At 64.5% G+C, this 55,747-nt stretch carries 52 protein-coding genes and 1 other RNA gene (1 of these 53 running past the window's edge); 25 read left to right on the top strand and 28 right to left on the bottom strand.

Annotated elements, in window-relative coordinates:
• Positions 1-225: 225 nt before the first annotated feature.
• The 3 genes from truA to Q0J57_RS03120 all read right to left on the bottom strand — a co-directional run bounded on the left by truA (position 226) and on the right by Q0J57_RS03120 (position 3,568).
• Entirely contained in the window at positions 226-1,071 is an 846-nt protein-coding gene (gene truA, locus Q0J57_RS03130) for a tRNA pseudouridine(38-40) synthase TruA (protein WP_297217016.1), read from the bottom strand.
• Between the two features lie 102 nt (positions 1,072-1,173).
• The gene (thiD, locus tag Q0J57_RS03125; protein ID WP_297217013.1) at positions 1,174-1,974 is read right to left on the bottom strand and encodes a bifunctional hydroxymethylpyrimidine kinase/phosphomethylpyrimidine kinase; all 801 of its coding nucleotides are present in this window, start codon (positions 1,972-1,974) and stop codon (positions 1,174-1,176) included.
• Between the two features lie 151 nt (positions 1,975-2,125).
• Positions 2,126-3,568 carry a carbon starvation CstA family protein gene (locus Q0J57_RS03120; protein WP_297217011.1) on the bottom strand — a complete coding sequence of 481 codons (1,443 nt, stop codon included), beginning with the start codon at positions 3,566-3,568 and terminating at the stop codon, positions 2,126-2,128.
• Positions 3,569-3,875: 307 nt separating this feature from the next.
• Here Q0J57_RS03120 and Q0J57_RS03115 point away from each other — a divergent pair, with 307 nt between their 5' ends.
• Both Q0J57_RS03115 and Q0J57_RS03110 read left to right on the top strand, forming a co-directional pair.
• On the top strand, positions 3,876-5,324 hold the full coding sequence (locus Q0J57_RS03115) for a hypothetical protein (RefSeq protein WP_297217009.1): 1,449 nt from the start codon (positions 3,876-3,878) through the stop codon (positions 5,322-5,324).
• A 10-nt stretch (positions 5,325-5,334) separates the two neighbouring features.
• On the top strand, positions 5,335-5,979 hold the full coding sequence (locus Q0J57_RS03110; RefSeq protein ID WP_297217008.1) for a hypothetical protein: 645 nt from the start codon (positions 5,335-5,337) through the stop codon (positions 5,977-5,979).
• A 69-nt stretch (positions 5,980-6,048) separates the two neighbouring features.
• Here Q0J57_RS03110 and Q0J57_RS03105 read toward each other — a convergent pair whose 3' ends face one another.
• Positions 6,049-7,314, bottom strand: coding sequence for an MFS transporter (locus Q0J57_RS03105; protein ID WP_297217006.1), 1,266 nt, complete (start codon positions 7,312-7,314; stop codon positions 6,049-6,051).
• Between the two features lie 212 nt (positions 7,315-7,526).
• Between Q0J57_RS03105 and Q0J57_RS03100 the strand changes: the two genes are divergently transcribed.
• The 6 genes from Q0J57_RS03100 to ffs all read left to right on the top strand — a co-directional run bounded on the left by Q0J57_RS03100 (position 7,527) and on the right by ffs (position 13,139).
• On the top strand, positions 7,527-8,030 hold the full coding sequence (locus Q0J57_RS03100) for a YchJ family metal-binding protein (RefSeq protein ID WP_297217003.1): 504 nt from the start codon (positions 7,527-7,529) through the stop codon (positions 8,028-8,030).
• A gap of 116 nt (positions 8,031-8,146) precedes the next feature.
• A complete protein-coding gene (locus Q0J57_RS03095; protein WP_297217002.1) occupies positions 8,147-8,428 on the top strand; it encodes a hypothetical protein in 282 nt (93 codons plus the stop codon).
• A gap of 70 nt (positions 8,429-8,498) precedes the next feature.
• Positions 8,499-9,863, top strand: coding sequence for a glucose-6-phosphate isomerase (locus Q0J57_RS03090; protein WP_297217000.1), 1,365 nt, complete (start codon positions 8,499-8,501; stop codon positions 9,861-9,863).
• Between the two features lie 40 nt (positions 9,864-9,903).
• A complete protein-coding gene (locus Q0J57_RS03085; RefSeq protein WP_297216998.1) occupies positions 9,904-11,442 on the top strand; it encodes an ATP-binding protein in 1,539 nt (512 codons plus the stop codon).
• Entirely contained in the window at positions 11,435-12,814 is a 1,380-nt protein-coding gene (locus tag Q0J57_RS03080) for a sigma-54 dependent transcriptional regulator (protein ID WP_297216996.1), read from the top strand. Before Q0J57_RS03085 ends, Q0J57_RS03080 begins: the two co-directional genes overlap by 8 nt.
• Positions 12,815-13,051: 237 nt before the next feature.
• Positions 13,052-13,139, top strand: an RNA gene (gene ffs / locus Q0J57_RS03075) — signal recognition particle sRNA small type.
• Between the two features lie 599 nt (positions 13,140-13,738).
• On the opposite strand, the gene Q0J57_RS03070 is transcribed toward ffs, so the two are convergent.
• The 8 genes from Q0J57_RS03070 to Q0J57_RS03035 all read right to left on the bottom strand — a co-directional run bounded on the left by Q0J57_RS03070 (position 13,739) and on the right by Q0J57_RS03035 (position 20,716).
• Positions 13,739-14,533: an amidohydrolase family protein gene (locus Q0J57_RS03070; protein WP_297216994.1), complete on the bottom strand. Its 795-nt coding sequence runs from the start codon at positions 14,531-14,533 to the stop codon at positions 13,739-13,741.
• A gap of 41 nt (positions 14,534-14,574) precedes the next feature.
• On the bottom strand, positions 14,575-15,546 hold the full coding sequence (locus Q0J57_RS03065; RefSeq protein ID WP_297216992.1) for a D-2-hydroxyacid dehydrogenase: 972 nt from the start codon (positions 15,544-15,546) through the stop codon (positions 14,575-14,577).
• Between the two features lie 130 nt (positions 15,547-15,676).
• Positions 15,677-16,144: a peptidoglycan-associated lipoprotein Pal gene (gene pal, locus Q0J57_RS03060; protein ID WP_297216990.1), complete on the bottom strand. Its 468-nt coding sequence runs from the start codon at positions 16,142-16,144 to the stop codon at positions 15,677-15,679.
• 204 nt (positions 16,145-16,348) lie between these two features.
• Complete coding sequence (locus tag Q0J57_RS03055) at positions 16,349-17,656, bottom strand: translocation protein TolB (RefSeq protein WP_297216988.1); 1,308 nt, start codon at positions 17,654-17,656, stop codon at positions 16,349-16,351.
• Between the two features lie 23 nt (positions 17,657-17,679).
• Positions 17,680-18,528: a TonB family protein gene (locus Q0J57_RS03050; protein ID WP_297216986.1), complete on the bottom strand. Its 849-nt coding sequence runs from the start codon at positions 18,526-18,528 to the stop codon at positions 17,680-17,682.
• A 39-nt stretch (positions 18,529-18,567) separates the two neighbouring features.
• On the bottom strand, positions 18,568-19,575 hold the full coding sequence (tolA, locus tag Q0J57_RS03045; RefSeq protein WP_297216983.1) for a cell envelope integrity protein TolA: 1,008 nt from the start codon (positions 19,573-19,575) through the stop codon (positions 18,568-18,570).
• A 6-nt stretch (positions 19,576-19,581) separates the two neighbouring features.
• Positions 19,582-20,019: an ExbD/TolR family protein gene (locus Q0J57_RS03040; RefSeq protein WP_297216981.1), complete on the bottom strand. Its 438-nt coding sequence runs from the start codon at positions 20,017-20,019 to the stop codon at positions 19,582-19,584.
• Between the two features lies 1 nt (position 20,020).
• Positions 20,021-20,716: a MotA/TolQ/ExbB proton channel family protein gene (locus tag Q0J57_RS03035; RefSeq protein WP_297216979.1), complete on the bottom strand. Its 696-nt coding sequence runs from the start codon at positions 20,714-20,716 to the stop codon at positions 20,021-20,023.
• Positions 20,717-21,248: 532 nt separating this feature from the next.
• Here Q0J57_RS03035 and Q0J57_RS03030 point away from each other — a divergent pair.
• From Q0J57_RS03030 to Q0J57_RS02990, 9 genes are all read left to right on the top strand, one after another.
• The gene (locus Q0J57_RS03030) at positions 21,249-22,532 is read left to right on the top strand and encodes a TolC family protein (protein ID WP_297216977.1); all 1,284 of its coding nucleotides are present in this window, start codon (positions 21,249-21,251) and stop codon (positions 22,530-22,532) included.
• Between the two features lie 9 nt (positions 22,533-22,541).
• Positions 22,542-24,206 (top strand): ribonuclease J, encoded by a 1,665-nt coding sequence (locus Q0J57_RS03025; protein WP_297216975.1) that lies wholly within the window; start codon positions 22,542-22,544, stop codon positions 24,204-24,206.
• A 175-nt stretch (positions 24,207-24,381) separates the two neighbouring features.
• Positions 24,382-25,542, top strand: a complete 1,161-nt coding sequence (hflK, locus tag Q0J57_RS03020; protein WP_297216973.1) for an FtsH protease activity modulator HflK — start codon at positions 24,382-24,384, stop codon at positions 25,540-25,542.
• Entirely contained in the window at positions 25,542-26,390 is an 849-nt protein-coding gene (locus Q0J57_RS03015; protein WP_297216971.1) for a protease modulator HflC, read from the top strand. Before hflK ends, Q0J57_RS03015 begins: the two co-directional genes overlap by 1 nt.
• 27 nt (positions 26,391-26,417) lie before the next feature.
• Positions 26,418-27,107, top strand: coding sequence for a helix-turn-helix domain-containing protein (locus Q0J57_RS03010; RefSeq protein WP_297216969.1), 690 nt, complete (start codon positions 26,418-26,420; stop codon positions 27,105-27,107).
• A complete protein-coding gene (locus tag Q0J57_RS03005; protein ID WP_297216967.1) occupies positions 27,107-28,237 on the top strand; it encodes a lytic murein transglycosylase in 1,131 nt (376 codons plus the stop codon). The genes Q0J57_RS03010 and Q0J57_RS03005 overlap by 1 nt, the downstream gene beginning before the upstream one ends.
• A 286-nt stretch (positions 28,238-28,523) precedes the next feature.
• A complete protein-coding gene (locus Q0J57_RS03000; RefSeq protein WP_297216965.1) occupies positions 28,524-29,048 on the top strand; it encodes an HDIG domain-containing metalloprotein in 525 nt (174 codons plus the stop codon).
• Positions 29,005-29,916, top strand: coding sequence for a D-alanine--D-alanine ligase (locus Q0J57_RS02995; RefSeq protein ID WP_297216962.1), 912 nt, complete (start codon positions 29,005-29,007; stop codon positions 29,914-29,916). Before Q0J57_RS03000 ends, Q0J57_RS02995 begins: the two co-directional genes overlap by 44 nt.
• A 67-nt stretch (positions 29,917-29,983) precedes the next feature.
• Positions 29,984-30,877 carry a DMT family transporter gene (locus tag Q0J57_RS02990; protein WP_297216960.1) on the top strand — a complete coding sequence of 298 codons (894 nt, stop codon included), beginning with the start codon at positions 29,984-29,986 and terminating at the stop codon, positions 30,875-30,877.
• Positions 30,878-31,087: 210 nt separating this feature from the next.
• On the opposite strand, the gene Q0J57_RS02985 is transcribed toward Q0J57_RS02990, so the two are convergent.
• From Q0J57_RS02985 to rfbF, 3 genes are all read right to left on the bottom strand, one after another.
• Positions 31,088-31,648, bottom strand: a complete 561-nt coding sequence (locus tag Q0J57_RS02985; protein ID WP_297216958.1) for a dTDP-4-dehydrorhamnose 3,5-epimerase family protein — start codon at positions 31,646-31,648, stop codon at positions 31,088-31,090.
• Positions 31,649-31,658: 10 nt separating this feature from the next.
• On the bottom strand, positions 31,659-32,774 hold the full coding sequence (gene rfbG / locus Q0J57_RS02980; protein ID WP_297216957.1) for a CDP-glucose 4,6-dehydratase: 1,116 nt from the start codon (positions 32,772-32,774) through the stop codon (positions 31,659-31,661).
• 87 nt (positions 32,775-32,861) lie between these two features.
• The gene (gene rfbF / locus Q0J57_RS02975) at positions 32,862-33,626 is read right to left on the bottom strand and encodes a glucose-1-phosphate cytidylyltransferase (protein WP_297216955.1); all 765 of its coding nucleotides are present in this window, start codon (positions 33,624-33,626) and stop codon (positions 32,862-32,864) included.
• Positions 33,627-33,799: 173 nt separating this feature from the next.
• On the opposite strand from rfbF, the gene Q0J57_RS02970 reads away from it, so the two are divergent.
• On the top strand, positions 33,800-34,444 hold the full coding sequence (locus Q0J57_RS02970; protein ID WP_297216953.1) for a hypothetical protein: 645 nt from the start codon (positions 33,800-33,802) through the stop codon (positions 34,442-34,444).
• Between the two features lie 62 nt (positions 34,445-34,506).
• On the top strand, positions 34,507-35,031 hold the full coding sequence (locus Q0J57_RS02965; protein WP_297216950.1) for a YbaK/EbsC family protein: 525 nt from the start codon (positions 34,507-34,509) through the stop codon (positions 35,029-35,031).
• A gap of 547 nt (positions 35,032-35,578) precedes the next feature.
• Here Q0J57_RS02965 and hflX read toward each other — a convergent pair.
• Positions 35,579-37,153 (bottom strand): GTPase HflX, encoded by a 1,575-nt coding sequence (gene hflX, locus Q0J57_RS02960; RefSeq protein WP_297216948.1) that lies wholly within the window; start codon positions 37,151-37,153, stop codon positions 35,579-35,581.
• Between the two features lie 122 nt (positions 37,154-37,275).
• Positions 37,276-37,872, bottom strand: a complete 597-nt coding sequence (locus Q0J57_RS02955) for an IMP cyclohydrolase (protein WP_297216946.1) — start codon at positions 37,870-37,872, stop codon at positions 37,276-37,278.
• A 140-nt stretch (positions 37,873-38,012) separates the two neighbouring features.
• Here Q0J57_RS02955 and Q0J57_RS02950 point away from each other — a divergent pair, with 140 nt between their 5' ends.
• Positions 38,013-38,819, top strand: a complete 807-nt coding sequence (locus tag Q0J57_RS02950; RefSeq protein ID WP_297216944.1) for an exodeoxyribonuclease III — start codon at positions 38,013-38,015, stop codon at positions 38,817-38,819.
• A gap of 114 nt (positions 38,820-38,933) precedes the next feature.
• Here the strand turns inward: Q0J57_RS02950 and Q0J57_RS02945 are convergent, their stop codons facing one another.
• The 5 genes from Q0J57_RS02945 to Q0J57_RS02925 all read right to left on the bottom strand — a co-directional run bounded on the left by Q0J57_RS02945 (position 38,934) and on the right by Q0J57_RS02925 (position 42,638).
• Entirely contained in the window at positions 38,934-39,560 is a 627-nt protein-coding gene (locus Q0J57_RS02945) for a tetratricopeptide repeat protein (protein ID WP_297216941.1), read from the bottom strand.
• Positions 39,557-39,958, bottom strand: a complete 402-nt coding sequence (locus tag Q0J57_RS02940) for a hypothetical protein (protein WP_297216939.1) — start codon at positions 39,956-39,958, stop codon at positions 39,557-39,559. Before Q0J57_RS02940 ends, Q0J57_RS02945 begins: the two co-directional genes overlap by 4 nt.
• A 2-nt stretch (positions 39,959-39,960) precedes the next feature.
• Positions 39,961-40,629 carry a YkgJ family cysteine cluster protein gene (locus tag Q0J57_RS02935; RefSeq protein ID WP_297216937.1) on the bottom strand — a complete coding sequence of 223 codons (669 nt, stop codon included), beginning with the start codon at positions 40,627-40,629 and terminating at the stop codon, positions 39,961-39,963.
• A gap of 86 nt (positions 40,630-40,715) precedes the next feature.
• Complete coding sequence (locus tag Q0J57_RS02930) at positions 40,716-40,904, bottom strand: ferredoxin (RefSeq protein ID WP_297216936.1); 189 nt, start codon at positions 40,902-40,904, stop codon at positions 40,716-40,718.
• A 372-nt stretch (positions 40,905-41,276) separates the two neighbouring features.
• Positions 41,277-42,638 carry a trypsin-like peptidase domain-containing protein gene (locus tag Q0J57_RS02925; protein WP_297216934.1) on the bottom strand — a complete coding sequence of 454 codons (1,362 nt, stop codon included), beginning with the start codon at positions 42,636-42,638 and terminating at the stop codon, positions 41,277-41,279.
• Between the two features lie 130 nt (positions 42,639-42,768).
• Between Q0J57_RS02925 and cobT the strand changes: the two genes are divergently transcribed.
• The 3 genes from cobT (at position 42,769) to Q0J57_RS02910 (ending at position 45,386) form a co-directional block, all read left to right on the top strand.
• Positions 42,769-43,872 (top strand): nicotinate-nucleotide--dimethylbenzimidazole phosphoribosyltransferase, encoded by a 1,104-nt coding sequence (gene cobT, locus Q0J57_RS02920; protein WP_297217424.1) that lies wholly within the window; start codon positions 42,769-42,771, stop codon positions 43,870-43,872.
• A complete protein-coding gene (locus tag Q0J57_RS02915; RefSeq protein ID WP_297216932.1) occupies positions 43,869-44,822 on the top strand; it encodes an oligopeptide/dipeptide ABC transporter ATP-binding protein in 954 nt (317 codons plus the stop codon). Before cobT ends, Q0J57_RS02915 begins: the two co-directional genes overlap by 4 nt.
• A 249-nt stretch (positions 44,823-45,071) precedes the next feature.
• Positions 45,072-45,386 carry a hypothetical protein gene (locus Q0J57_RS02910; RefSeq protein WP_297216930.1) on the top strand — a complete coding sequence of 105 codons (315 nt, stop codon included), beginning with the start codon at positions 45,072-45,074 and terminating at the stop codon, positions 45,384-45,386.
• A gap of 245 nt (positions 45,387-45,631) precedes the next feature.
• On the opposite strand, the gene speA is transcribed toward Q0J57_RS02910, so the two are convergent.
• Entirely contained in the window at positions 45,632-47,548 is a 1,917-nt protein-coding gene (gene speA, locus Q0J57_RS02905) for a biosynthetic arginine decarboxylase (protein WP_297216928.1), read from the bottom strand.
• Between the two features lie 191 nt (positions 47,549-47,739).
• Here speA and Q0J57_RS02900 point away from each other — a divergent pair, with 191 nt between their 5' ends.
• Positions 47,740-48,825, top strand: coding sequence for an efflux RND transporter periplasmic adaptor subunit (locus tag Q0J57_RS02900; protein WP_297216926.1), 1,086 nt, complete (start codon positions 47,740-47,742; stop codon positions 48,823-48,825).
• A gap of 63 nt (positions 48,826-48,888) precedes the next feature.
• On the opposite strand, the gene rodA is transcribed toward Q0J57_RS02900, so the two are convergent.
• The 5 genes from rodA to Q0J57_RS02875 form a co-directional block, all read right to left on the bottom strand.
• Positions 48,889-49,995: a rod shape-determining protein RodA gene (gene rodA / locus Q0J57_RS02895; protein ID WP_297216924.1), complete on the bottom strand. Its 1,107-nt coding sequence runs from the start codon at positions 49,993-49,995 to the stop codon at positions 48,889-48,891.
• 107 nt (positions 49,996-50,102) lie between these two features.
• The gene (mrdA, locus tag Q0J57_RS02890; RefSeq protein ID WP_297217422.1) at positions 50,103-52,142 is read right to left on the bottom strand and encodes a penicillin-binding protein 2; all 2,040 of its coding nucleotides are present in this window, start codon (positions 52,140-52,142) and stop codon (positions 50,103-50,105) included.
• Between the two features lie 100 nt (positions 52,143-52,242).
• Positions 52,243-52,713, bottom strand: a complete 471-nt coding sequence (locus Q0J57_RS02885) for a hypothetical protein (RefSeq protein ID WP_297216922.1) — start codon at positions 52,711-52,713, stop codon at positions 52,243-52,245.
• A complete protein-coding gene (gene mreC / locus Q0J57_RS02880; protein ID WP_297216920.1) occupies positions 52,710-53,606 on the bottom strand; it encodes a rod shape-determining protein MreC in 897 nt (298 codons plus the stop codon). Before mreC ends, Q0J57_RS02885 begins: the two co-directional genes overlap by 4 nt.
• A gap of 162 nt (positions 53,607-53,768) precedes the next feature.
• The gene (locus tag Q0J57_RS02875; protein WP_297216918.1) at positions 53,769-54,809 is read right to left on the bottom strand and encodes a rod shape-determining protein; all 1,041 of its coding nucleotides are present in this window, start codon (positions 54,807-54,809) and stop codon (positions 53,769-53,771) included.
• Between the two features lie 351 nt (positions 54,810-55,160).
• Between Q0J57_RS02875 and Q0J57_RS02870 the strand changes: the two genes are divergently transcribed.
• On the top strand, positions 55,161-55,747 hold the 5' portion of the coding sequence (locus Q0J57_RS02870; protein WP_297216916.1) for a TIGR01212 family radical SAM protein. Its footprint extends 352 nt past the window's final position; 587 of the gene's 939 nt are visible here — the first part of the coding sequence; its start codon is at positions 55,161-55,163; the stop codon falls past the right edge of the window.

Below are 55,747 nucleotides of genomic sequence, written 5' to 3'. Positions count from 1 at the left end.
TGCTCCCCGCGGGCAAACCACATTCCATCTGCATACGCGTCTGATGCGGGAACTGACCACCCCGTCTGTCGCCGTGCCGGCAACAGGAGCCGCGCTCAGCACGCACAACCGGGCACCGGGCGTTCCCTGGTGGCGTGGCTGGCAGAGCTGTCGTGCAGCAGAAAGTCGGAGCGGCACAGCATGCCGTCACGCGGGGGGCCAGATGGGCGCTGTGGGCGCCGTGCTTCAGACGGATGGGGGGGACGGAACTGCGCCATGGTCGCCAGACCACAGGGCGTCCAGCTCTGGAATGCGCCCGGGCGCGTAGACCACGCGGGTCAGGGCCAGCCCCTGCGGCGGCGCCGTGGGCGTGGGCAGGGCGCGACGGTCCCGGGCCGCCAGCAGCGCCGGTACCCGGGAGCTGTCCAGACGGCCGCGTCCGCAGGCCGCCAGCAGGCCGGCCACGTTGCGGACCATCTGTTTGAGAAAGCCGGTGGCCGTGATGCGCAGGCGCAGGGCCGGCACATGCGGCGGGTACAGGGGCACGGCCGGCAGCGGTTCCAGGCTGGCGTGCAGCACCCGGCGCACCGTGTCCCGGACCGGCGTGCCCGTATTCTGGAAGCTGGCGAAGTCATGCTGCCCCGTGAGCTGCACCAGCGCCTCGCGCATGGGGCCGGGGTCCAGCGGACCGCATGCCCACACAAAGGGGGCCAGACGGGGCGGCACAAAGGCCGGTTCCCGCCAGAAGTCGTAACAGTAGGTCTTGTGCAGGGCATCCACGCGGGCATGAAAGTCCGTCGGGGCGGGAACCGCCAGCAGCACGCGAATATCCGGCGGCAGCAGGCTGTTCAGGGCATGGCGCCAGGGCAGACCGGCGCGCCTGTCGGGTACGTCCGCATGGGCTACCTGCCCGTGGGCATGCACGCCGGCATCGGTGCGCCCCGAACCAAAGACCCGTATGCTTCCGGCGCAAAGGCGGGAGAGCGCCTGCTCCACCCTGCCTTGAATGGTGGGCGGGGGCGAGGGGCTTTCCTGGATTTGCCAGCCGCTGTAGCGGCTGCCGTCATAGGCCAGAAGCAGGCAGAGACGCATGGGAACTCCTTCCGCCGGACAGACGCGGACCGCTGTGCCGGAGGCTCGTTGCGAAGGACGCGCCGTGGCGGGAAGTGAACCCTCCCGCCCGTCAGCGCTGTATCAGGCAAAGAAGCGCGCGGCGTGATTGACCGGACCGCAGCCCTTGCCGGGGGCATAGCTTTTGCGCAGGGCCAGATTGAGGAATTCCTGGGCCTGCGTCACGGCCACCGACAGGGGCAGGCCCTTGCCCAGACCGGTGGCAATGGCGGCCGACAGCGAGCAGCCGGTACCGTGGTTGTTGGTGGTTTCCACCTTGGGCTGCGGCAGGGTCCTGGGGGCTTCGCCCCTGATGAGCAGGCAGTCCGTCACCACCACCGAGCTGTCCATGTGGCCGCCCTTGACCAGAACGGCCCTGGCGCCCATTTTGATGAGCTTTTCCGCCGCGGTGAAGGCATCGTCGGCATTGTTGATGGGCATGCCGGCCAGCATTTCCGCTTCGGGGCGATTGGGCGTGAGCAGGGTACAGAGGGGAATCATGTCTTCCTTGAGCGCTTCCACGGCATCCTGGCGGAGCAGGGCGCTGCCGCTCTGGCTCACGGATACCGGGTCCACCACCAGCGGAAAGGCCGTCTGGCGCAGCACGTCTGCCAGGGCGCGGATGATGCCCGTGGAAAAGAGCATGCCGGTCTTGGCGGCAGCCACACGAAAGCCTTCCAGCACGGTGCGCAGTTGCAGCGCTACGAATTCCGGCTCAGGAGCATGAATGCCGCGCACGCCCAGACCGTTCTGCGCCGTCAGGGCCGTAATGACGCTCATGCCGTAGCCGCCAAGGGCCATGATGGTCTTGAGGTCGGCCTGAATGCCGGCGCCTCCGCCGGAATCGGAACCGGCAATGGTGAGAATGTTGGGGGGGGTGAGCATGGCTGGCCTCCTGGGTTCCGCGGGGTTGGGCGCTGCGCCGGCAGAGGCGGGCGCGAAACGCCATAAAAAAGGGGCAGGGAAAGCATACCCTGCCCCTGTGTCTCCTGCAACGGGGGGCCGGTACCCCGGCCTCCCCGTCAGGATGCGACGACTACACGGTATCGATATCAGGTGCCCCTTCAATGGGCTTGCGGGCCAGCACCAGGAAGGCAACCAGCGCCACCACGGCCGACGCGATGCCCACGGCATCGGCATAGGCGATGGGCATGCCCAGACCCATGTTGGGTTCATAGCAGATGTAGGACATGCAGACCGAGGTCATGAAGGTGGCCGGCACGGTGCATACCCAGTGCAGGCGATGCTTGCGGTACAGGTAGGCAGCGGCAGCCCACAGCATGATGGCGGCCAGGGCCTGGTTGGCAAAGCCGAAGTACCGCCAGATGATGTTGAAGTCCACATTGGCCAGAATGACGCCGATCACAAAGATGGGTACGGCAATGGCCAGACGGGCCGGAATGGAGCGCTGGGAGATGTTGAACACTTCGGCAATGGTCAGACGCGCCGCGCGGAAGGCCGTGTCGCCGGAGGTCACCGGCAGGGCCACCACGCCCAGAATGGCCAGCACGCCGCCAAAGGAACCCATGAGCGCCAGGGAGGTTTCCGTCACCACGTTGCCGGGGCCGCCGGCGCTGATGGCCGCATTGAGGGCATCGGGGCTGGTGTAGAACGTCATGCCCACCGTGGCCCAGACCAGGCCGATGAGACCTTCGGCCACCATGCCGCCGTAGAAGACGGCGCGCCCCTGCTTTTCATTGCCCAGACAGCGGGCCATGAGCGGCGACTGCGTGGCATGGAAGCCGGACAGGGCGCCGCAGGCAATGGTGATGAAGACCAGCGGATAGACGGGCAGCTGCTGGGGATGGGTGTTTTCCCACTTCAGCCAGTTGTAGAAGCCGTTGTCGGCCACGAACATGCCCACGGTCATGCCCACGGCCATGATGATGAGCACGGCCCCGAACACGGGGTAGAAGCGGCCGATGATCTTGTCAATGGGCAGAATGGTGGCCAGGAAGTAGTAGGCAAAGATGACCGCGATCCAGAAGGTGATGTTCAGGGATTCGGGGGTCAGCTTGGCCAGCAGGCCGGCGGGAGCCGCCACAAAGACCACGCCCACCAGAAGCAGCAGCACCACGGCAAAGACGCGCATGACCTGTTTGGCCGCGTTGCCGAGGTTGTAGCCCACAATGGTGGGCACATTGGCGCCGTTGTAGCGCACGGACAGCATGCCCGAAAAATAGTCATGCACGGCACCCGCAAAGATGGTGCCGATGACAATCCAGAGCAGGGCGGAAGGCCCGTAGAGCGCGCCCAGAATGGGGCCGAAAACCGGACCGACGCCTGCGATGTTAAGCAGCTGGATGAGCCACACCTTCCACATGGGCATTTCCACGTAGTCCACACCGTCGGCCATGGTTTTGGCCGGGGTGGGCCGGCTGGCGTCGGCACCGAAAATCTTGGTGATGATGGTGCCGTAGACATAGTAGCCTACAAGGAGCGCCACTACCGCAAGCAAGAAATAGACGGAATTGGGCATGGAACCCTCCCTCAGAAACAGAATTTGCCGCGTACGTGGCGGCATTTCAGGCGGAGCTTGCCGTAGCATGCCACGTATTTTGCGTCAAGGGGCGCGTCCCATGGCTTTCCTTGACCCGCAGCTGGTTTCTCTATTTATAGTAATCATAATTATTACATGTCAATGGGCCGTTTTTGGAATGATTTCCCCTTGTGGGAATTGTTTCTCCTGGCATGGCAGGGGAAAGGCTCTTCACAACCTGCAGGCAGCGATGCTATGAAATGGGGTCCCTGCCACCCATCCCCGCCACCATTTCGAGGGGGTCTGCATGAAATCTCCTTCCAATAATATGTCCCAGCTGCCCGAACCGCGCGTTGCCCGCGGAGGTCTGCTGCCGGGAATTCTGGCCATACTGGCCCTGTGCGCTGTGGGCAGCGCCGCCTACTGGCTTTCGCTTGATGACGGGCAGCGCGCCGGCATGCGCCAGCGTCTGGTCACCCTGCTTGATGACATGACCGCGGGAACTCCCCTGGCCGGTATCAGCGAACTGCTGGATGCCGAGCCTCCCGTGCCGCCGTCGGTCACCAGCCCGCCCACGGCGCCGGGAACTCTGTCGGGGCGCAGCGTGCAGGGCAGCGTGGGGGCGCCGGTGGATACCTCCATGCTGCCCGGGGGCGCCGCGCAGACCGTGGATACCGCGGCAGCACCGGCCCAGGATGTGGCGCCCAGGGTGGTGGAAGACAGCCGCGTTCGCCTTTCCTTTGTGGATGATCTGGCGGCCTATCTGGTGGGCAGGTATCAGCCCGGCGCGCGCGGGGGAAGCCTGGCCCTGAGTCCGCAGGCCCTGAACCAGCGCTACGGCGCCAGGCTCATCGGCCTGGACGGCGGCGCCCAGGGCGGGCGTACCGGCGTTCTGGACTACGTATTTCATCCCGCCATGATCCGGGGCCTGTATCAGCTCTATGTGGAGCGTTTTCTCCTGGCCGTGAGCGAGGAGGCAGAGCGCCCGCACAACGGGCGAACCCTGTCGCCGGCGCAGGTGCGGCAGCTCTATTCGTCGCTGGCGGGATACGTGGTGACGCTGGCCGGTGCCCTGGATGCCGTACAGGGCATGCCGGAGCTGCGGCAGCGCCTGGACGCCCTGGATGATCTGGCCAGGCAGACCGTGGATGCCAGCGCCCAGGTCAGTACCGCCGTCTTTGATCTGGATACCCTGCGGGAACAGAAGGCCGGTGCTGCGGAGCTGGCCACGGCGCAGCTGCGGGTGGACAGCCTGAGCGCCCAGTACCGTGGCCTTGTGGCCCGGCAGACGGCCGCCCGCGCCGCCCTGGTCTCGGATATCCGCCGGCGTGGCGTGCAGGGCATGGACGAGGAAACGGTTCTCTACCTTGCCCGCTGGATCGACAGGCGTCTGCGTCATGATGCCGATGCCGGTCGTGCCGTGCAGACTGCCGTGGGCGTATTGCGTGATCTGGGCAGCCGCTTTGCCCGCGGGGCTTCCGGAGGCACGCTGGTGCCTCCCCGGCCGCAACAGCCATCCCCGCCGGCCACCGGCGCAGCGCAGCCGTCGTCCCCGCTGCCGCCCGCTGCGGCGCAGCCTGCTCCCGCCCCCGCCGTGCCGCAGCTGCCGGCAGAAGCGACCGGCCCCGCGCCTGCTGCGGTGCCTCCGGTTTCCGCTGTTCCTGCTGTTCCTGCGGCGCCGCCGGCGCCCAGAATTCCGGAGGCCGCACCGGCCGCCCCCGCTGCCCCTGTGCCCGTGCCGCCCATGGCGCGCTAGGAGGGAGTGCATGCGCACGCTGCGTTTTCTGCTGGTAGCCGTTATGTGCCTTTGGGCGGGTTTTCCCGGCATCGCCCGTGCCGCCACCAGCCCGCAGGGCTGTCTGGCCGCGGTGTCCGCCGCCGTGGAAGCGCACGATGCCGATGCCTTTGCGCAACAGGTGGATATGGACGGCATCCTTGCGGTGGTGGTGAACCGCCTGCTGGAAGAAGCCGCCAAGCCGGAAAATGCCGCCTCGCTGCCGCCGGTGCTGTCGCTCATGCTGTCCGGAGCGGCCCTGTCAGGAGATGGCGGCGCCAGCGTGCGCGCCCTGCTGTGCAGCGAGGCGCGGGCCTTTGTGCGCAACGGCATTGCCTCCGGCGCCTTTGCCGGACATGCCCCGGCCGGGGACCTGCGGCAGGAGGGCCTTGTGGCGCCGCTGTTCCGGGATGCCTCACAGGGACGCAAGCAGATTCATGCCGTGGGGCAGGCCCGCCGGGTGGAGGGGGGCTGGCTCATGCCCTTTCGGGTATATGACCATGGCAATGGCAACGATTATGCGGTGCTTGGGCGCTTCAGCGAGGCACAGGGGGCGGTACGTCTTACCGGCATAGAAAATCTTGCGGAACTCTTTGCCCGCATTCGGGAAGAGGCCGCCCATCTGGAAGCAAACTAGTTTTCCGGCCATGAAACAAAGCGGGACGTCTGCGCAGGCAGGCGTCCCGCTTGTGGTGTCTCACGGGGGTCAGCGCTTCCAGCGGGGCTGGCAGGGGCACTTGTCCCTGTGTTCCCACCAGGCCAGGCGCAGGCGGTCCAGCACCATGCTGGTCCCGCAGATAAAGACCATGATGGCCGCTGTGGTGAAGACGCCGCGATAGCCCCAGCCGGCATTGACCACGGCGCCGCCCAGCAGGGGGCCGATCATGCTGCTGGCATCAAAGGTCAGCATCATGACATTGGAGTTGATGGGGCGCGTTTCCGGCGTGGAGCGGTCATAGACCGTGGCGGCCAGCAGGGGATAGAGCAGGCCCAGGCCGATGCCGTAGAAGAAGGCGCAGGGGATGAAGAGAAACGTGGGCGCCCAGGCCATGCCCAGCACGCAGCAGGCCAGCGTCAGCGCGCAGAGGGGTACTACGCGGTAGCGGGGCAGCGTATCCAGCAGGTGCCCGCCGAAAAAGCGGATGAGAATCATGGTAATGGTATAGGTCAGAAAGAACCATTCCGGCCGGGCGCCCGTTTCCGTTCCCAGGCCCTTGACGAAGAAGATGGCCAGGGAAACCATGATGCTGAAGGTCAGACAGCCCAGATAGATGAAGGCCAGTCCGGAGTGGCTGGCCGCGTGGATGAGCCGGCGCGGCGAAAGCTGGCTGTTGCCGGCACCCATGGCCTCGGCATCGCGCAGCTTGGGTGCCAGGGGCAGCAGCATGCACAGGGCCGGAATGCCCAGAATGGCCGTCAGAGCAAAAAGGTGGCTTTCTCCTCCCACAAGGGGCAGCAGGCGTTCCCCGGCTGCCGGAATGATGGAATAGGGCAGCAGGGTGGTAAGGGAAAAGATGGCAAAGCCGCGTGCGCTCTGCCCCTTGGGAATACAGCTGACCATGACGGCCACCACGCAGCAGGAATAGATTGCCAGGGAAATGCCCTGCACAATGCGCAGCAGCCAGACCACGCCCACCACATGGTCGGCGGGCACCAGCGGATAGGCCAGCATGATGCAGCTGGAGAGCACGATGGTGCACAGCATGGGCGGGAGCTTGTTTCGCTTGAGAAAGACAATGCTGGCCACAGGGCGGAACAGCAGGACCATGGCGCCCATGCTGGAAAGCAGGATGCCGCGCCAGTTGGGGCTTACGGCAAGGCCCTCAAGCCATTGTTCAAAGCAGTAGAAGACGGCCAGATAGCTGTTGCAGCACATGGCCATGCAGAAAAGAAGGATGAAGTCGCGGGTAAAGAGCTTCTGCTGTGGGGCATCATCTGCCGCGGGAGAGGATTTTTGTGTGAAGATGGACATACGCAATGCTCGCTGTTGCCATGTCGGGAAGGGGGCTCCACCCCGGGCGGGGGCGAAGCCTTCCGCTTCCTAGCACTGCCCCGGGCGAAGGTAAAGGGCCGTGCCCCGGCCTCGGGCAGGGGGCACGGGCCGCGCGCTTGCGGCACAGACGGTCATGGGCTAGGATAAGGAATTGCGATCAAAGCGCATTCACTTCAGCAAACGAGTTAGCCATGTCTCAGATGTGTCCCTGCGGCAGCGGCCGCGAACTGGCCCAGTGTTGCGGTCCTTATCTTGATGGTACGGCGCAGGCCGACAGCCCCGAGGCGCTGGTGCGTTCCCGGTATACGGCCTATGTCCTGCGCCGCTTTGACTATCTGGTGGAAACCACCCATCCCGATCATCGGGAAGACATTTCCGTGCAGGAAATGGAAGAGCAGACCCGCAATGTGCACTGGCTGCGGCTGGACATGGGACCGTGCGAGGAAAATGTGGAAGATTCCCACGGCCGGCGCATGGATGCCGCCGAGTTCTATGCCTACTATACGCTGGACGGCACCACGCGGCAGATCGGCGAACGCAGCTATTTTTCCCGCAAGGACGGGCGCCTGTACTATGTGGATGGCGAAACGCGCCGCGGCAGGGCCTACCGGCGCAGCGAACCCAAGGTGGGGCGCAATGATCCCTGCCCCTGCGGCAGCGGCAAGAAATACAAGAAATGCTGCGGGGCGGCCTGATCCTGCGGGAAAAGGCGGCATGATCACAGCGTCGGGAGGGGAAAATGGCGGCAAGCGGCCCCTTGACGGGCATCCGGCGGTTCTGCCTCGAGTGCCAGGGGGATTCCCCCAAGGCTGTGCGGGAATGTCCCGACAGGCAGTGCCCGCTCTGGGCGTGGCGCATGGCCGCGGCCCGGCCGGGCAGGCAGCCGGCATGCAGCGGGCCGGATGCGCCCCGCCGCGCGCTGCGCGATGTGCGGCGGCAGTGCATGACCTGCGCCGGAGGGCGGGCGGAAGTGCGCCAGTGTGCGGCGCGTGAGGCCTGTGCCCTGTGGCGCTGGCGCTTTGGCGTGCGTCCGCAGACCTATCGCCGTGTGCGGCAGCGCTTTTTTGCCCCCCGCATGCTCAGGCTTTTCTGATGATGGCCCCGGTCAGGGGCGTTTTGTCTGGACCTGCCGGTCCGGCGGGTCATGAGGGGAGGACGTTTTCATGCTCCATGAACTCCACTGGTCACATGCCGTTGCCGGCCGCCTGACGGCGGCACAGCTGGACGGGGCTGCCGCACAGGCTGCCCGGATGGCCGCGCGTCTGCGCACGGAGAGCGCGGCGGGGCTGCTGCCTTTTCTGACACAGCCCTACCGCCGGCGTCTTGAGGAGGAAATGCCGCCCCTGCTGCCGTCCCTGCGCCGGCGCAAGCATATGCTGCTGCTGGGTATCGGCGGTTCCGCACTGGGGGCGCGCGCCCTGCAGCGGGCCTTTGCCCCTGCCCAGGACGAGCCGGAACACCATGGCCCCTGTCTCTGGATTGCCGACAATGTGTGCCCGGCCACCTTCGGGCGCTGGCTGTCGCGCCTGTCGCCGTCCGAGACCTCAGTGGTCTGTGTCAGCAAATCGGGGGGCACCATCGAAACCGTGTCCCAGTATCTGCTGGCGCGGGACTGGCTCCGGGCGGCCCTGGGCGATGCCTGGCGGGAACATGTGGTGCTGGTGACGGACAGGCAGAGCGGTTTCCTGCGAGAAGAGGCCGGGCAGTTTGCCCTGCCGTCTCTGGAGGTGCCGGACCATCTCGGAGGACGCTATTCCGTTCTTTCCGCCGTGGGTCTGCTGCCGGCCGCCTTCCTGGGGCTGGACTGGCAGGGCCTGCTGGATGGCGCTGCCGGGGTGGCCGCGCCGCTGTTGCAGGCCGCCGCGGACAGTACGGGTGCGGCCCTTGCCGCCCACCCGGCCTTTGCCCTGGCCGGCTGGGCGCATGCCCTGGAGCAGGCGGGTTATGATCAGCTCATCTTTTTCTGCTATATGCCCCAGTGGGCAACCTTCGGCCCCTGGTTTGCCCAGCTGTGGGCCGAAAGCCTGGGCAAGGACGGTACGGGAACGCAGCCGCTGCCGGCCACGGGGGTGACGGATCAGCACTCCATCAATCAGATGTTTCTGGACGGGCCGCGCAACAAGGCCTGCCTTTTTGTGAGCGGCCCCGAAACGCCAGAGGACGCGCCCGGCCTGCGCTTCGGTCAGGACCTGCCGGAACGCTGGGCCTGGCTGCGCGGACGGCCTTTCGGCTGCCTGCTGGATGCCGAGGCGCTGGGAACACGCATGGCCCTCTGTGCCAGCGGCGTGCCCCTGCTGCACCTGAAGCTGAACGAACAGACCTGCCATGCCGCCGGCGCCATGATGATGCTGCTGGAGGCGGCCACGCTGTTCACGGGCTGGCTCAACGGCATCAATCCGCTGGACCAGCCGGCGGTGGAACTGGGCAAGCGCCTGGCCAATGCCCGCCTGGGCGCGCCTGGTCTGGATGAGGCCCGGCAGGCGCTGCAACGCTTCACCATGCAGGACGATGCGGTGCAGACCTTCTGATCCGCACAGGGCAGAAGGGTCCGGACCGGAAGGGGGACCAATGTCGGGAACATGGAAATGGCTGCACAGACCTGCCGCCGAAACATCCGCCAGAGCCGAGGGCGATCTGCCCCTCAGCTATGCACGTACCCTGTCGTGGCTTTCGCTGGTGGTCATTCTGGCGACCAGCCTGGCCCTGTCCTTCTTCATTTCCAATTCCGCGCGGCAGACCCTGCTGACCAAGCAGGAAAACTTTGCCCGCCTGCTGGCGGATAACCTCAATCACCAGATATTCCGCCGCTTTGCCCTGCCTACCCTGCTGGCCCACGGGCGCATTGCCCTGCGGCAGTCGGCGCAGCATGAGCACCTCAAGGAGGTGGTGGATTCCGTCATCCACGGTCTGCCCGTGGAGCGCCTGCGCATTTATGACTTCTCGCGCCTGGTGGCCTTTTCCACCAATCCGGAAGACCTTGGCCGCACCGGGCTGGCCCCTGACGGCCTGGAAGAGGTGCTGCGTGGCGGGCCGCCCCAGGTGGAAATCCTGAGCACCATTCCCGAATGGCAGGCGCCGTTCAATATTCCGCTCAAGCGCGGCACCTTTGTGCTGCGCCTGCTCTGTCCGCTGCGCGGCGAGTCCCTGGAACCCGGCGGCGGCGAGGCCCCTGTCATGGGCGCTCTGGAGCTGACCCAGGACATCACGGGCGACTACGAGCAGGTGCTGGCCTTCCAGGGGATCATCGTGGTCATGTGTCTGCTTTCCTCGGTGATTCTCTTTGCGCTGCTGCTCCTGCTCATCCACCGGGCCGAACGTGTGCTGGCCGAGCGCATGGCCCGGAACCGGCAGCTGGAAAACGAGCTGCACAGTAATGAAAAGCTCATCAGCATGGGGCGGGTCATTGCCAGCATTGCCCATGAAATCCGGAATCCCCTGGGCATCATCCGTTCCAGTGCCCAGCTGCTTCAACGCCGCACGGACAAGGCCGATGCCGGCACGCGGCGCATCCTGGATGCCATTTATGACGAGTCCCTGCGTCTGTCCCAGACGGTCAATGACTTTCTGGATTATGCCCGGCCGCGGCAGCCGCGCCAGGACCTGGTGGACATCAATCTGGTTCTGGATCAGGCGCTGGCCTTTCTGGAAGGCGAGTGGAAGCGCTGCGGCGTGGGGCTGGAGCGGCAGACGCCGGACAACCTCATGGTGCTGGGCGACAAGGACCTGCTCTACCGGGCATTCTACAATATCCTGACCAACGGCCAGCAGGCCATGGAAGGGCCGGGCATCATGTATGTGACGGCCCGGCGGGAAGAGGACCGCATCATCCTCCTGTTCCGGGACAGCGGGCCGGGCATAGACGAGGACCTGCTGCCCAACCTGCTGGAACCCTTCTTTACCACCAAGGACGGCGGCACGGGGCTTGGTCTGCCCATTGTGCAGTCCATTATCGTCAGCCACGGCGGCCAGCTTTCCCTGCGCAATGCCGAGGAGGGCGGCGCCGAGGTGCGTGTGGAGCTGCCCGCAGCTCCCCTGCCCGAGCAGAAGGACGAAACGCCTGCCGCTGCCCATGAGGCCCCTGACCAGGCCGGGAGCACACATGAGTGAAAAAGCCCATATCCTGCTGATTGATGACGAAAAGAACTATCTGCTGGTTCTGCAAACCCTGCTGGAAGACGAGGGCTATACGGTTACGGCCATCAGCGATCCCGAAACGGCGCTGGCCTTTCTGGAAGAAAGCGAAGTGGACGTGGTGGTGACGGACATGAAGATGCCGCGCATCACGGGGCGTGATGTGCTGCAACACGTCAAGAAAAGCTGGCCGTATATTCCCGTGCTCATCATGACGGCCTTTGGCTCCATTGAAAGTGCAGTGGAAGTCATGAAGTATGGCGCTTTTGACTACATCACCAAGCCCTTTTCCAATGACGAGCTGCTGCTGTCCATTCACAATGCCACGGAGCTGGCCCGTGCCCACCGCCAGTACCGCCTGTTGCAGGAAGCCATGGAAGACCGCTACAGCGTGCACAAGATCGTGGGCCGCAGCCGGGCCATACGCAATGTGCTGGCCATGGTGGACCGGGCCGCGCCCAGCCGTTCCACGGTGCTCATCACCGGGGAGTCAGGCACGGGCAAGGAGCTGGTGGCCCGCGCCATTCACTATTCCAGTCCGCGCAAGGACAAACCCTTTGTTTCCGTCAACTGCATGGCCCTCAATCCCGGCGTGCTGGAAAGCGAGCTTTTCGGGCACGAAAAGGGGTCCTTCACCGGTGCCGTGGCCATGCGGCGGGGCCGTTTTGAACAGGCCGACGGCGGCACCCTCTTTCTGGATGAAGTGGGCGAGCTGACTCCCGAATTGCAGGTCAAGCTGCTGCGTGTTCTGCAGGAGCGCCGTTTTGAGCGCGTGGGCGGCAGCGAGGAAGTGGAGGTGGACATCCGCGTGGTGGCAGCCACCAACAAGGACCTCATGCACATGGTGGAGGCCGGCACCTTCCGCGATGACCTCTACTACCGTCTCAATGTGGTGCAGATTGCCTTGCCGGCCCTGCGGGAGCGGCGTGAGGATATCCCCCTGCTGGTGGCGCATTTCGTGGAAAAGGTGGCTGCGGAAAACAATATGCCTGCCAAGACCTTCAGCACCGAGGCGCTGAATTATCTCACGGGCTACGAATGGCCCGGCAATATCCGTCAGCTGGAAAACGTGGTGGAAAGCTGCACCGTGCTGGTGCCCGGTTCGGTCATTGACGTGGACAATCTGCCGGCGGAAATTCGCGACGAGGATGCCCAGTTCAAGAGCGCCGTGGACCTGCTGCCCGTGCAGCTGGACCTTGCCGATACCCTGGAAAAGATCGAGGCCGCCCTCATCCGGCGCGCTCTGGTGCGGGCGGACCTGGTGCAGGTCAAGGCGGCCGAGCTGCTGGGCATTTCCAAGAGCCTGCTGCAATACAAGCTCAAGAAATACGGCATCACCGGGCATTAGTTTTATTCAAAACAGTTTTTTTAAAAATAATTTCGCTGAGAATTATTGCCGCGCGCAGCTGCCACATCCGCACCGTGCAGAGCCTTGCGACCCCTGATGCCGTCTGGAGCTGCCGAGGCGTGCGCTGCCGCAGCATGCCCGGCCGTAGTATGCTGTGCCGGACACTGCCCGGTCTGGCTGCGGCGGGCTATGGGGGGCATAATCTTGACGCAACACCGTTTTCCCGCTAAGGTTACAAAAGGTCGGGCGGCGGCCGCACTGCCAACCCCGTCAGGTCCGAAAGGAAGCAGCGGTAACAGCTGTTGCCGGGTGTCCGACCCCTGAAAGCCGTGAACTACGTTCACGGCTTTTTGTATGTATGCCAGAAAGGTCCCCTCCTGAGCCGTGGGGCGGTGTGCCGGCAGGGGAGACGGCAGGATGCGCAGAGAGACAGCGGGCACGCGCCGCCGTGCCGCGAGGAGTGAGTGCATGTTGCCTGTGGTGCCGGCATGACGGGAGCGCAGGAGCAGGACGCGCGGCAAGCTGCGGCGCAGGTCGGGGCATAGCGTGGACGGCACAGCACGCCTGGCTCGTGCTGCGGTGGTCCCTTTACCGGGGGACACGCGGCCTTGCGGCGGCCAGACGGCACAGCAGGCGCAGGTGCTGCCGTCGCCGGCAACGGGGCCAGGCCATGTGCGTCGTACAGAAGGCCGGCGCAGCCGTTGTGCCCTCTCTCTTGCGCACAGGACAGCAAAACTGCCATCCGCGACACTGAGCCGTGCGCCGGGCCAGACACCGGGCCGGACCGGAAAGAATATCGGGCAGGGAGCAGGGCAGACATCGGGCGCAGCACTATGGCCAGGCCGCACGGCTCCGCTTGCCCCACAACGGGGGCGGCGTCCTGCGGGAAAACGGCAGCGGTGGCGCAGGCGGGAGGGGCTGCGCCTAGAGCAGGCCGGGCAGGTGACTGGCGTTGGTCAGGATGCGTTCCAGAGCAGCATCCGAAAGACGGCCCACACGTTGCAGGCGCTGCCGTTCTTCCAGGGGATCATAGAGGGGCCAGTCCGAGCCAAAGAGATAGCGCTCCGGCGGATGGGCCTGCAAGAGACGGTGCAGCAGGGCCGGCGTCACAAAGGGGGAGCTGCTGGACGTATCAAACCAGACATTGTCCATGCCGCCCAGGGCATCGATGGCCATGTCCCACATGAGGTAGCCCCCGAAGTGCGCGGCGATGAGCGTCAGCCCCGGAAAGGTGCGGGCAATATGGGCCAGCTTGTAGGGACAGGAGGGCGCCTGCTGGGCGGGCAGGGCGCTGCCGATGTGAATTTCAAAGATGAATCGGCCCTGGGCTGCCTCAAAAATGGGCAGCAGACGGGGGTCATCCAGGCGGAAGCCCTGAAAATCGGGGTGCAGCTTGATGCCGCGCAGTCCGGAGGCTTCCATGGAGTCCAGCTCTTCTTCCCAGCGGGTATAGGCCGGGTGCAGCGTGCCGAAGGCAATGATTTCAGGGTGTAGGCGTTGCAGATCACGGGCGTAGTTATTGGCCGGAATGACCTGAGCCGGCGTGGTGGCGGCGCAGAGCACCACGCAGCGGTCTATGCCGGCGGCCTTTTCGCATTGCAGCAGATGCGCGACCGTCCCGTCACCTTCGCAGTGCAGGTCATAGGCTTCATTGAGATGCTGCACGGCCTTGGCGGCAATCTTGGGATGGAAGGCGTGAGTATGAATATCAATGCGCATGACAGACATCATGGCGGAACGCCGCCGCGTCCCGCAGGGGATTATTGGCCGAGGGGGGCGTTGACCACGTTGACCGGCGTGCCGTTTTGCCAGCGCCGGATATTTTCGGCCGTAAGGTTGATGATGTTCTGGCGCGCGCGCACGGTGGCCCAGGCCATGTGCGGCGTAAGCAGGGTATTGGGCGTGTGAAACAGCGGATTGTCCGCCGCCGGCGGTTCGCTGACCATCACGTCGGCCCCGTAGCCGCCCAGCTGCCCGGAATGCAGAGCTTCGGCCACATCTGCCTCATTGACCAGCGGGCCGCGGGCCGTATTGAGCAGAATGGCGCCCCGCTTCATCTTGGCCAGACGCTTCCGGTTGATGAGTTCGCGGGTTTCCGGCGTGAGCGGACAGTGCAGGGAGATGACCTCGCAGCGGGTCAGCACCTGATCCAGCGTGGCAAAGGCAAAGGGGGCATAGGTGGGCGGATGCTTGGGCGTGCGGCAGCTGGCCAGCACATTCATGCCAAAGGCATTGGCCAGCTCGCCCACGCGGCGGCCGATATTGCCAAAGCCCACAAGGCCCAGCGTCTGCCCCTCAAGGCAGACGGGGGTGTGCAGCCAGTAGCACCATTCGCCGCGGGCGGTCCACTGGCCGCTGCGGATACTGTCGGTATGGGCGCTGGTACGGCGGCAGAGTTCCAGCAGCAGCGCAAACACATGCTGCGCCACATCATTGACGCCGTAAGCCACCACATTGCAGACCGGAATGCCTCGTTCGGCAAAGGCATCAATGTCCACCACGTCATAGCCGGTGGCCAGTACGCCCACCATGCGCACCCGGGGCAGGTCTGCCAGCAGGGGACGGCGCAGGGGTACCTTGTTGGTGAGGATGATGTCGGCCTCGGCGGCGCGGCCCGCCACCTGTTCCGGACTGCTGTTGTCATAGACCTTGAGGTTGCCCAGGGTCTCCACCGGTCCCCAGTCCACATCGCCGGGATTGAGCAGCTTGCCATCCAGTACCACAATATTCATGGCGGCCTCCTCGTGTGCTGCCAAGTGTAGCCTTGTCGCCCCGCTGCTGGCAAGGCGGAAAATATTCCCGGGCCGGAAAACAGAAAGGGCCGCCCTTGCGGACGGCCCTGAGAGCATACAAGCTCAGAGACTAGTGAGCGACCACGGTGAAGTCGTCACGACGGTTCTGGGCCCACACGGCTTCGCCGGTGCCCTGAACGGCCGGGTTTTCCTTACCGTAGCTGATCATTTCCAGCTGAGAGGGGCTGACGCCGAGCATCACGAGATATTCGTAAGCGGCGCGGGCGCGGCGTTCGCCGAGGGCCAGGTTGTATTCCTGGGTGCCGCGTTCGTCGCAGTTGCCTTCGATGCGCACGCGCACGGAGGGATACTGCTTCATGAGGTCAGCCTTGGTCTTCAGCATGTCTTTGTATTCGGGCTTGATGTCGAACTTGTCGAACGCAAAGAGCACGCGACCGTCGGTGATCTGCTGGATGGCAGCACGCATTTCGGGGCTCATGTCGTCGGTGGCGACGGCTTCGTCAGAGGTCTTCTTGGCGCAACCGAAACCGGCGGCCAGGGCCATAACCAGGGCAAGGATAAGAGCGTAACGTTTCATTGTTTGTCCTCCTGAACAGCTCTAACCAAAGGTACCTTTTCCTTTCTGATCCACACGGAATCACCTTGATCCCGTAAGCGAGATGGTATCTTCGAAGTTATTTTTGTCAAGATGTGCAGTGGCGCTATCGTCTGTTTTGGTAAAAATTTTTTGCCCGGCAGAGAGGGCGTCTCTGCCGGGCGGAAGTCAGGCGCTCAATGCTGTCTAGCGCGGCATGCCCCAGCGGGGGAAGTAGGCGGCACCGCCGCCTGTGGGCACCTTCTTGGCGTCCCCGCCATGGCGCGTGGTCAGATAGATGCCGCGCTGGCCGCCACGGCTGGAACTGAAGGCAATGAAGTAGCTGTCGGCGCAGAAGGAGGGCTGCTCGTCGCTGCCGGGGCCGAAGGTCACCTGGCGTTCCAGACCGGTGACCATGTCCTGCACAAAGATGCGGTGGCCGTAGTCGGTCATGCGGCTGAAGGTGACCAGCGTGCCGTCGGGCGAGAGGTTGGCCTCGGTATTGTAGCCGCCGTTCTTGCTCACGCGGGTGACGGCGCCGGTATTCAGGTCCTTGAGGAAAATCTGCGGCCCGCCCATGCGCGAGGAGGTAAAGGCCATCTTGGTGCCCGTGCTGTCAAAGGTGGGGGACACATTGATGGAATGGTGCTCTTCCAGCACGCGCTCCTTCTGGAAGCCGTGATTGAGCAGATAGATGACCGGATACTTGCCCTTGGAAAGGGCCACGGCCACCTTGTTGTTGGGCATGAAGGCAGGACCGATGACCACATTGCCGGGGAAGCGCACGCGCTGCACCCGGCGCTTGTTGCGGTCCCAGACGCCCAGGGAGTGGGACTTCTTGTCAATGAGCGTGAAGACGATGAAGCGCCCGTCAGGGGACCAGGCCGGCGACATGGCCTCGCCCGTGATATTGGTGATCTGGCGCAGGTCGCGGCCCGTGGGACGCACGGTCCACACATTGGCATTGAGCTTGCCGGTCTTCTTCACAAAGGCCAGGGTAGAGCGGAAGAAGGCACCGCTGCCGGTAAGCACTTCCAGCAGGTCGGCACAGAAGCGGTCGGCCACTTCCGGCAGGTCCCGGCTGGCCACGCGGGGATATTCCTTGCCGAACAGGCGTCCGCCGGTATTGGTTTCAAAGGCCCGGATCTGGACCGCCTTGGTGCCGCTGTCGCCCCCGGGCCAGACAGTGGTGACCACAATGTCCGAACCGGCCAGCTGGAAGCGCTTAAGGTCAAGATTGGGCGGTTCGTAGCCGGGCAGAAGGGTGCCGCCCAGCACCGAGCGCGGATCCGTGAGGCGCATGAAGGGCAGAAAGCTCAGGTTCTGCTGGATGAGGCCCTGCAACTGCTTGCCCATATTGGTGGCCGGCTGCTGGGGACCGGTAAGGGGGTCGGCCAGCGCCAGATTGACGCTGTTCTGACCGGGGCCGTAGATGTCCACGCGCATGGCGGCCTGGGCCGTGCCGCCCAGAAGCATGACGGCGGCCAGCGCCATCAGGAGCACGAGACGTTTCATACCTGCTGTTCCTCCGGGTGCGCCTAGCGCACCATGGTTAGAGTAACGTCAAAGGGAGATGTCAGACCGGCCGGCGGGGGCGTAACCTTGCCCGCCCGGTGAATTCCCTGACGAACATACTTGTCGATGCGGTCATTGCCACTGGACTGCACCACGTCATACTGGGTAATGGTGCCCGAAGGCTCCACGGCAAGGCGCACGGTGACATAATAGGTGCCGCGCGGGGCTTCCGCCGGCACAAAGCTGGCCCGGCGCAGCTGCTTGGCCACCTTGTTTAGATAGGGCTGAAACTGTTCGGCATAGCGATCCTGGGCCTTGGCCGTGCCGGAGGCGCGGGGCGTGACCACGCGGCCCGCAGGCGCCTGCCCGGCCGCGGCAGCGGCCTTTTGCAGCGCCTCGGGCGTAAAGCACACCTGGCCGCCCGGCGTTACCGTGATCTGTCCCTGCGGCGTCGGCGCCTGACGGGGGATGCCGCTCCAGAAGGCAAAGTGCACATCAATGGGCATGGCATAGGGCGGCGTGCCGAAGGATTCCACCTTCTTCACCGCGGCACAGACGCTTTCATCCAGGGCGGGCAGGCCGGAACGCTGGGTCGGTTCGCAGCCGGTGACCCTGCCCTCGCCGTCAACGCTGATGCGCACGCGCACCAGACGGTTGCCGGCATTGGCCGGCGGCGCCCAGACCTCGCTGACCTTGCCCAGCACGGCGCCGGCATAGCCGTTTTGCGTATCCACGGCCGCAATGGACGCTGCCGTGGCCGTGGCGGGCATGGTCCACAGGGCGCTGCTCAGCAGCAGCCCCGCCAGCAGGGCAGAGGCGCTGCGTCCCCGTCCGGAGACGGGGCGGGAGGGAAGAAAAGAGGATGCTAGCATGCGTGCCTCCGTCAGGTTTGGGGCCTTCCCGCGAGCGGATCAGCGCCCCATCATTTCATTGAGCGTGAACACAAGGTCCAGCTCGCCAAATTCCGCCGAGGGCGGTGGCGGGAATTCGCCGCCGCGGCTGGTACGCCATACCGAATTGACCGCCGAGGCATCATACTGGGCATTGCCCGAGCTTTGCGTCACCGTGGCCTGCTGCACTTCGCCCTGCATGTCCACACGCACATGCACAACGCAGCTCAGATTGGCCCGGCTGGCCGAGGCAAAACTCCAGTTGGGGCGCACCGCCAGCATGACCATGCCCAGATAGGCTTCATTCAGGCCGCCCCCGCCGGGGCCATCCCCTTCGCCGCCGCCCCCGCCGCCGGTACCGCCGGCATTGCGCCGGGCCTGGGCCAGGGCCTGTTCCACGGCATTGCCCCTGTCGCCGGACTCTGCCCGCGAGGAGGCTTCCCGCCGGGCCTGGGCCAGGGCATCCTTCACCGGATCGCCCTTGGCCTTTTTGTCGCTCTTTTTGGCGGTGGCCTTTTCGTCCTTCTTGGCGGGCTGTTTCTTGTCGTCCCGCTTTTTGGGGGTATCGTCCTTTTTGGCCTGTTCGGTCTTCTTGGGGGTGTCCTTTTTCTTGGGCGGTTCCTTGGGTTCCGGCGGTTCCTTGGCCGTTTCCTTGGGTTTTTCTTCCTTTTTCTTCTGCGCCAGAGGAATGGCGTCCTCCTTGGGCTTGGGCCGGGCTGCGGGCGCCTTGGGTTCCGGCGCCCGTTCTTCCTTGGCTTCCACCGGCGCCGAACGGGATTCGGGACGGGCGCGTCGTGCCACCTCGTCCTTCTTGGCCGGCGGGGAAATGTCCTGCGGGCCATTGGTGCGTTCGCCCATCTTGCCAAGAATGTTGGAAGGCGTCCTGTTGCCGCCCGGCGCGCCGTCAACCAGGCTGATCATGACCGGCGGCGAGTCCAGGCGCACCGGCGGCGACGTGGGCCAGAAGAGCACCAGCAGGATGAAGGCCGCGTGCAGGCACAGGGAAAGAAGGTACGACGACCAGTTCATGGGTGTCTACTTCCTGGCGGAAGCCGCCGGAGCGCTGTCCGGCTTGTCGGCCACCACGCCCATCTTTTCGATGCCCGCCGCCTTGATGCGTCCCATGACATCCACCACCACCCCGTAGGGAACGTTCTTGTCCGCCTGGAGGAAGAGGGTCTTGTTCTTTTCCTTGACCAGTTTCTGGAGGTAGCCTTCGAGGTCGTCCAGATTGTCCACGGCATAGGTGTCAAGGTATACGCTGCCATCCACCCGCACGGTCAGCACCATGCTTTCGCTTTCCGTGGGCAGGGTTTCCACCTGCTTGGTCTGGGGCAGGTCCACGTCAATGCCCTGGCTCATCATGGGCGTGGCCACCATGAAGATGATGAGCAGAACGAGCATCACGTCCACAAAGGGCGTGACATTGATTTCGGAGACGAACTTGCTGCCGCCGCCCACATTGGCACCCATGCTACATCTCCGTGGCGCCCGTGCGCTGCACCGGGCGATGCGCGTTCAGCTCGCGCTGCACGCGGTTGAGAAATACCCCGGCAAAGTTGACCAGCAGGGTATCCACCTGAGAAATCTTGCCCATGAAGATATTGAAGCCAATGGTGGCCGGTACGGCCACGGCAAGGCCGATGGCCGTGGCGACCAGGGCTTCGGAGATGCCGGGGGCCACGGTGGCCAGCGAGGCGGACTTGAGCATGCCGATGGAGTGGAAGGAACTCATGATGCCCCAGACCGTGCCGAACAGGCCGATGAAAGGCGCGGTATTGGCCGTGGTGGCCAGCAGGGAAAAGGAACGCTCCAGGCGCGCTTCCTCGCTGGCAACCCCCTGGCGCAGGGCGCGGCGCACATTGTCCACCACGATTTCGCTGGCATTGCCCATTTCCTTGGAGCGGTTGAACTCCATCACCCCCTGATGCGCGATGAAGTAGAGCGGTGACGTGGGATCGGCCCCCAGCGACTGCACGGCCTCGCGCAGATTGACGGCCTTTTCAAAGTTTTCTGTGCCGATGCGGCTTTTCTTGTAGGCGGCCGAAAGGGCCAGGCCCTTCTGGATCATGAGCGCCCAGCTGGTGATGGACATGAGCAGAAGAAGGGCCAGTACCATCTTGGCCACAAGGCTGGCCTGCGTGACCATGGTGATGAAGCTGAATTCCATGCCTGTCTCCGTAAAAGTGAACGCCGTGCCCGCAGGCACGGCAGGTGATGCCGTTCCGGGGGAAGGGGCGGAAGAAGCCGCCCGCAAGACACAACGACAAAAGAGACGCCTTTCCAGCCGGAGGGGCGGAAAGGTGCCTGCTTGCGTTGTCCGGGCAGACATCGTATGCCGCAGGCAGCATGCAACGAGCGTGAGGAATTGGCAAGATTTTTTTGTACAGTCTGCCGGAAAGCTGGTGCCGGACGGGCCGGCCGGGAAAATCGCATTGCCAAGGCGCGTTCTTGTCGCTATGCTCCATGCCATGAAGCATCCTCATACCATGGTACGGGCATTATGGCATAACCCGCAGAGGTCGTTACGCTTTTTTATTGCTCTTCTTTCCTGTCTCCTGCTTGGGGGTATCTGGCCCCAGGGGGAGGCGGCGGCCTCTGCGCGCCAGCGCGTCAATGAGGCCCTGCAATCGCCCCTGTTCACGGGCAGGCGCGCCCTGCCGGAAAACAGGGCCGCTGCCGCACCCCAGGACAGCGTGAGCATGGCTCAGGCCGTGCAGATGGCCCTGGCCCGCAATCCCGGTCTCGGTGCCCAGGAGGCGCAGAGCCGCGCCTCGGAAGAGGGGCGCAAGTCAGCCCGCGGGGCCTTTGGCCCCAAGCTGAGCCTGACCTACCAGGCCTACAAGCAGGAGCGGGAATCGTCGCCCTCCCAGACCGGCAACCGGCCGCCGCGCCTGGGCACCTACAGCCTGGGGGTGGACATTTCCCAGCCCGTTTTCCAGGGCTTCCGTCTGCTGGCCCAGTATCAGAAGGCCGCCCTGCAGGCGGAAAGCGACCGCGCCTCCCTGCGCCAGGCCGAGCTGGAAATGACCGGCAAGGTGCAGGCCGCCTTTCTGACCTATCTGCAGGCCGAGGAAAACGTGCGCAGCGAGCAGGACTCCCTGTCCCGCCTGCGGGATCAGCTGCGCATCACGCAGGCCTTTTTCGAGGTGGGCCTGCGCCCGCGCCTGGATGTGCTCCAGGCGGAAGTGGACGTGAGCAATGCCGAAAATCTGCTTATTCAGGTGGAAAACACGCGGGATACGGCCCTGGCCGAACTCAATACCCTCGTCGGCCTGCCGGTGACGGCCCGTGTGAACTATACCGGTTCGCTGAATGCCATTCCCTTCACCGGCAGTCTGGAGCAATGCCTTGCCACGGCCTACCGGCAGCGCCCTGACCTGTACATTGCGGCCAAGACCGTGGCCATTGCGGGCAAGAGCCAGCAGGAAGTGCAGAGCGAATATTATCCCAAGATCGAGGCCTATTATAATGTAAGCCGCCAGGGCAATACCCTGGATCTGCAACGCTCCGGCGATTACGGCTCCTCCACGCAGATATGGGAAGTGGGCGTTACGGCCACGTGGGATGTGTTTCAGTGGGGCACCACCTATTATGCCGACAAGCAGGCCGGCTGGCTGGTGACCAAGACCCGTTACGAGGAAGAGCAGCTCAAGCTGGATGTGGGCTATGAGATCAAGACCCGTCTTCTGGATGTGCGCGAAGCGGAAAAGCGCATCGCCGTGGGCAAGAAAAGCGTGACCCAGGCCCGTGAGGCCTATAATGTCGCACTGGCCCAGTATCAGGAGCAGGTGGGAACCAACTTTGACGTCCTCAATGCCTCAGCCAATCTGACAGCCGCTCAGGCCTCTCTGACCAAGGCCAGAGCGGACTATCTGACCGCGCTGGCCCAGCTGTATACGGCCATGGGCGAATTCCGCCCGGACCTGACGCGACCGGAGACGCCGCCGGCCGCGCGTCCGGCGTCGGTGCCCGCGCGGCCATAAGGATAGTACATGGATACGGATCAGCATTTTCTGACCATCACCCCGCTGGGCGGTCTGGGCGAAATCGGCCTCAACTGCCAGCTCTGGGAAAGCCCGGCCGGGGTGGTGATGGTGGACTGCGGCCTCATGTTTCCCGATGACTTTCATCTGGGCGTGGACGTGGTCATTCCGCATTTTGGCGCGGTGCAGGCCGTGCGGGACAAGCTGCTGGGCATTGTGCTCACCCACGGGCACGAGGATCATATCGGCGCGCTGCCCTGGCTGGTGCCCCAGCTGCGCGGCATTCATATCTACGGTTCGGCCTTCACGCTGGCCCTGGTGGAACACAAGCTGCGCGAGCACGAGCTGCTGGACTGGGTGGCACTGTGCCCCGTCACCAGCAGCGATACGGTGGAGCTGGGGGACATGCGCTTTCACTTCATGCCCGTGTGCCATTCCATTCCCGAAGGCTTCGGCCTGGGGGTGGAAACGCCCGTGGGCCGCATCGTGCACAGCGGCGACTTCAAGATCGATCTGGATCCGCTGCACGGCACGGGCACCAATCTGGCCCTGTTCCGGGAATTTGCCGGGCCGGAGGGCGCGCGCCTGCTGCTGTCCGACTCCACCAACGTGGAGCGCCCCGGCCGGTCCATCAACGAGCGCCAGGTCAAGGAGTCGCTGGCCCGCGTTTTTGAGACGGCGGAAGGGCGCATCGTCATCACGCTGTTTTCCAGCCATATCCAGCGCATCCAGGAAGTTTTCGATCTGGCCCGCGAATACGGGCGCACGGTGGTCATCAGCGGCAAATCCCTGGCCAATAATATCGAGATGGCCCGCGATCTGGGCTTTGCCAAATTGCCGCCCAATTTCTTCAATGCCCACAACGGGGTGCCTGATCTGCCGGATGAAAAGCTGGTGCTTGTGGTCACCGGGGCGCAGGGCGAACCCCTGTCGGCCCTGTCCCGCATGGTCTACGGCGGGCACCGCCAGCTGCGCGTGCGCAAGGGGGACACGGTGGTCATGAGTTCGCGCATGATTCCCGGCAATGCCAAGGCCGTCTCCCGCCTTATCAATGAAATGTACCGCCTGGGCGCCGAGGTGCTCTACGAAAGCATGCACACCATCCACGCCTCGGGGCACGGCTATGTGGAGGAACTGCGGGACATGTTGCAAGCCGTGCGCCCGGAAATCTTTGTGCCCGTGCATGGCGAATACCGCCATCTGGTCAAGCATGCCCGCCTGGCCATGAGCTGCGGAGTGACGGAGGAAAAGGCCGTCATTCTGGAGGATGGCCGTCCCCTGACCCTGCTGCCGGACAGCTTCCGCCGCGAAGACCCGGTGCCCATGGAATGCACCCTGGTAGACGGCAAGGGCGTGGGCGACGTGGGCACGGCCGTGCTGCGCGAGCGGCGCATCCTGGGCGACGAGGGCCTTGTCATCGTGCTGCTGGTGCTGGATGCCGATACCGGCATGGTGCTGCACGGGCCGGAAATGTTCTCCAAGGGTTTTGTCTTTGAGCAGCAGTACAGTCACTTGCTGGAAGACGCCAAATGCCTTGTGCTGGACGAAATCGAGAGCTGCCGTCCCGGCCAGGTGACGCGCCTGCAGGAAGGCATCCGCGCCTCGTTGCGCCGTTTCTTCCGGCGCGTGCTTCAGCGTGACCCCGTGGTGGTGGCCATCATCAGCGAGGTATAGCCGGACGCGCTGCTGCATGATGCGAAAACGCGCACTGCCGCTGCATGCCGTTTTCACAGGCGGGGCAGGCGTGCAACGGCCGCCCGCCTCTTGACCGCATGGCAGGAGTGGCTATTTTAGGGAAAATATTGTGCCATGTCCCATAGGGACAGAACCTTTCACCAGTGGATATGACATGAATTGGGACTGGGATAAACTTCAGGAAAAGCGCGACCGTCAGCAGCGGCAACGCCCCGTGCGGCCGGAACGTGACGATCGCGATACGTTCGACCATGACCGCAGCGACGAGGATGCGCGCACGCGGCGCCCCTCTCCGGGACCGCGGGGCGGTTCCTCCGGCCCGCATTTCAGCATGCCCCGTATGCGTCTGCCCAACGGGCTGATGCTGGGAGGGGGCGCGGCCCTGCTGGTGCTGCTCTGGCTCCTGTCCGGTATCTATATTGTGAACCCCGGCGAGGAAGGGGTGGTGCTGCGCTTCGGCAAGTACAACCGCACTGTGGGGCCCGGCCCGCATTATGCGCTGCCGTCGCCCATTGAAACCGTCTACAAGCCGCAGGTGGCCCGCATCATGCGCAGCGAGGTGGGCTATCGCTCCGCCGGAGAAAGCCGGACCTTCCAGCAGGGCCAGGTGCGCGGCATTCCTGCGGAAGCCTCCATGCTCACCGGGGACGAAAATATCGTCAATGTGCAGTTCAGCGTGCAGTACCGTATTGCTGACCCGGTGGCCTATCTCTTTAATGTGTACGAGCCGGACGCCATGGTCCGCAATGCCGCCGAGGCCGCCATGCGCGAAGTCATCGGCAACAGCCTTATCGATGCGGCCATCACCGACGGCAAGCTCCAGATACAGGCCGAGGCCACCCAGCTGCTGCAAACCATTCTTGACCGCTATGGCGCGGGCATTGATGTCATTGCCGTGCAGTTGCAGGACGTGCATCCGCCGGATGAGGTGCGGGATGCCTTCAAGGATGTGGCCAGCGCCCGCGAAGACAAGAGCCGCATCATCAACGAGGCCGAAGCCTACCGCAACGAACTGCTGCCCCGTGCCCGGGGTGAGGCGGCGGCCCTGCGCAACGAGGCCGAGGCCTACCGCGCCATGCGCGTGCAGAATGCCGAAGGGGCGGCTGCTCGCTTTGCGGCCGTGAGCGAGGAATACGCCAAGGCGCCCAGGGTGACCGGCCAGCGTCTCTACTATGAGGCGGTGGAAGACATTCTCAAGAATGCCGGTGACAAGGTGGTGCTGGACGGAAAAATCCCCGAAAAGGTTCTGCCCTACCTGCCGCTGCCGGGCCTCAAGGGCGCGCAGCCGGCTACAGGCGGGACGGAGAAGAAGTGATGCTGAAAAATCCTCTTACCTATGCCGTCATCCTGCTGGTGGGCGCCGTGCTGGTGATGCAGTGCTGCTTTACCGTGAATCAGACGGAAAAGGCCATTGTGTTGCAGCTGGGCGATCCCCTGCAGGAAGTCTATGGACCGGGGCTGCACTTCAAGCTGCCCTTCATCCAGAAGGTGCTCCTGTTCGACGCCCGCGTTCTGGACTACAATGCTTCCTCGCGCGAGGCCTATACCGTGGACAAGAAAACCATCGTGCTGGACAACTTTGCGCGCTGGCGCATCAGTGATCCCCTGCAGTTCTACCGTACCATGCGCACCATTCAGGGGGCACAGGCCCGTCTGGACGATGTGGTCTATTCCCAGCTGCGGGCGCTGGTGGGGGCCTATACCCTCACGCAGGTGGTCTCGTCGGACAGGGCCACCATCATGGAACGGGTAACGCAGAAGGCGTCCGAACTCATGAAGCCCTATGGCGTGGAGGTCCTGGATGTACGCATCAAGCGGGCCGACCTGCCGGCGGACAACCAGCGGGCCATCTTTGACCGCATGCGGGCCGAGCGCGAACGCCAGGCCAAGCAGTACCGCTCCGAGGGCGAGGAAGAGTCCACGCGCATCCGGTCCGATGCCGACCGGCAGAAGGCCATCATTCTGGCCGAAGCCGCCCGCGATGCCCAGGTGGTGCGCGGCGAGGGGGATGCGCGCGCCGCATCCATCTTTGCCAGTGCCTACAGCAAGGCACCCGAGTTCTACTCCTTCCAGCGCTGGCTTGAAACGCTGCGCAAGGGATTGAAGGAAAACAGTACCATGGTGCTGAGCAACGAGGTGCCCATGCTCAATATGCAGCGCTGATGCGCCGCGGTGTCAATGGAGGGTATAATGCCTGCCTTTGCTGAAATATATGAACGTATCAAGATGGCCACCAACTGCCGGACGCAGATGGAACTGGCCACGGTTCTGGACATTCGCCAGTCCAGCATTTCCGATGCCAAGCGCCGGGATACCGTGCCCGGTGACTGGTACATGAAACTCTTTGAACGCCAGGGCCTCAACCCCGACTGGCTCAAGCAGGGTATCGGTCCCATGTATCTGCGTACCGACAAAGGCTATGTGCCCAGCGAGACGCCCGGTCTGGCGGAAAATCCGGCCTATTACGGCGACCCTCAGTCGCGCAGCATCATCTGCCCGGTCTACGGCATGGCCTGCACCTACAGTGACGGCAGGCCGCGGCCCGAGCTGGAAGCCCGGGGTCGCCTGGCGGTGCCCGGCTCCCTGCACCGCGAGGATTTGCAGGTATTCTGCATGCAGGGGGACAATATGGCCCCCCAGCTCCGGGATGGAGCGCATTTCGGGGTGGCCACCGGTGATGTGAATGTGGTGTCCGGGCGCGTGTATGCCCTGTTTGCTCCCCATGAGGGCGTTATCGTGCGCCGCGTTTTTCTGGACGGTGATCAGGAGAGCTATGTGCTGCGCTCCGATGCCGACCATTACCCCGAAACCCGGCTTACGCCCTCGCAGCTTGGCAAACGCCTGCTGGGGCGCGTGATCTGGACCATGCAGGAGTTGTGATGAGACCACTGGTCAGGCATGTGCTGCCGGTACTGCTGATGCTGGGCTGCCTGGTGCTTGCAGCCTGCGGAAGCAGCAAGTCCGTCGACGATGATGTGGTGCCCATCGGCACGCCCGTTCTCGAAGCCCCGGAAACGGATCAGGACCGGGATTCGGGTCTGGAGGAAAAGAAACTTTCCCTGCATCAGGTGGCCCCTTCGGGGGCCACCCCCGTTTCCGGCACCGTCATCATGCCTGCTGCCGCGTCAGTATCGCGCCCTGCGGCTTCCCCGGCCCCTGCGACAGCGTCGCCGCAGCCGGCCGCCGTGTGGCAGCCCCTGTTGCGGCGTCTGGCGGCCGACGGGCTTGCCGGGCCGGAGGTAACGGCCCTGTTTGCCGAGCTGCCTGCCGTGCCCACCCAGTCGCCCATGGGCCGCAAGATCAAGGAACTGTACCGGAAGCGCTTTTTCCCCGCGCCGCCGCGTCCGGCCGGGACGCCGCCGCAGTACTACAAGGGCGTGGTCACCGAGGCCAATGCCCGCAGCTGTGCGGCCTTTGTGCGTGAGCATGCGGCGGCCTTCACCGCGGCGGAGCAGCGCTACGGCGTTCCGCCCAGCGTGGCCGTGGCTCTGCTGTTTGTGGAAACACGCCTGGGCCGGGTTCTGGGCGATGTGGAGGAAAATGCCTTCTACACCCTGGCCAGCATGGCCGTCAGCCGCACTCCGCAATCCATCAGCAGCTGGCTGCCGCAGCTGGAGGGCTACCAGCAGCACCTGGACTGGTTTGCCGCCACCATGCCCCGGCGGGCCGACTGGGCCTACCGGGAGACGCGCGCCCTGGTGGAACACATGCTGCGGGACAGGGTTCCGGCCGAGCATCTGCCCGGCTCCATCTACGGGGCCGTGGGGCTGTGCCAGTTCATGCCGTCCAATATTGCCACCTACGGGGCGGACGGCGACGGGGACGGGCGGGTGGATCTGTTCACCATTCCCGATGCCGTGGCCAGTCTGTCATCCTATCTGCACAAGCATGGCTGGCGGGCCGGCCTGAGCCGCGACAGGCAGCATGCCCTGCTCATGCGCTACAATCATTCCACCACCTATGCCAATACCATTCTGGCCCTGAGCGATCTGGTGCAGGCGCAGCTGTAGCCCGCTGCTTCCCTGCCGGGATAACGGCCGGGCCAGCGGCCAGGGCAGCGGCCGGGGCGGCCGCGCAGGGCAGGGCGCATCCCCCCGTGTGCCCGGTTCCGTTCTTGCCAAGGACCGTGCCCGGTGGCATACTGCCGCCATGTCCATTCTTATGCCGCCCGGAACGGACGGGCCCCTTTTCCGGCACGCCTTTTCCGCTCTGCCGGAACCGACGCTGATTCCCTCCCAGCCTGTGCGTCCCGCACCGGATGACGCCGCATGTCATGCCCTGTGGGACAAATACGACATGCTTCCCAATATCCGCCGCCATTCGCAGGTGGTGGCCCACATTGCCACAGAGCTGGCCCGGCGTGCGCGCCTGGCCGGCTTTGACGTGGATGTGCCCACGGTACGGGCCAGCGCCCTGCTGCATGACATTGCCAAGACCTACAGCATCCGCCACGGGGCGGGCCATGCCCACCTTGGCGCCAGCTGGGTGGTGGCCGAAACACGCAACTATGCCGTGGCGCAGGGAGTGATGCTGCATGTGCACTGGCCGTGGGCCGTGCCGGTGAATGATGCCCGGCGCATGTGCAGCCTGCCGTTTTTCATCATCTATGCCGACAAGCGCACCAAGCATGACCAGTGCGTGACGCTGGACGAGCGCTTTTCCGACCTGCTGGATCGCTACGGGCGGACAGAAGCTGCCCGCACGGGAGTGCGCTCATCCTACGAGCAGGGCAAAACCATCGAACGCGCCCTTGAGGCGCATCTGGGGTGTTCCTTACATGAAGATACTTTTGATTGCGGGCGGCTGGTCTTCGGAGCGTGATATTTCGCTTCTTGGTGCGCGCGGCATCCAGAAGGCCCTGACGGAGCGCGGACACAGCGTCACCTTCTTTGATCTGCTGGAAGGCTTTGACCGTTTGCTGGCCACGGCCGTGGGGCATGATTTTGCCTTTATCAATCTGCATGGCGCTCCCGGCGAGGACGGCCTGGTGCAGGCCCTGCTGGAGCGTGTGGGCTGTCCCTATCAGGGGTCCGGCCCGGCCGGCTCCTTTCTGGCCCTGAACAAGGCGGCCGCCAAGCAGGTATTCCGTCAGGCGGGGCTGCCCACGGCGGACTGGTGCCTGCTGGTGCGCCGGCCCGATCCCGCATGGGAACCGCCCTTTGGCTGGCCGGTCTTTGTCAAGAGCAATACGGGCGGTTCCTCCCTGCGCCTGGGCCGGGCTGCCAGCCGGGCAGAGCTGGATGCCGTGCTGGAAGACATTCTGGCCACGGGGGACTGTGCCATTGTGGAGCCGCGTCTGGCCGGGCGCGACGTGACCTGCGGGGTCCTGGGGCAGGAGGCCCTGGCGCCCATCCTCATCCTGCCCGAGGCCGGCGACTTTTTTGACTATACCAGCAAGTATGCCAATGGCGGCGCCCGTGAACTCTGCCCCGCGCCCCTTGATGCGGCAACAAGCGCGGAGGTGCAGCGCCTGGCCCTGGCCGCGCATCGTGCCCTGGGGCTGGAGGGCTACAGCCGTGCGGACTTCATTCTGGGGGATGACGGCAGCCTGAACCTGCTGGAGGTCAATACTCTGCCGGGCATGACACCCAACAGTCTGGTGCCCAAGGAAGCCGCTGTTCTGGGCATGTCCTTTGCCGACCTGCTGGAACGTCTCATTGACCTGGGCATGCAGCGCTACGGCCGGTAGACTTCTTTCTGTGAGCAGAGGCCCGCAGGGAAAAACTGCGGGCCTTTTTTTTCGGGAGATATGCCCTATGAACAGGACGCATCTGGTGGCCCATCTGGTGGCGGGCATGACCATCCTTGTCTGGGGGGCAACCTTTGTCTCCACCAAGGTGCTGCTGGAGGCCTTCAGCCCGGTGGAGATTCTCTTTCTGCGCTTTTCCCTGGGCGCCCTGGCCCTGGCCATTGCCAGCCCGCACCGCCTGCACGTGCGGAGCTGGCGGGAAGAGGGGCTGTTCATGCTGGCCGGCTTGTGCGGCGTGACCCTGTATTTTCTCTGCGAAAATGTGGCCCTGACCCATACGCTGGCAGCCAATGCCGCCGTGCTGGTTTCCACCGCGCCCTTTCTCACGGCGCTGCTGGCGCGTTTTCTGCTGGGGGAGAGTCTGCGCTCCAGTTTCTTTGTGGGTTTTGTCTGTGCCCTGGGCGGGGTCATCTGCATCAGCATCAACAGCGGCGCCGTGCTGCGCCTCAACCCGCTGGGGGACTTTCTGGCCTTTCTGGCCGCGCTGACCTGGGCGCTCTATTCCATCTTCACCCGCAAGATCGGCCAGTGCGGCTACAATATGGTGCAGGCCACCTGCCGCATTTTCTGCTGGGGGCTGCTGTTCATGCTGCCCGTGCTGCCGCTGGCGCAGGTGCGCCTTACTGATGTGCAGCGCTTTGCCGACCCTGTCATGCTGGGCAATCTGCTCTTTCTTGGCCTGGGGGCGTCGGCCCTGTGCTTTGCCACCTGGAATTTTTCCATCAAGATACTGGGCGCCGTGAAGACCAGCGTCTATATCTACATGGTGCCGGTGGTGGCGGTGATTACCTCCATGCTCATTCTGCACGAGCCCTTTACCTGGCTGGCAGCGCTGGGCATGTTCCTCATTCTGCTGGGACTGGGCATTTCCGAAAGCCGCTTTTCCCTGAGGCGGCACTGAGTGCCAGGGAGTGTCAGGGTCGCCTCTGCCCCGCGGCCCGGAGCGGTCCCGCCGCGCATGTGGCCGCGCGGGACAGGACGGGGACACGAGACAGGGCGCACAGGGCAGGGCGGCATGCGCGGTCCCTGCTGCGTATAACAACGGCGCACGAAGCCATGTGGTTTCGTGCGCCGTGTTTTTTCAGGAACAGGCTGCGGGAGGGGCCGGGTCTCAGCCCTGAACGGGGAAGTCCTCCCAGGCATAGGGAATGCGCGGGTCGCCCAGGGGCAGCCTTTCGCCCTCCTGGGGATCATGGGGAATGTCGGCGCCATTGCAGAGCAGGGCCGGGGAATGGCCCATGGCGGCAAAGGCATACCAGACGCCCACGGGCACGCGCAGCAGGGCATAGGCATCGGGGCGGCCCAGTTCCAGGGCCACCAGCGCGCCCCGGGTGGGCGAAGCCTGCCTTTCGTCATAGAGCACAAGGCGCATGCGTCCGGACGGCACGGCAAAAAGCTGCGTCTGGCGGCTGTGGCGTTTCCAGCCCTTGATGTGCCCCGGCTGCACTTCGGAGAAGTAGAGTTCTCCCAGTTCCAGCGGGCCGCTGGCTGCCGGCGCCGGGCAGGGCTGGCCGGGACGCAGAGGAGCGTCGGGCCGCAGCATGTGCAGCACCGGGCCGCCCTCTGTGGGAATGAGCCGCAGGGGCTGTAGCCAGGCGCCGTCAATGCCCGTGCCCTGAGCCTCTACCGGCAGGGCAGGCGCGGTATGGGCCGTTACACAGCGGGGAAGCATGGTATACCTCCTAGCAGACCCAGAGCTGGTTGCGCTGTTCGGCCGCGTTGACGTAGGCCGCTATCTGCCCCAGGCTGAAATCCAGCAGCGAAGCGCCGTTCTTGCCGCCGTCGCCGCGGTAATAGCGGTGATACCACTGGGCCGTGAAGCGGATGGTTTCCTCAAAGGTGAGGGTGGCTTTCCAGCCCAGATGGGCCAGGGCCTTGTCACAGCAGAGCTTGAGCAGGGTGCATTCCTTCACGCTGGCCTGGGCGGCGGGGTCCGACTGGCTGCGGAAGCCCGGCCAGTGCGTGCCCAGGGCTGCCACCACTTCGGCCACGGTATTGTTCACATCCGCCGCAGGCCCGAAGTTGTAGGCTTCGCCGCGCACGCTGAAGGGGCCGCTGCGGGCACCCAGCAGGTGCGCGCCCAGCCACAGATAGCCGGAGAGCGGTTCCAGCACCAGCTGCCACGGGCGAGTGGCCCAGGGGCTGCGAATCTGCACGGCGCGGTCTTCGGCCCAGGCCCGGGCGCAGTCCGGCACAATGCGGTCCAGTGCCCAGTCGCCGCCGCCGATGACATTGCCGGCCCGGGTGGTGGCGCAGGCCGGGCCGTCCTTGCCGAAAAAGCTCTGGAAATAGGAATGGGCCACAATTTCCGCGCAGCCCTTGGACGCCGAATAGGGATCGGCCCCGCCCAGGTGGTCGGTTTCGCGGTAGCCCCAGACCCATTCGTCGTTGCGGTAGCACTTGTCCGAGGTGATGAAGACGGCGGCCTGGACCTGCGGGCACTGCCGCAGGGCTTCCAGCACGTTGAGCGTGCCCAGCATATTGGTTTCAAAGGTCAGGGCCGGCTTGTCATAGGACAGGCGCACCAGCGGCTGGGCTGCCAGATGAAAGACAACATCGGGTTTGAAGGTGGTGATGGCGCGGACCACGGCATCCCGGTCGCGGATGTCGCCGCGCAGGTCGGTGATGTGCTGGTCAAGGCGGATGGCGTCAAAATGCGAGGGCGTGGTGGGAACCGTGTCGGCAAAGCCCGCCACCTCGGCGCCCAGCTGGAGCAGCCACGCAGCAAGCCACGATCCCTTGAATCCGGTGTGGCCGGTGATGAGAACACGGCGGCCCTTGTAGCAGTTGGCAAACATGAAGGTCCTTTGCGTGAAACGCGGAAAGGGCCGTCCGTTCCCGCCTGGGGCAGGGGACGGACGGGCCGGAAGGGCAGGGTCGCGCGGCTACAGCCAGAAGGCCTTGCCGCTGTCCCAGAGTTCGTTGAGCTTGATGGAGTCGCGCAGGGTATCCATGCACTGCCACTGGCCGGGGTGCGGATACATGGAGAGCTGCCCCTCGGCAGCCAGGCGCTGCAACGGTTCCTTTTCCAGATCGCAGGACTCGTCTTCGCTCAGATAGTCCAGAAACTCCCGCTTGAAGACAAAGAAGCCGCAGTTGATGTATTCGTTGAGCACGGGCTTTTCTTCCCAGGACAGGATTTTGCCGCTGGCGTCGGTGCGCACCGTGCCGAAACGCGAGGGCATGCGCACGCCGGTAAAGGTGCCGATGGTACCCGACTGCTTGTGAAATTCCACCAGCTTGTTCAGGTCGATATCGGCCACGCCGTCGCCATAGGTCACCATGAAGCGGTCCGTGTCAATGTGCCGGGCCACGCGCTTGAGGCGGGCGCCCTTGAGCGTTTCCTGTCCGGTGTCGCACAGGGTCACGCGCCAGTCCACGATTTCCGTGGGATGGGCCGTGATGTCGCCGTTTTTCAGATTGACCGTGAAGTCCGTGTTGCGGATATTGTAGTCGTGAAAATACTGCTTGATGACTTCACCCTTGTAGCCGAGCGGCAGGATGAAGTCCTTGTAGCCGAAACGGGCGTAGATGGACATGATGTGCCAGAGCACGGGCCGGCCGCCGATCTCCACCATGGGTTTGGGCTTGACGGCTGTTTCTTCGCGCAGGCGCGTGCCTTTGCCACCGCACATAATGATGACTTTCATTGTGCCTCCGTTGTGTGCCGCCGTGAACCGCAAAAGGCGGGGTGGCGGCATGCCCCTCTTGTAGCAGAGAGCGTTGCGGAAAAAAAGGCCCTGCCGTCCCCTCCGGCGACGGACTTTGCAAACGGACGGGCCTGTGCTAGCGTTGCGCCAATCTTTTTGTCAAGGAGCGTCCTATGCGTTTGCCTCGTCGTCCTGTGGCCCTGCTTGTCATGGGCCTGTGTTGTCTTTCGCTGCTGGCCTGCATGACCAGCGGCCCCCAGAAGACCCTCAATGCCATGGCGGATGCCCTGGGCAAGAATGACAGTGCCGCCTTTCTGGCCCTCATGGATACGCGCCAGTATGCCGCCAACCAGTTCAACAACATGAAGCAGGAAAATCGCGGCCTGGACATGCTGGACTCTCTGAGCCGTGATCTCGGCCTGGGTGGGGTGGACAACCTGTTGGGAGACATTATCAATATGGAAGACCGCCTGTGCACGGCCTTCCGCCGCGGGGTGAGCACGGGCGAAATGATGGCCCAGTGCCGCACGGCCACCACCCCGGATTGTCCGTGGGTGCCCGAATCCCTGCGCAAGGCCCGCATCGTCGAGCTGGGGGCTGATGCTGCCGTGGCCTCGGTGACCACGCCTGCCGGCATGACCTCGTGGCTGGCCCTGCAGAAGCGCGGCGAGCAGTGGAAGGTGGTGGGGCGCGCCATCATGGAAGAAGAAGCGCGGCGCTATGCCCAGGCCCCGGCTGCGGCGCCGGCGGCTCCTGCTGCCCCCGCGGCTCCGGCGGATCCCGCTCCGGCGGAGGCGGGCAAGCCTGTCAATCTCTAGGTCCGGCGAGGTGCCGGGCCGCTGCGTTCAGCCGGCCCCTGCCGTGTGCCAAAGGAGTTTCCATGCAGTCCCTGACAGATATCCTGAGCGACATGCTCACGAAGAACGAAGCGGATTTTGCGCTTATTCACCATAACAGACCGCTCATTTCCCGAAGTGATGCGGCGCAGTGCTTTGACCTCATCAAGGCCGCACCGGTCTTTATCCTGGAAGCGGATGGCGAGCTGGTGGCGCTGGTGACCAGTGCTGCCAGGGGGCGCATTGACCTCAAGGCCCTGCGGGATGCGCTGGGCTATGCCAGCCTGCGCCCTGCGGATGCCGAAACCGTCCTGCTGCGTGCCGGCTGTGCGCCGGGACGGGTGCCCCTGCTGGGGCACGGCCTGCCCGTGATCTTTGACGAGGTGCTGTTGCGCCACGACTATGTCTACGGCAAGACCGGTGACGTGCTCTGCACGCTCAAGATCAAGCCCCTTGACCTCATGCGGCTGAGTGCCGTGGTCAAGCGCTGGCCCGATCCCCAGGGAACGCCGGCCGGGCGTCTGGCCGAAGCCACCTTTGGCCGGCCGGAGGCGAACAAGCCTGCCTAGATATCCGGCCTTGCCGCCCGGATGTCCCGTCTGGATGCCGCCCGGCCTGGCCGGAAGGCGCGCCGGGCTGATGCCGGACCGTCAACCGGCCTGGGCTGTGCCCTGGCAGTGATGGCCGGGGTGGCGCAGACCGTGGGCTGCCGGATTTCCGGCGTAGCGCCCCTGTGCCGGTCCACAAGAAAAAGGAACGAGGACAGCAACAGAAAAGGGAGAATCCCGACGGGGTTCTCCCTTTTTGCATAAGCTCGTGCATGTTATGGACAGCCTGGTTCAGGGGGGCCGTTTTTTCCCAGGCCGTGGCTGACGATGCCCCGGCGCTTCTGCTGGCCATGATCCGCACGGGCACGTGCATTAACGCCGCTGCCGCAAGCCGGGACCGGAGCACGATCAGGCGCGCGGACCTGTACGGCACGACCCTGGGCAGCAGGCAGCATTTCGGGCAGCATCGGGCAGCATCAGTCCGGGCGCCGGCAGCAGGATTGCGGCCAGGCGGGCGCGAGCCGCAGAGATGTGGCGTGGGCGGCGGGGGGCGGCGTGCCGGCCGGGCCTACTGGAGCAGCGCCGGGGCGTTGGGTACCGGCAGAGCGTCGGGCGCAACGGGCATGAGGTGAATTTCCAGCTCCCGCAGCAGGGTTTTCAGGCCGCTGCCGGTTTTGGCCGAAACGGGCAGTGCCGTGGGAAAGGCATCCAGCAGGTCCGCCCGCACGGGCGCGGGCAGGGCGTCCCACTTGTTGAGCACCAGCAGGCGCGGTACGTGGTGCAGGCCCAGTTCTTCCAGAATGGTCTCCACGGCGCTCAGCTGCTGGAGCAGGTCGGGATGGGAGGCATCGGCCACGTGTAGCAGGAGGTCGGCGGCTTCCAGCTCTTCCAGGGTGGCCCGGAAGGCATCCATGAGTTCTCGGGGCAGATTGCGGATGAAGCCCACGGTATCGGCCAGAATGATTTCCCGCTCGGCAGGAAAGCGCAGGCGCCGGGTGGTGGGGTCCAGCGTGGCAAAGAGCTTGTTTTCGGCCAGGACCGTTGAGCGGGTAAGGCTGTTGAGCAGGGTGGACTTGCCCGCATTGGTGTAGCCCACCAGGGCGGCCAGGGGAATGCCCCGGCGGGAGCGGTGCTCGCGGGTGAAGGCCCGCTGGCGGCGCAGCTGTTCCAGTTCCCTGTGGATGCGGGCCATGCGCTCGCGGCTGCGGCGGCGGTCTGTTTCCAGCTTGGTTTCGCCGGGGCCGCGTCCGCCGATGCCGCCCATGAGCCGGTCCATGGCGCGATTCCTGCCGGTGAGCCGGGGCAGGGTATAGCGCAGCTGGGCCAGCTCCACCTGGAGTTTGCCGGCCCGGGTCACGGCGTGCTGGGCAAAGATATCAAGGATGAGCTGGGTACGGTCCAGCACCTTGCGTTCCGTGATGTCCGCCAGATTGTGCAGCTGGGCCGGCGCCAGTTCGCCGTCAAAGATCAGGGTGTCGGCATTGCCCTGCAGGGCCAGCACTTCCAGTTCCGCCATCTTGCCTTTGCCCAGGATGAACTTGGGATTGACCTGGGCCACCCGTTGCACCATGCGTCCGGCCACATCCAGGCCGGCAGTGCGGGCCAGTTCGGCCAGTTCATCCAGATGCTGCTCCTGGGTGAGGCGCGGCAGCGAGGCCACGGAAACCAGAACGGCCCGTGGTCTGCCCGCGGTCTGAAGGGTGCTGTCTCCCTGACGGGCCAGCTCGTTTTCCAGGGCTTCGGCTGTGGCCGCAAAGTGGGCTGCTGTCTGATCCCAGGGACGGGGCGGATCCAGGCGGTAGGGCGCCCGTGTGCCACCACTGCCGGACAGGGCAGGCGCGGCGGGCAGCAGGCTGGCGGACTGCCACTGCACCGGGTCGCCGGCGGGATTGACCGTCAGGGCGATGACCGCATCCAGACGCAGGAAGAGCATGTCCATGAGGTCTTCCTGGCTGAGCAGGTCCGGTGTGAGGTGGGTATGCAGCAGACGCAGGCCGCGCAGACGTTCGGCACCGGCGCGGGCGCGCGGCAGCTCCGGAATGAGGATGCTGCCCGCTTCGCCCACGATCACCATGTCCACGCGGCCACGCCTGTCAATGAGCAGGCCAAGCTGCCGCCCGATGGCCCGCGACAGCAGCGCCATTTCCCGCGCCTGCTCGATGCTGTAGACCTCCGTAAGGGGAAAACGGCGATGCTGCAGGCGTTCGAGGGCGCGCGTCTGACTGGCCTTCAGGCCCTGGAGGTTGCCTTCGATTCTGGAAATGGCTAGGCCCCCGGACGCAGATAGGAGCTGATGAGGGCGTCATAGCGCGAGGTGGCCTCAAAGGCGCGCGACGCGAGCATCTGACGGAATTCCAGCCCCACCTGCATATTGTTGGCTTCCAGCTCTTCCTGTGCCCGGGCGTACCACTGGGGGCCGGGCAGCACAAGAATGCTGTGGAAGTTCTTGGCCGCCGCGCGGATCATGCAGGGGCCGCCGATGTCGATTTCCTCCACGGCCTGTTCCAGCGAGAGCTTGCGCTCCACGGCGCCGGCAAAGTCATAGAGATTGACACAGATGAGATCAAAGGGCCGGATACCCTTTTCGGCCAGCGTGGCCATGTGCTGGGGGTCATCCTTGTTGGCCAGGATGCCCGCATGAATCTTGGGGTGCAGGGTCTTGACCCGGCCGCCCAGGATTTCCGGAAAGCCCGTGACGGTGCTCACGGCCGTCACCGGCAGGCCGGCGGCTTCCAGAGCCTTCTGCGTGCCGCCGGTGGAGACCAGTTCCACCCCGTGGGAGGTCAGAAAGCGGGCAAATTCCACCAGGCCGCTCTTGTCGGTCACGCTCAGGATGGCCCGACGAATGGGAAGCATATCCATAATGATCCTCTCCTGATCAAGAAAAATACCGCAGCCCCACCTTGCCAGAAAGCGTGACGCCTTGCAATCGCCGGAAAAGGCCGGGGCACGGCCCTTGCCTGCCTGTACGGCACAGGCTATAAGCGCGGTGGGAGAACAGCATGACCATCAAACTTGTATCGTGGAATGTCAACGGCCTGCGGGCCGTATCCGCCAAGGAGGACTGGCGCTGGTTTACGGAGAGTGACGCCCAGGTGGTGGCCCTGCAGGAAACCAAGGCCAGCCCTGACCAGCTGCCCCCCAGTCTGCGGGAACCCCAGGGCTGGCACGGCCACTGGGCATCCAGCGTGGTCAGGAAGGGCTATTCCGGGGTGGCGGTTTTCAGCCGCATGCCGGCGCTGTCTGTCCGGGCAGAGCTGCCTGATCCTGCCTGGCAGGGGGAAGGCCGCCTGCTGCACCTGGAATTTGAAAAATTTCATTTTTTCAACGGATACTTTCCCAATGGCGGCGCCGAGGAACTGGATGCCCAGGGACGGCCCACGGGACGCTTTGTGCGCGTTCCCTACAAGATGGGCTTTTTTGACGCCTTTGTGCGCTATGCCCAGCTCTGCCGCAAGACCAAGCCCGTGGTGGTCTGCGGCGATTTCAATATTGCGCATCGGCCCATTGACCTGGCCCGCCCCCGCCAGAACGAGAAAAACACCGGCTTTCTGCCCGAAGAGCGCGCCTTTCTGGACAGCTTCACGGCGCTGGGCTATGTGGACACCTTCCGCCATGTGCACGGCGAGGAAAAGGACCGCTATTCGTGGTGGTCCTACAAGACCCGTGCCCGTGCCCGGAACATCGGCTGGCGCATCGACTACTTTTTTGTGTCCGAGGAATTGACGCCGGCCATCCGCGATGCCTGGATCGAGGATCAGGTCTACGGGTCGGATCATTGCCCCGTGGGGCTGGAGCTGGACATCTGACGTATCTGTCCGGTCCGCGGCACGGCGGAGACCCCCAAAAAAAGAAAAATCGGCCTGTTCCCGGAGGAAGGCCGATTTTTTTTGTTGCGCGCGGACGCGCGACAGGCAGCGCCGCTAGACGCCCTGCTGGGCCAGTTCGTCCAGGAAGCCCTGCGGCACGTCAAAGCCGAGTTTGACGGCCTCGTTGACGGCCTCGCGGGCGTCGGCATACTTGCCCTGTTCAAAGCGGGCCAGGGCCAGATTGTTCCAGGCCGGGGCAAAGGCGGGTTCCTTGGTGATGATTTCCGTGCAGAGCTTTTCGCAGGCTTCCCAGTTCTGCTTCATGTAATAGGCAGTGGCCAGGGCATTCTTGGCCTGGAGGAAGTCGGGGTCCCACTTGAGGGCCTTGTTCAGGGCGGTGATGGCCTTGTCGGGTTCGCCGCGCTGCAGGTGCACAAAGGCGATATTGCTCCACGGCACGGGGAACTTGGCACGGCAGTTGGCGGCTTCCTCGTTATAGCGCAGGCAGCCTTCCAGATCGCCGCGTTCCAGGCAGATGCCGCCCAGCTGCACATAGGCTTCGGCCAGGTGGGGCGAATTGCGCACCGCATCCAGGAAGGACGCCTCGGCGCCCATGAAGTCGCGCTTGCTCAGCAGGGCCAGTCCCAGATTGTAGTGATGGTTGGCGCACTGCTCGTTGGCTTCGATTTCGGCCTTGAGATCGGCAATGTATTCGTCGATGTCGTCGTAGCTTTTTTTCATAGAAGGTGGCCCTCTTTTTTCAGGAGATCACGGTACCAGAGGCAGAAATCCATGATGCCCAGGTACTTTTCGTCGCGGTTGACCACGCCCAGGGCGCATTCCAGCGCACCGCGGGCATAGTCGTTGCTGTAATGGCCTTTCTTGTCCGCCTCGTGCAGAAACTCGCGCACGAGCTGCTGCGTGGTGCGCTTGCTCACGTCCATGCGCAGGTCCAGGGGATCGTTGGGCTTCTGGAAGGGGTCCCAGTTGTCATAGCCGATGCGGTCCACGAACTTGCGGCGGCGCGGGTTCATCTTTTCGTAGATTTCGCGCTTCTGCCGTTCCTCGTCCGCCGTGAGCTTCTGGGGGGTCCCGTCACGAAAGACCGTGGCCGGGATGGAACCAAGGATGGACGGCATGACTAGTCCTCGCGCTTGGCCGGGCCGATGCCCAGGTAGGTTTCGTCATAGCGGGTAAGCAGCGCCATGGACAGGGGCACGTAGACATCGTGCAGTTCCTTGAAGCGGCTCTTGACGGTGCTGGCGATGTCCCTGCTCATCTGGGTGAGCTGGTCCTGAATCTTTTCCAGCTTGACGGTGGGATAGTTCTTGCCCTTTTCAAAGGCGGCAAAGCCGCAGACATGGCCCTGTCCGCCGATGGAGGTGGGGACGCCGTAAATGCGGCAGGTGATGGGCCGTTCGGCATAGAGCAGGCAGCGGTCATCATCGCCCAGCAGGGGGCAGCGCGACTTGATGCGCGCGGCTTCGTCCATGATGTCATTGAGCTCTTTGCCTGCCTTCTCCTCGCGGAAGAGTTCACGCTTGAGCCGGGTGAGGTGACGGTCCGTTTCGGAGGCGCGTTCCAGAATGGCGGAACGCTGGCTGCCGTAGCCGAAATGCTCCTGAAAGGCCTTGTTGATATACATGGCTTCCACCAGCGGCAGGTCAAAAAGGGCATGGCAGCAGTCGCTGCAGCCTTCCTTGCAGGCAACGCACTGGGGGTACTTGTCGCGCACGGTGGCAAAGACCGCATCGGCCTGGTCACGCAGGGCCACGTAGCGGCGGAAAATGGGGGAAAGATCAGGTATCATGGCAGTTCCGGGCGTATGCGAAAATGCCGCCAGACGCACAGACGCCCGGCGGCATACAGGAGGAGCGCCGAAGCGCCCCTTGCAGACTAGTTTTCTTCAACGGTAATGGCGCTGTGCTCGCACACTTCCACGCAGGATTCGCAGCCCAGGCATTCTTCAGCGTTGGTCGGTTCGGACTTGCCGTCCTTCAGTTCGTACACTTCCACGGGGCAAACGTCCACGCATTCGCCACAGCCCACGCATTTGTCATTATCGACAGTCACATTGTAGCCCATTGTGTCCTCCAGATTAGAAACAAGTGTTTCCCAAAAGTATTCAACGGCAGCTGTGCCGCTCTGGCAATGGATAGCGTCACGCCTTTTCCCTGTCAAGGGGAGCCGGTCACATTCCGCAGTACGCAGGACGGCAGGCCCCATGCTCCCGCGAAGAGGCCGTGTCAGAGCCTGCTAACATTCTTCATTGCCTGTTTTGGGGGAAGGGAAACCCCTCCGCCAGCGCGGGAGCGGGTTTCCCTTCCCCCCAGGCAGCGCGCTTTTAGCGGGGGAAGAGCAGGGACACGAGGCACCCCCGCCTCCCAAGGCAAGCGGAACAGGTTCAACTTGTTTTTTATCTATTTGAAATTTTTGTAAAATTTGTGTTAACAGGCCCTAGGGCAGCAGACGGGCATAGTACAGGCGCCCCCGGCGTTCCACCTGCAAGAGCACCTGCCCGGCCATGCGCAGATGGCGAAAGGCCTGAAGCAGCTCGGCCATGCTGCCCAGGGGCTGGCCGCTGATGCCCGCGATGATGTCCCCCTTGCGCAGGAAGTCCGCGGGACCGTCGGGGGCCACCCTGCTCACGTACAGGCGTCCGCCGTCCTCGCGCACGGCAAAGCCCCAGCGCTCTTCCATGATCTTCCGGGCCGTGGCATCGTCAAAGGGCGCGGGCCGCACGGCAATGTCATGCGGGCCGTCGCCGCGCTGCACACTCAGGCGCAGCGTTTCGTCAGGCAGCTGATTGCGCAGCAGGTTGATGTAGTCATTGCGGTCATTGAGCTGGGTGCCGTTGATGCTCACGATGACATCCCCGGCTTCCAGCCCGGCCTTTTCCGCCGGCGTGTCGGGATAGACCAGGGCCACCAGCACGCCGCGGGCCTCGCGCAGTCCCAGGGCCTGGGCCATGCGTTGGTCCAGATTTTCCGCATGCAGGCCCAGCCAGAGCGGGGAAATCCGGCCGTGATCCACCAGGCTGTCCATGACGCGCCGGGCCTTGTTGACGGGAATGGCAAAGCCGATGCCTTCGCCCCGGGCATGCACGGCGGTATTGATGCCGATAAGGCGACCTTCCAGGTCCAGCAGGGGGCCGCCGCTGTTGCCGGGATTGATGGCGGCATCGGTCTGGATAAGGTCCGTGAGCAGGCCGCGTTCGCTGCGCAGGGAGCGCCCCAGGGCCGAGACAACGCCCGTGGTCACGGTGTGGTTGAAGCCAAAGGGATTGCCGATGGCAATGACCGTTTCGCCGGGCACCAGGTCCGCGGAATCGGCCATGCGCACGGCGGGCAGATTGTGCGGGCCTTCGATTTCCAGCACGGCAATGTCAAAATCCGGGTCGGCGCCGGTGACCCTGGCCGGGAACTGGCGGCCGTCCAGCAGGTGAACCATGACCTCGCCGCCGCCGGAAATGACGTGGGCATTGGTGAGCACATATCCCCGGGCACTGTCCACAATGACGCCGGAGCCGAGGCTTACGCGCTTCTGGCGGCGGGGCTGGCGGGGCATGCCGCCAAAGGGCATGACGCCGGGGCCGAAAAACTGTTCCAGAGGGGACAGGCGCTGCGGCCCGCCCTCGATGACGCTGGTGCTGGTAATGTTGACAACGGCGGGCGCTGCCTGCTGCACGGCACGGACCACTGGCGTGCAGCGGGGGCTGTCCGGCCGGGGCGCGGCCTGAAGGGCAGAGGCGGGCGCTGCCAGCAGGCAGGCCAGCAGCAGGGGAAGGGCGCGGCGGCGCAGGGCGGTGAACAGGGGCATGGCATCTCCTTTGGCAGAACTGTCCCCACGGGACGGAAACCCTGCATAGCCTGTTGCGGGCCTGGCGTAAAGTCTTGCCGCTCTTGCGTGCCCCGGGGCAAAAGGGTAGGAAGGGGCTATGCAACATACCATGTCTTCGGCAGGCTGCCTTGAGGAAATCATCCCGGGCCTGCGTATTGTTCCCGTGGACCCGGCGGACCTGCTGGCCGCCCAGCAGCATCTGGACAATCTTACCAAACCCCGGGGCAGTCTGGGCCGCCTGGAGGAGCTTGCCCGGCGTCTTTATGGCATGGCGGGCGGGCGAAGCCCGCTGGTGGTCAGTCCGGCCATGATGCTGACCGTGGCAGGGGACCACGGCGTGGCCGCTCAGGGCGTTTCCCCCTGCCCGCAGATCGTGACCCGGCAGATGGTGGCCAATTTTCTGCAGGGCGGTGCCGGGGTCAATGTGCTGTGCCGTGCTTCGGGCATGGAAATGCGCGTGGTGGATGCCGGCTGTGCGGGCGGTCCTTTTGCGCCGCACCCGCATCTGATTGACCTGCGCCTGGGGGACGGCACGGCCGACATGACCCAGGGGCCGGCCATGCGCCGCGAGACCGCCCTCGAGGCCCTGCGCCGCGGTGCCACGCTGGCCCGCAGGCTGGCCGAAGAGGGCTATGCCTGTCTGGGTACCGGGGAAATGGGCATTGCCAATACCACGCCGGCCTCGGCCCTGTATTGTGCCTTGCTGGGCCTGACGCCGCAGGAAGCCGTGGGACCGGGCGCCGGCGCCGGACCGGCCATGGTGGCCCACAAGGCGGAGGTGGTGGACAGGGCGCTGCGGGTCAACGGCCTTTCGCCGGCACAGGCGGAACACAATGATCCCCTGCATGCCCTGAGCGCGGTGGGCGGCTTTGAAATCGGCGTCATGGCCGGCATCATGCTGGGGGCGGCTTCCTGCCGTCTGCCGGTGCTGGTGGATGGCTTCATTTGCAGCGCGGCCTATGTGGTGGCGGTGCGCATCTGCCCGACCCTGGCCCATTACGCCATCCTGTCCCATGCCTCGGCCGAACCGGCCCACGCACCGGCCCTGGCGCGTCTGGGAACGGGGCGGCCCCTGTTGCAGCTGGACATGCGCCTGGGCGAAGGCACGGGCGGTGCCGTGGCCTACGGCCTGCTGCGCTGTGCGGCGGCCGTGTTCAATGACATGGCCACATTCCAGTCCGCCCAGGTCTCGCCGGAGGGCAGCATCCTGTGAGTGCGCCGCTGCTGCGTCTGGAACAGGTCTGGCGGACCTTTGCCGTGCGGCGCGGCCTCTGGCAGGAGGCCGGGCAGCTTACGGCCGTGGCCGGTGTGGACCTGACCCTGCATGCCGGGGAAAGTCTCGGCCTGGTGGGCGAATCCGGCTGCGGCAAGTCCACGCTGGGCCGTCTGGCCTGCGGGCTGCTGCCGCCCAGCAGGGGGCGGGTGCTTCTGGACGGGCAGGAACTGCCGCCGGCCGGTCCCCACAGCAGCGCGGCAGGGCGGGTGCAGATGGTTTTTCAGGACCCGTTTTCCTCGCTCAATCCCCGCTGGAAGATCGGCGACTCCGTGGCGGAACCCCTGCTGCGGGACCGGAGCCTTTCCCGCCGGCAGCGGCAGGAGCGGGTGGCCGACATGCTTGCCCGCGTGGGCCTGGCCGGCATGGAGCGCCGGTATCCGCATGAATTTTCCGGCGGGCAGCGGCAGCGCATCGCCGTGGCCCGTGCTCTCATAACCCGGCCCGGCGTGGTGGTCTGCGACGAGCCGGTATCGGCTCTGGACGCCTCGGTGCAGGCCCAGGTGCTCAACCTGCTGTGCGATGTGCAGGAAGACTTCGGCCCGGCCTATCTCTTCATTTCGCATGATCTGGCCGTGGTGGGCTTCATGTGTCCCCGTATCATGGTCATGTATCTGGGCCGCATGGTGGAGGAAGGCCCGCGGGAGCAGCTTTTGCAGACGCCGGCGCATCCTTATACGCAGGCCCTGCTGGCCGCCATGCCCCGCTGGGGAGAAGCCGCCGCGCCCGTGAGCAGCCTTGCGGCACAGGAACTGCCCAGTCCGCTGGCGCCGCCGCCGGGCTGCGCCTTTCATCCCCGCTGTCCGCAGGCCCTGCCGCGCTGCCGGGAAGAAGCGCCGGACTGGCACCAGCTGGCCCCGGGCTGGCGCGCCCGCTGTCACCGGCTCTGAGGGCGGGGCATCTGCGGTATCCCGCTGCCGGGGGGCATCCCGTTTTCCGCCCGTCCGCATGGCGGCGACCTTCGGGCCGTGGGCCAGGGCCGGGAGAGACCTCGCTTGCGAAGCCGTGCGGTCTGGCGCGGACAGGCTGCCGCGCACCTTGCCGCGTGTTTCGGAGCAGCCACGCCGTACCGTGATGGAACTTTGTATTGAAAATGAAATTCATTTTATGTATACAGGGGGAAACCATCAGGAGGCATCATGGCAAATCGCTTCGGCAGCACGTCGGACATGGTCATCCGGCCGGTGGAGGAACACGGCGCAACGCTCTTGCTGGCCATTGACGAGCGGGGACTGTATCTGACCAGCCGTACCTATGTGGACAGGAATGTGGCGGACCCCAACCGCTATACCGCGGCACGGGCCACGGTGCCGGCCCGGCTTGCCGCGCTGGCACTGGATGCGGCGGCGCTTGCTGCGGCACATCAGCATCTGGTGCAACGGCCCGGCGAGGGCAGCGTGCAGAAAAAGGTCAACCCGCTCAAGGCGTCCAAGCGCAGCATGAAGAAGGGCTAGGCGCCGTTCCTTTGCGGCCAGGCGCGGGGACAAAGAGGCGCGGCACAGGCAGGCACGGGGTCTGGCAGGTCTTGCCCCCGCAGGCAAAACGCCGTTGCCGGTGTCCGGTACCGGCGTCCGATACCGGAGGGCGGCAGTGTTCCCTGGTGTGTTCTCCATCGTGTCCGGGCGTTCCGCCGCGTCCGCACGTAAAAGGGCCTCCTTTCCCAGAGGAAAGGAGGCCCTGCTGTGCTTGTGCGCAAGGGCTAGCGTTCGAAATAGGTATAGCCGCGCAGGCCGTCCTCAAAGGTCTGGAGAATGGCATAGCGGTCGCTGGGAGAGATGCGCTTTTCGCGCACGGCCCGTTCGGCCGTGCTGCGCAGGTCGTCCAGGATGCGGCGCGGGTCATATTCCACGTAGCTCAGGATATCGGCCACGGAATCGCCGCGGATTTCGCGTACGTATTCGTAGCTGCCGTCTTCGGCGCAGCGAATGGATACCACGTTGGTATCGCCCATGAGGTTGTGCAGATCGCCCAGGGTTTCCTGATAGGCCCCCACCAGGAAGACGCCCAGATAATATTCCTCGCCTTCGCGCAGGGGGTGCAGGTCCAGGGTCGGCCGGAGGCCCTGCGGATCGATGAAGTGGGCAATACGGCCGTCGGAATCGCAGGTAATGTCCGAAATGATGCCCTGCCGCGAGGGAAATTCGTTGAGGCGGTGGATGGGCATGATGGGAAAGAGCTGGTCAATGGCCCAGGAGTCAGGCAGGGACTGAAAGACGCTGAAATTGCCGTAATAGATGTCGGCCAGGCTGGCGTCGATGTCCTTGAGATCGCGGGGTACGTTCTTGAGGCGGCGCTTTTCTTCGGCAATGCGCAGCATGATGGCCCAGAAAAAGCGTTCCGACAGGGTGCGCTGCCGCAGGTTCACGCGGCCGGCAGAAAAGAGCTGGCGCATTTCGTCACGGTAATAGATGGCGTCGTTATAGCATTCCTGGAGATTGCGCAGGGTGATGCTGTTGTAGACTTCCCGGAGGTTCTGCACCGATTCGGGGGTGTCTTCGGGCAGCTCGCTGGGCACCTGCACCTCTTCCACGGCGCTCACATCCAGAATATTGAACAGCAGTACCGAATAATAGGCCACAGTGGCGCGCCCCGATTCCGTGATGATGTGGGGGTGGGGCACTTCCTGCTCGTCCAGGATGCTCATGATGGCTTCCACCACGTCGGTGCTGTATTCGTCCAGGGTGTAGTTGCGCGAGGAAATGTAGTTGGTATGCGAGCCGTCGTAGTCCACGGCCAGGCCGCCGCCCAGGTCAAGGTAGCCCATGGGCGCGCCTTCCTGCACCAGGCCCACATAGAGGCGGGCCGCCTCCATGACGCCGCGGCGTATGTCGCGAATGTTGGAAAGCTGCGAACCGAGGTGATAGTGCAGCAGGCGCAGGCAGTCCAGCATGCCCTGTGCCTTGAGATTGTCCACCACGTCCACGATCTGGGCCGCCCCCAGGCCGAAGGTGGAGCGCTCGCCGCCGGAATCGGTCCAGTGGCCGCCTGCCTTGACGGACAGTTTGGCCCGCACGCCGATATTGGGCCGCACGCCCAGTGCCCGGCTGCGTTCCAGCAGCAGGTCCAGCTCGCCGGGCATTTCCATGACAAAATGCACGTTGAAGCCCAGGCGCTGGGCCTGGAGGCCCAGGTCAAAGAATTCCTCGTCCTTGTAGCCGTTGCAGATCAGGCAGGCCTGGGTATCGCGCATGAGGGAAATGGCGGCAATGAGTTCGGCCTTGGAGCCGACCTCGAGACCATGATGATAGCTGGCCCCGAACTGGGCAATCTTTTCCACCACCTGCTGTTGCTGGTTGACCTTGATGGGAAAGACGCCGCGATACTGCCCCTTGTAGCCCAGGGTCTTGATGGCCTTGCGGAAGGAGTCGTGAATATTGCTGATGCGCGCATCCAGAATATTTTCCACGCGCAGCAGCACAGGCATGTCATAGCCGCGCGCATGCAGGCCAGCGATGATTTCGGTGATGGGAATCTGCGGTCCCTTGGGACCCTGCGGGCAGATGACCACCTCGCCCTTTTCGGACACGTTGAAATAGCCTGCCCCCCAGTTGCGGATTCCGTACAGTTCCACGGAATCTTCCACACGCCATTGCTGCAATGCGCGGTTTTTTGCCAAGATTACTCCCTCCGGTAGCTAGCTGCTTGCCGCTGGTGAAAAGGGATTCGGCAAGGTTTCCGGCCTGTTCCCCCGCTTCACTCACGGTGCGCGCATTGTACGAGGAAACGGCTCAAAGTCAAATGGCGGTGCGGTGACAGCTTGACGCCGCTTCGCCCATGAGGCAGGCTGAAACGATACACGAGGAACCTATGCGTAACAGACTGCTTTGCTGGCTGCTGGGAGCAAGCCTGCTGCTGACGGCATGCTCCGGCGAGGAAAAGGCCCGGGATGGGGCGGCGGCTGCGCCCGTTCATGTGCAGGCGGTGATCCGTAAGGATATGCCCCGCCTGCTGCATGTGGTGGGTAATGTGCAGGCCTCTGCCTCGGTGGAGGTGAAGCCCCGCGTTTCCGGCGAGATTCGGCAGGTGCATTTCCGGGAAGGGCAGGACGTGAAGGAAGGCGACCTGCTGCTGACCATTGATCCGCGCCCCTTTGAAGCCGTTCTGCGGGAAAAGCGCGGCCTGCTGGCCAAGTCGCAGGCCCAGCTGGTCAAGGCCGTGCAGGACAGGGCGCGCTACAGCAAGCTGGTGGGTGGCGGCTATGTGAGCCGCGAATCCTACGAGCAGATGGCTACGGATGCCGAGGCACTGCGGGCCACGGTGCAGTCTGACCAGGCGGCCGTGGAAAGTGCCGCCCTTGACCTGGCCTATTGCTCGGTGACGGCGCCCATCAGCGGCCGTGTGGGTGCCCTGACTGTGGATAAGGGCAATATGGTGCAGAGCAATGCCGCCACCACGGTGGTGACCATCCACACCATGGAACCCATCTATGTGACCTTTTCCGTGCCTGAAGTGCACCTTGCCACCATTCTGGAGCGCCTGCGTCAGGGCACGGTGACCGTGACGGCCACTCCCACGGGCGGCAGTCCGGTGAGGGGCGAACTGACGCTGGTGGACAATGAGGTGGACAGCCGGACGGGTACCATCCGTCTGCGGGCCACCTTTGCCAATGCCGACCGCAGCCTCTGGCCCGGCCAGTTCGTCAATGTGGACATGCCGCTGGGCATGGCCGGCGGGGCGCTGGTGGTTCCCGCCCATGCCGTGCAGTCCGGCCGTGAGGGGACCTATGTCTATGTGGCCGATGCCCGGAACACGGCAGCGCTGCGCAAGGTGCGCGTGCTTTTCGAGCACGAGGGGCAGAGCGTGGTGGAGGGCGACATCGCCGAGGGCGAAAAGGTGGTGGTGGACGGCATTGTCCGGCTGGCGCCGGGGCTGCCGTTGAACATTCTGCCCTGAGGGGGCACGCTCCGGGATTTCACGGGGAAGGCGGAGGCGCCTTCCCTTTTTTTGTGCCCGAAGTCAGCTCTTGAACATGAAGCGGCGCATGGACACGTTGAGCACAATGCCCAGCAGGGTGAAATTGACCACGGTGGCGCTGCCGCCGTAGCTGATGAAGGGCAGGGGAATGCCCACCACGGGCATGAGGCCGATGACCATGCCCATATTGATGACGATCTGCCAGAAGAAGTAGAAGAACACCCCCACCACCAGCATGCTGCCGAAGCGGTCCTTGGCCTGCATGGCCGTGGAAAAGATGGACAGCAGAAAGAGGGAAAAGAGCGTCACCAGGGCCACGCAGCCCACAAAGCCCCATTCTTCGCCGAAAACGGCCACGGCAAAGTCGGAATGGCGCTCCGGCAGAAAGCGCAGCTTGCCGGCAGTGCCTTCGGTATAGCCCTTGCCCCACATCTGGCCTGAACCGATGGCAATGAGCGACTGGAGAATGTGGTAGCCGGCGCCGCGCGGATCCGAGCCGGGGTCCAGAAAGGTGAGAATGCGCTGGCGCTGGTAATCGTGCATGACCACTGTCCACATGAGGGCGGCCACGCAGGGCACCAGCAGCAGGCAGGTCTTGAGCACGTAGGCCCGCAGGCCGTGAAAGAGAATCATGCCGCCCATGATGAGCAGCACCAGGGTCCCTGTGCCCAGATCGGGCTGTTCCAGAATGAGCGCGCAGGGCACAAGGCCCACCAGCAGCACCTTGCCGAAGTCCTTCCAGCCCAGGGGCTGGCTGTGCTGGGAAAGGATACGGGCCGTCATGACCAGGACGGCCAGCTTGGTGGGTTCCGAGGGCTGAAGATTCATGAAGCCAAGGGATATCCAGCGGTTGGCACCCATGGCGGTCACCCCGATGATGGGAACCAGCAGCAGAAGCAGTACGCAGGCCAGCCAGAAGGGCCAGGCCAGATTCCGTATCTGGCGATAGTCAAAGCACATGGCCAGCAGCATGCAGACCAGACCGCACAGGCCCCAGACAAGCTGCTTCTGGTAATAGCTGGAAAATGCCAGACCGTCCTCCACCCGGATGGCGCTGGCAGAAAAGAGATTGCCGACGCCCAGAAAGAAGAGCAGCAGCATGCAGGCCAGCAGGCCCCAGTTGAGATAGCTGAGAAGGCGTTTGTCCATTCTGTTCCTTCCGGTATGGCAAGGTTCTGCCGGGGAAGCGCCCCGGCACGCTGGGCCGGTACGCGGGCCTGCCCGCACGGTCAGGCCGCAGGCTTCCGGCCCCTGCGTCAGGGCATGGGGGCCGTACCGCGGTAGCGGTCCGACGGCAGGGGCGTGGGCGGCGCCAGCGGGTCAATGATCCGGCCGCGGGGCGGATTGCGCCGTTCTGTATTCTGCCTGGCCGGCGGCGGACCTGCCTGCCGCCGTCCGGTATAGGCGGGGGCGCTGCCCGGAGCGGGCGTCGCGGGCGCCGCGGGGGTCAGGCCGGGCAGGGGGGCAGGCGGGGGGCTTTCCCGGCGTTCCGCGGCGGTCTGTCGCCGGGCACTGCCCGGAGCGCCTTCATCGGGGCCGAAAAGATGATCATAGACCTTTCTGGCCACGGGACCGGCCACGCTGGAACCGCCGCCGCCGTGCTCCACCATGACGATGACCACGTAGGTCTTGCCGTTCTTGGTGCCCCAGGTGGCAATCCAGGCATGGTCGCGCTGGGCATACTCCATTTCGGCGCTGCGCAGGCGGCGGTCGCCGGCGGTGCGCAGCTTGACCACCTGCGCCGTGCCGGTCTTGCCGCCCATGTCGGCATCCTTGCGGCTGACCACGCGGGCCGTGCCTATGCTGGCCGTGCGGCGCATGGCATTGACCACAAAGCGCAGGGTTTCTTCCTTGCCGGGCAGGCGGTTGCGCACTTCGCGCGGGGCCTCGTTGAGCAGTTGCGGCTTGAGCAGGTCGCCGCCGTTGAGCAGGGCGGAAACGTAGACGGCCATCTGCACAGGGGTGACCAGGGTGTAGCCCTGACCGATGGAGACATTATAGGTTTCGCCGCGCACCCACGGCGCCTTGAAGCGCTGCCGCTTCCAGGCACGGGAGGGGACAAGACCCGATTTTTCGTGCGGCAGGTCTATGCCCGTGGGCGCGCCGAAGCCGCTGGCCTTGGCAAAGGCCTCCAGCTTGTCGATGCCCAGCCGCTCGGCCATGATGTAGAAATAGACGTCGCAGGAATTGACCAGGGCATTTTCCATGTTCATGGCGCCATGGCCGCCCCGCTTCCAGCAGCGGAAAATCTGATTGCCCAGTTTGACCTGACCAGGACAGAAGACCGTTTCCCGGCTGTCTATGCCATGTTCCAGAAAAAAGGCGGCCATCATGAGCTTCCACACGGAGCCGGGGGGATAGACGCTCTGGATGACCCGGTTTTGCAGCGGGAAGCGCTTGCTGGTGCGCAGGGCATCCCAGTCGCGCTGGGAGATGCCGGCGGCAAAGAGATTGTTGTCATAGGCCGGCGAGGTGACCAGGGCGCGCAGTTTGCCCGTATCCGGCTCCATGACCACAACGCAGCCGGCTTCGCCGGCCAGGGCGTTCCAGGCGGCCCGTTGCAGGTCCACATCCAGGGAAAGGCTGATTTCCTCGCCGCTGCGCGGTTCTTCGCGCAGGGTCTTGCCCAGCATGCGGCCGTGGGCATCCACTTCCACCCCGTAAAGGCCCTTGCGGCCGCGCAGGCGTGATTCCAGGCGCAGTTCCAGTCCCTGCTTGCCCACCAGGTCGCCCATGGCCAGGCTGGGGTCCTTTTCCATTTCCCGTTCGTTGGCTTCGGCCACATAGCCGAGCACATGGGCAAACAGGTCCTTTTCCGGGTAGCTGCGCCGGCTGCGCACGGAAATTTCCAGGCCGGGCCAGTCGATGAGTTCGGCCTCGATGCGGGCCACGGTTTCAAAGTCCATGTCCGTGACCATGATGAGCGGCTCGAAGGATTTCACCTTCTGGCGGTCTGTCTGGTATTTTTCCTGGATCTGCTCCAGGGGAACGCCGGTCCACTGGCTGATCTGGGCCAGGGCGGCCGGGATGTCGTGGCAGTCTTCGCGCACCAGGGCCAGACCGCAGGTGGTGCGGTTGTCGGCCAGTACCTTGCCCGAGTCGTCCATGATGCGGCCGCGCGGGGCAAAAATCCACTCCTCGCGCAGGCGGTTGGCCTGTGCCTGGCGGGAAAAGTCCTCGCCCCGGTACATTTGCAGGTACCAGAAGCGGGAAACGAAAACCAGAAAGAAGATGCCCACCAGCACCTGCAGCAGCAGGGCGCCGCTGCGTGGCGGGGTATAGCCCTCGTTTTCCACCTGCTGGGTGCCCGTCCATACACTGCGGCGGGGCTTGCGCTGGGGCGGCGGCGCAGGGGGGGCCGGCGGCTGCGGCCGGGAGGAGGCTCTGGGAAGGAATCTATTTTTCACGGGCAGTCATCCAGCGGCGCAGGGGGGCCAGCAGCCACCAGGCCACGGGCACGTAAAGCGCCTGCACGAGGCTGAGATCGGCCGCTGTGCGGACATTGAAGGCCGGATTGGCCTGCAAGGGGGCCAGCAGCCAGGACAGGCCGAAGGAGGCCATGCCCAGACAGAGGGAGAACAGCAGCATGAAAAAGAAGGTATTGACCGCAAACAGCCAGCGGCAGACCTTGTACAGCATGATGAGTACAGTGTACCAGATGAGACTGCCCCCGAACAGCCCCGTGCCCATGCCTTCCTGAAGCAGGATGAAGAGGGGCAGCAGCCAGAGGGCATTGCGGTAGTCCCTGTCTTCCAGCAGCAGGCAGACGCCCACGGACAGCGCGTCCAGGCCGGGGACGGCGGCCTGCAGGGCAATGCTCAGCACCACAAAGACAGCCCACCAGAGCAGATTGCGCAGGGCGCTCATGACCGTGTTTGCCGGTTCCCGGGCAGCAGCGGCCCCACAAAGGGGGGGCGCGGTCCGCCGGGCATGTTGGGGCGGGTGATGCCCGTGGGTTCCAGAAGCAGCACTTCCTCGATGGTGCGCAGGTCCACCAGGGGCTGGGCCTTGATGGTCAGGAACTGATTGTAGTTGGACGGTTCGGCACTGATGACGCGGGCCACGGGAATGCCCTTGGGATATTTTCCGTCCAGCCCGGAGGTGACCAGAACTTCGCCGGGATTGACCGGCGTGCCCAGCTGGGCAAAGCGCACCTCAAGGTCCTGGTGGCTGCCCTGACCGGAAAGAATGCCCGAAACGCGCCCTTCCTGGGAAATGACGGCAATGCGGCTGCCGGGATCGGTGAGCAGCAGCACCGTGGCAGAGTGGGGACTGGCGCGCAGCACGCGTCCCACCAGCCCAAGCTGGGTCACCACGGGCGTGTCGGGGCGGCTGCCGGTGGTATAGCCCCGGTTGATGGTGATGCTGTCCAGAATGCCGTTGGGGCCGAGCCGTCCGGCCAGCACCCGGGCGCCCACGGCCTTCCAGGCGTCATTGGAGGGCAGCTCCATGAGCCGGCGCAGGCGCTGCAATTCGGCCAGCTCTTCGCCCGTGGCCAGCAGGCGCGCCTGCATGTCCTGGATTTCGGCCTTGAGGCGTTGGTTTTCCTCACGCACGCCCACCAGATCAAAATAATGTTCCCAGGTGCCGCGCACGGTATCCTTCACGCTGTTGACCAGGGAAAGCGCCCCGCCGGTCACTTCCAGACCCAGGGTGGTGGCCACGTCGTCCAGAACGCGCGTGCGCTTGTTCCAGGAGAGCATGCCCAGAAAGAGGATGAGCAGAAGGCCCGCGATGAGAAATATGCGCCGAAAGGTCACAAGAGGAATCCGGGAAAAAGGGTCCTGGGGATTGCCCTGCCGCGGAACGGGTGCGCCGTGCCGTCCTGACGCCGCTCTGGTGTAGCGATGCCCTCCGGCGATGCCTCATGGCAGCGCGCGGAGGGCCTGTAGACGGCAGGAAGACGACCGTGCCCCAAGGGCTTAGTCGATGCAGACTTCCTTGAGCACGTTGAGATTGTCCAGCGCCTTGCCCGTACCGACCACCACGGTGGACAGCGGATCGTCAACCACGGTGATGGGCAGGGAGGTTTCCTCGCGCAGCAGCTGGTCAAGGCCCTTGAGCAGGGCGCCGCCGCCGGTGAGCACAATGCCGCGGTCCACAATATCGGCAGCCAGTTCCGGCGGGGTCTGTTCCAGGGCGATGCGCACGGCCTGCACAATGCTGTCCACCTGTTCGGAAATGGCCTTGCGCACTTCCTCGGAGGTGATGATGATATTCTGCGGAATGCCGGTCACAAGGTCGCGTCCCTTCACTTCCAGCTGCTGTTCCGGGTCCAGCGGATAGGCGGAGGCGATCTTGATCTTGATTTCTTCGGCCGAGGATTCGCCGATGAGCATATTGTACTTGCGCTTCACGTGGGTCATGATGGCTTCATCCATCTTGTCGCCGCCCACGCGCACGGAGCGGGAATAGACAATGCCCGCCAGGGAAATGACCGCCACTTCCGTGGTGCCGCCGCCAATGTCCACCACCATGTTGGAGGTCGGCTCCTGGATGGGCAGGTCCGCGCCGATGGCCGCCGCCATGGGTTCCTCGATGAGGTAGACCTCGCGGGCGCCGGCGGACTGGGCCGACTCCTTGACGGCGCGTTTTTCCACCTGGGTGATGCCCGTGGGAACGCAGATCATGATGCGGGGGCGCACCAGCCGCCGGGAATTGTGCACCTTGGCAATGAAGTGGCGCAGCATGGCCTCGGTCACTTCAAAGTCGGCAATGACCCCGTCCTTCATGGGGCGGATGGCCTGGATGTTGCCGGGGGTCCTGCCCAGCATGCGCTTGGCGTCCTGCCCCACGGCCAGCACCACCTTGTTGCCGCGGGAGTCGTTCTTCACGGCAACCACGGAAGGTTCGCGCAGGACAATGCCCTGCCCCTTCACGTAGACACAGGTATTGGCCGTGCCGAGGTCGATGGCCAGATCATTGGAAAACAATCCCAGAACAAGATCCAGAATTTTGGACATGGATGCAGCTTGCCTCTCTCTGCGGGTCTGCGTATGGTCGGAACGGTCCGTGCCGTCACCACCCTTACATTCCTTGCGTATGGATAGTCTGAAACGCCCTGCAAAGGACAATGCCTCATGGCCGCGGGCGGCAGGTCATGCCGTCAGCGCAGGCGGATGCCTCCGGAGAGATTTCCGGGAATCGGCAACAGGCGAAAGATAACAAATGGAATGAGAAGCCGCCGGTCTCTAGCAAGGGTTCAGCCCGTTTTTGTTCGGCCAAAACGGGCGGCAAGTCAAGGTTTTGTGAACGCGGTACAAAAATTTTCCCTTTGCCGCCGCACGGGGGAAACGGGGAAAAAGGCAGGTCTTATGCTGCTCTGGCACACTTTGGCCACATGGTTCCGGCGGCGCTACGGAAAGCGGGTGCAAAAAATTCCACTGGATGCCCGTGCCGGCTGCCCCAACCGGGACGGGACCCTGTCGCGTCAGGGCTGCGCCTTCTGCAATGCCCAGGGGTCCGGCTCCGGCCTGGGGCAGCAGGGCCTTGATCTGGAGGCCCAGTGGGCGCGCTGGCATGCCAAATACGCCAGGACCGACAGCGATCGCCTGTTCATGGCGTATTTGCAGTCCTTTTCCAATACCTACGGCCCGCTGGAGCGCTTTCTGCATCTGCTGCGCCGGGTGGAGGCCCTGCCGCACTGCATGGGGCTTTCCGTGGGGACCCGGCCGGACTGCGTGGATGCGCCCAGGCTGGATGCCCTGGCTGCCTGCCCCCTGCCGGAAGTGTGGCTGGAGCTGGGCCTGCAAAGTGCCTCCGATGCCACGCTGGCCCGCATCAATCGCGGGCATACGGCGGCCTGTGCCGAAGCTGCCGTGCGGGCGGCCGCCGCGCGGGGCATACTGGTCTGCGGGCATCTCATGTTCGGCCTGCCCGGCGAGGATCATGACGATTTTCT

The sequence above is a fragment of the uncultured Desulfovibrio sp. genome, from assembly GCF_944324505.1.
Classification (GTDB): Bacteria; Desulfobacterota; Desulfovibrionia; order Desulfovibrionales; family Desulfovibrionaceae; genus Desulfovibrio.
This window is presented reverse-complemented; position numbering and strand designations above follow the sequence as displayed.

Excerpts from the sequence above, each read along its gene's own strand:
- Q0J57_RS02925 (WP_297216934.1), bottom strand. The coding sequence starts at position 42,638 with ATGCCCCTGTTCACCGCCCTGCGCCGCCGCGCCCTTCCCCTGCTGCTG.
- Q0J57_RS03010 (WP_297216969.1), top strand. The coding sequence starts at position 26,418 with ATGCCTGCCTTTGCTGAAATATATGAACGTATCAAGATGGCCACCAAC.
- Q0J57_RS03115 (WP_297217009.1), top strand. The coding sequence starts at position 3,876 with ATGAAATCTCCTTCCAATAATATGTCCCAGCTGCCCGAACCGCGCGTT.
- cobT (WP_297217424.1), top strand. The coding sequence starts at position 42,769 with ATGTCTTCGGCAGGCTGCCTTGAGGAAATCATCCCGGGCCTGCGTATT.
- rfbF (WP_297216955.1), bottom strand. The coding sequence starts at position 33,626 with ATGAAAGTCATCATTATGTGCGGTGGCAAAGGCACGCGCCTGCGCGAA.
- Q0J57_RS02950 (WP_297216944.1), top strand. The coding sequence starts at position 38,013 with ATGACCATCAAACTTGTATCGTGGAATGTCAACGGCCTGCGGGCCGTA.
- Q0J57_RS02985 (WP_297216958.1), bottom strand. The coding sequence starts at position 31,648 with ATGCTTCCCCGCTGTGTAACGGCCCATACCGCGCCTGCCCTGCCGGTA.
- pal (WP_297216990.1), bottom strand. The coding sequence starts at position 16,144 with ATGAAACGTTACGCTCTTATCCTTGCCCTGGTTATGGCCCTGGCCGCC.
- Q0J57_RS03000 (WP_297216965.1), top strand. The coding sequence starts at position 28,524 with ATGCTTCCCAATATCCGCCGCCATTCGCAGGTGGTGGCCCACATTGCC.
- Q0J57_RS02885 (WP_297216922.1), bottom strand. The coding sequence starts at position 52,713 with ATGAGCGCCCTGCGCAATCTGCTCTGGTGGGCTGTCTTTGTGGTGCTG.
- Q0J57_RS03025 (WP_297216975.1), top strand. The coding sequence starts at position 22,542 with ATGGATACGGATCAGCATTTTCTGACCATCACCCCGCTGGGCGGTCTG.
- Q0J57_RS03080 (WP_297216996.1), top strand. The coding sequence starts at position 11,435 with ATGAGTGAAAAAGCCCATATCCTGCTGATTGATGACGAAAAGAACTAT.
- Q0J57_RS03105 (WP_297217006.1), bottom strand. The coding sequence starts at position 7,314 with ATGTCCATCTTCACACAAAAATCCTCTCCCGCGGCAGATGATGCCCCA.
- Q0J57_RS03070 (WP_297216994.1), bottom strand. The coding sequence starts at position 14,533 with ATGCGCATTGATATTCATACTCACGCCTTCCATCCCAAGATTGCCGCC.
- Q0J57_RS02965 (WP_297216950.1), top strand. The coding sequence starts at position 34,507 with ATGCAGTCCCTGACAGATATCCTGAGCGACATGCTCACGAAGAACGAA.
- Q0J57_RS03100 (WP_297217003.1), top strand. The coding sequence starts at position 7,527 with ATGTCTCAGATGTGTCCCTGCGGCAGCGGCCGCGAACTGGCCCAGTGT.
- Q0J57_RS02900 (WP_297216926.1), top strand. The coding sequence starts at position 47,740 with ATGCGTAACAGACTGCTTTGCTGGCTGCTGGGAGCAAGCCTGCTGCTG.
- Q0J57_RS03055 (WP_297216988.1), bottom strand. The coding sequence starts at position 17,656 with ATGAAACGTCTCGTGCTCCTGATGGCGCTGGCCGCCGTCATGCTTCTG.
- Q0J57_RS03040 (WP_297216981.1), bottom strand. The coding sequence starts at position 20,019 with ATGGGTGCCAATGTGGGCGGCGGCAGCAAGTTCGTCTCCGAAATCAAT.
- truA (WP_297217016.1), bottom strand. The coding sequence starts at position 1,071 with ATGCGTCTCTGCCTGCTTCTGGCCTATGACGGCAGCCGCTACAGCGGC.
- hflK (WP_297216973.1), top strand. The coding sequence starts at position 24,382 with ATGAATTGGGACTGGGATAAACTTCAGGAAAAGCGCGACCGTCAGCAG.
- Q0J57_RS03035 (WP_297216979.1), bottom strand. The coding sequence starts at position 20,716 with ATGGAATTCAGCTTCATCACCATGGTCACGCAGGCCAGCCTTGTGGCC.
- Q0J57_RS03065 (WP_297216992.1), bottom strand. The coding sequence starts at position 15,546 with ATGAATATTGTGGTACTGGATGGCAAGCTGCTCAATCCCGGCGATGTG.
- Q0J57_RS02875 (WP_297216918.1), bottom strand. The coding sequence starts at position 54,809 with ATGTCCAAAATTCTGGATCTTGTTCTGGGATTGTTTTCCAATGATCTG.
- rodA (WP_297216924.1), bottom strand. The coding sequence starts at position 49,995 with ATGGACAAACGCCTTCTCAGCTATCTCAACTGGGGCCTGCTGGCCTGC.
- Q0J57_RS02990 (WP_297216960.1), top strand. The coding sequence starts at position 29,984 with ATGAACAGGACGCATCTGGTGGCCCATCTGGTGGCGGGCATGACCATC.
- Q0J57_RS03120 (WP_297217011.1), bottom strand. The coding sequence starts at position 3,568 with ATGCCCAATTCCGTCTATTTCTTGCTTGCGGTAGTGGCGCTCCTTGTA.
- Q0J57_RS03085 (WP_297216998.1), top strand. The coding sequence starts at position 9,904 with ATGTCGGGAACATGGAAATGGCTGCACAGACCTGCCGCCGAAACATCC.
- Q0J57_RS02970 (WP_297216953.1), top strand. The coding sequence starts at position 33,800 with ATGCGTTTGCCTCGTCGTCCTGTGGCCCTGCTTGTCATGGGCCTGTGT.
- Q0J57_RS02935 (WP_297216937.1), bottom strand. The coding sequence starts at position 40,629 with ATGATACCTGATCTTTCCCCCATTTTCCGCCGCTACGTGGCCCTGCGT.
- hflX (WP_297216948.1), bottom strand. The coding sequence starts at position 37,153 with ATGGCGCTGCTGTCGCGGGCCATCGGGCGGCAGCTTGGCCTGCTCATT.
- Q0J57_RS03110 (WP_297217008.1), top strand. The coding sequence starts at position 5,335 with ATGCGCACGCTGCGTTTTCTGCTGGTAGCCGTTATGTGCCTTTGGGCG.
- Q0J57_RS03050 (WP_297216986.1), bottom strand. The coding sequence starts at position 18,528 with ATGCTAGCATCCTCTTTTCTTCCCTCCCGCCCCGTCTCCGGACGGGGA.
- tolA (WP_297216983.1), bottom strand. The coding sequence starts at position 19,575 with ATGAACTGGTCGTCGTACCTTCTTTCCCTGTGCCTGCACGCGGCCTTC.
- Q0J57_RS02910 (WP_297216930.1), top strand. The coding sequence starts at position 45,072 with ATGGCAAATCGCTTCGGCAGCACGTCGGACATGGTCATCCGGCCGGTG.
- Q0J57_RS02995 (WP_297216962.1), top strand. The coding sequence starts at position 29,005 with ATGAAGATACTTTTGATTGCGGGCGGCTGGTCTTCGGAGCGTGATATT.
- Q0J57_RS02940 (WP_297216939.1), bottom strand. The coding sequence starts at position 39,958 with ATGCCGTCCATCCTTGGTTCCATCCCGGCCACGGTCTTTCGTGACGGG.
- Q0J57_RS03030 (WP_297216977.1), top strand. The coding sequence starts at position 21,249 with ATGGCTCAGGCCGTGCAGATGGCCCTGGCCCGCAATCCCGGTCTCGGT.
- rfbG (WP_297216957.1), bottom strand. The coding sequence starts at position 32,774 with ATGTTTGCCAACTGCTACAAGGGCCGCCGTGTTCTCATCACCGGCCAC.
- Q0J57_RS02945 (WP_297216941.1), bottom strand. The coding sequence starts at position 39,560 with ATGAAAAAAAGCTACGACGACATCGACGAATACATTGCCGATCTCAAG.
- Q0J57_RS03090 (WP_297217000.1), top strand. The coding sequence starts at position 8,499 with ATGCTCCATGAACTCCACTGGTCACATGCCGTTGCCGGCCGCCTGACG.
- Q0J57_RS03005 (WP_297216967.1), top strand. The coding sequence starts at position 27,107 with ATGAGACCACTGGTCAGGCATGTGCTGCCGGTACTGCTGATGCTGGGC.
- Q0J57_RS03015 (WP_297216971.1), top strand. The coding sequence starts at position 25,542 with ATGCTGAAAAATCCTCTTACCTATGCCGTCATCCTGCTGGTGGGCGCC.
- Q0J57_RS02955 (WP_297216946.1), bottom strand. The coding sequence starts at position 37,872 with ATGGATATGCTTCCCATTCGTCGGGCCATCCTGAGCGTGACCGACAAG.
- thiD (WP_297217013.1), bottom strand. The coding sequence starts at position 1,974 with ATGCTCACCCCCCCCAACATTCTCACCATTGCCGGTTCCGATTCCGGC.
- Q0J57_RS02930 (WP_297216936.1), bottom strand. The coding sequence starts at position 40,904 with ATGGGCTACAATGTGACTGTCGATAATGACAAATGCGTGGGCTGTGGC.